Source organism: Oscillospiraceae bacterium (assembly GCA_035353335.1).
In the GTDB taxonomy this organism is placed as follows: domain Bacteria; phylum Bacillota; class Clostridia; order Oscillospirales; family JAKOTC01; genus DAOPZJ01.
Genome location: DAOPZJ010000011.1, coordinates 1 through 51,533, shown reverse-complemented (window position 1 = coordinate 51,533; position 51,533 = coordinate 1). Strand labels below are relative to the sequence as shown.

The following is a 51,533-nucleotide window of genomic DNA, read 5'->3' as shown; positions in this document are numbered from 1 at the left end:
CATCATTCATTCCCCCTTAAGAATGTATCATATTCGGCGTGGTTGATGCGCCACAACGGATAGGCAAGTGATAGGACGAACACCGCCGCATTCACTCCGAGAATCATCAACACCGAGGCCAACGAAAGCCCCCCGATGTTCATGCTGTATAAACTGCCGTAATGAAATGAAAAAATTCTGTCCCCGACAAAAACCAAAGCTGCCAAAGCGCCGATGTCCGAAAGCAGCGTGATCGCCAATATCTCTCCGATGGCAAACGCCCGTATATCTCCGAGTTTTGCGCCGCATAACAGGTGTATGGCATATCTAGGTAGATTGGCGTTGACTTTATTCAGCAGATTGATAGATATACATACCATGCAGGAGAGTAAAATGAACAAACTGCTGTAAAACAACAAATTAAAGAATCTGCCCATCTCACTGTAAAATGCATTCGGGATGCTCATCACATTCCCCCAGCCGGAGACGTCGTCTGCGAACGTCGCTCCGGTTTCGGAATGATATACGACTTTCCCCGCGACGTCGGAAATCGCATCGGTCACTTCTTCCGGAAAACCGTTGCCCACGCAGATCATCATCTGATAACATGGTCTCAAAACAGAAACTTTTTGCATCTTAGCCATGTTCGCATCTTCCGAGACCGCGTTATAATCAAAGACATCGCCCATGTCAATCCACGGCACAATCAGCCAGCCGTCTAAATACAGCAGTTTATCCTCCGAGGTCTCGTCGGCGTCGGGTGCGGTCGCCGCATTGGTATTGACATCGAGCGTCGCCTGTCCTTTGTCGAGGAAGCCGACGACTTCAAAATCCAGAATCAGCGGAAGCCCCGATTCCATATAAAGTTGAACCCGATCTCCGATCTGATAATTCTCCGCCAGTCCCGCACCCATAATCAGCGGATAAACCCGTCCGGGAACATAGGTAAAATAATCTTTCGGATAACCGGAAAAATCCTTGCCCTGCGTCACGCGGATTTTAAAATAATTCAAATAGTCCTGTGAGACCATCAGATTTAGCAACGTGGAGTAGGAAACACCGGTTTTCTGGCAAATCAAGTTTTTACTCGGACTTCCGACATCATATTTATCAATATAGCAATCGCTTCCCCGGTAGTCGATCACTCCGGTCCAATACTTTCCGAAATTAAAAAACCCATACTGCGGATAAGAGCGCCGAAGTTCGCTGTAAAACATCTTGATGGCCTCCACGCATTCCGGTTTTTGAATACCCTCCCAAGTCACCCGGTTGGACAGCATACAGATCACCCGTGCGCTGTCGGCGCCGTATACTGTGGTGAACTGTGCGCTGAGGGCCTCGGAGTTTTGCAGATAGACATAAGTTCCTCCGATGATGAACAACCCCGCGCAATACAGCAACACAATCAAAACACTCAATACGGGCGTCTTTTTAAAACTCTGCAAAATCTGGTGAATGATGATTTTCATTTTAAGCCCTCCGTAACGCGTCGCCCGGCTCAATGCGCATACACTTGATCACCGGAACCAGCGCGGTCAGCAGATTGAACGCAAGCGCGGCGGCATAGGCAATCAAGACCGCTCCGGAGAATAAACCCGGCAGTTCAAATCCCGCGGTCAATTTGAATATGTACATCACGCCATAAGCGCCTAAAAACCCCAAGTTGAACATCATCAGAAACCGAAGGATCAATTGCCAAAAGATTCGATCGCCTCCAAACCCGAGCAGACGGCGAACCGCGATATCGGAAAATCGTTTTTTTGCCCATAACATCGTGATCGGCGCCGTTGCGACGACCGCTGAAAGCACCGCGAAAGCGATCACGAGAATATTTAAAATATCCATCTTGAAGAAGCGGGTGATATCCAGTCCGGCGGGCGGAAGTTCGAACGGGGTAACCGTAAAGCCCTGTGTTTCAAGTAATTCTCTCAACTCCGCGAAGAGTTCCTGCGTCCGTTTCGCGGGACCGCCGTCCAGCACAAACACCGGTGTGATGACGTTGACGGCGCTGGCAGAATTGAGGTTATAGACCACCAGCTCGGCGCTGCCTCCGAAATTGTCACGATCAAGCTCGCCGACTAACAGCGCGTTTTCGGGTGCCAAATCAAACACCGGGTTCAGCGAGTCTACATATTCTTTGCCGCCCTCTTCAATCACGGCGTAATTTTTCATCAGCGACTTACCCCGGTTGATAAACAGCGCGACATTGTTTCCGCACGCAAAGTCGTCATGGGTAAATCCCCGACCGGTTTTCACGGCATTTTGATAATCCGGGTCGGAGGAATAGACGCCGGTTGAGAACGATGCCGACACCGCTCCCGCGAATACGGTCACATTACCTTTTTGGTTAGCAAAATCAATCAGGGTTTGAAAATCCACATGGGTGTCGTTGCCGTCGGCGCTCTGGATGAGCGCGTAAAACGCCTGTGCATCCTTGGAATAAAAAGCGGTCTCCGAAGCGGTCAGAGCTAACCGCTCAGCGGCGTAGCGCCCGCCGAATACCGCGGCGACGCTGACAAATGCGAAAATCAAGACCAGCAGGACTTCCTCGGTCTTAATTTTCCGAAATTTCCGTCCTGCGCCTTTCCCCACTGCTTTTTTGCTACTTTTCATATCCATACTTTTCAAATGCTTCTGTCCATGTCGTCGGAACAAGCAAGAAATCCTCTCGGAATACATGAGCCGGAGTCGGTACGGTGGAGCGATCCTCACTGTATTCTGCATGAGGAGAATTTTTTTCGCTGGTACTATCTGTGTATGCCCGATAATATGGGTTTACTCCCCAGATATACCGTTCTCCGCTTTTCGTAACCGCCACTTTTACCTGAGTCGAATAACAAAAATCCCGGACTTTACTGATATTCAAGACCTGTGTAATCTCATCGCAGACATCTTCAACAGGCGTTCCCTCGGGTATCAAATCATTGTCCCGTGCAATCTCAGCGGTGACTGTTCCGTTACCAAGCAGGCCGAAGCCATTTACGCCCCAGCACCACAGTGTCCCATCAGTTTTAAGTATATAATAAGTCAATGCTGCCGTATCGGATGCGTTATAGATTTTTACAACGCCCTCCGAAAGAAAATTAGGTTCTTCATAGACAACATAGTCGCCATCAACCGGCAGCGTGGTCATCCCGATTTCCCATAACTTATGGTCTTTTGTCACGAAAATGCAGCTGCCTTCAGTTCCCGAAAGGAAGGATGTCACATCCTCGGCTATAATCGTCCCCTTTTTCGCTGAACAGAGGTTCTCCTCTAAATCGATATAAAAATCGAATCTGCTAACATTTTGAACCTGCGCGACATTCGAATCAACTAATTTTTGAAGCGTAAAACTCCCGTCCTTGTTTTCAATTGCCTGCCAGTAGGCGCCATCTTTGAAATATCCGACTGTGTAACGCACACCGACATTGACTTGAGATTGACTTTCGATTGTATTGCCGAAATATTCAATGTGAATTCCGCCGAGTCTATCCACACCGGTATCCGCAGGCCTCAAAACAAATTCATCAATTTCGACGTTCGATCGAACCAGGGAAACATTCCCGGCATAAGTCGAGCCCAAAACATACAAACTGCCATCCTGTTTCAAGACCCCGCAGATATTCCTGCCGCTCCCTCCACTGCGGAGTTGCTTGACATCTTCTGCGATTTGCGTCCATGAACCGACGTAGTCGGAACCGTCCGTAGCGTGCTCATAATACCCTAAAACCCATAATGTCCCGTCGGTTTTCAATATATAAGTAGTAAATAAATTACATACAACGTCGGCGGCATCGGTGGCTAATACGATCGGCTTATAGGAATAATACTGCTCCGGAATGGGCAGGCCGAGAAGGTAATTATAATTTTTGCCCCATCCATAGAGCGTTCCGTCCGTTTCGAGATAATACAGCGTATGTCCTCTTGATCCATCGACCAGTTTCGAATAATTGCAAATGACTCCGTTTTCCAACGTTAAGTCATTCTCCTTGCTCTGCGCTGCGCTTTCCTGTGATGGTACAGAAGCCGTTGAATTCTCACAACCGCATAAAACAAGTAGAATTGATACACCAACTATAAACAAAAACACTTTGTTCATATTGAACCCTCCACTTTATTCAATATAAATAGAATCTCTTTTGCCCGCCCCACCTTAAGGTGGGGCGGGCATTGTCCACTTTTAAGGATTAAAAGTAGCACTATACTAAGCTTGATCGCCGTTGCCGTGGTAAGAGGACATCCACTGCCAATCAACTTCAAGGCCGGGATATGAATAGACAGTGTTGGTAAATCCAATTACGCCATAACTTGAACTGCCCGTATCATCGCTGTCGATTCCTATCGTGCTCCAATACAGGTCGAATGAGGTGTACGTCTGCGAAATCGACATGGTCGCAGATCCGTAATACTCATTACCGCCTCTGTATGTCAATACAGCCGATGAATAGGCAGGAGAAATCGGATACCTTTCATCAGCGCTCACCGCAACACCCATGGCCGCCAGCATGGAAAAACACATGGCGATGCAGAGGATGATTTTTACAAGCTTTTTCATATTAAATCCTTTCAGGGAAACGAAGCGCTTCCCTCCATTTCAAGAACGATTGAACAGGCCGAAACCTGTCAAACGAATGAATATTCTTTTTCGGTAACGTTACCCTGTCATGGGAAATATTCCGGTTACCCGGCCTCCGCTCACCGGATAGCAGGTTATCAAATTACGGTCAACACTTCCCGCTCGGGCTTTGCTGCCCGATGCGGCCGATTTAAAGCATGACGCTTCGTTTCCCTCGATGTTTCGATTTGAGCAAAGCCGGCAGCGCAAATCGAATCGATCAAAAAATAAGCTCTACTCATCGCTGCCATCGCAAATCCCTCCTTTCAATTGAAATTTATCCTACCGAATTCGTTGCATAAGTCGCTATTTATAAATCAAATGAGAAGCCCATTTTCTAACATGGTTTTAAAAATATTTTATCATTTCCTATTCCCGTCTCAGCGCGTCGCCCGGCTCGACCCGCATGGTCTGCACAAACGGCACGATGGCGATTAAAATATTAAACACCAGCGCGCCTAAATACGCCACTGCCATTTCCAAGCTGAAAAACGATTTCAGGTTCAAATAACCGAATTTAACGATGATGAAATATACTCCGTAACTGAGCAAAAACCCCAAGTGGAACAAAATCATCAGCCGCCCAAACATCCGCCACAGCGTAAATGAGGTCGAGAACCCGAGCATCCGCTGGACGGCCACAGCTCTTCGCCTTTTCTGCGACCACATCAGGGTCAGAGGCACTGTTGCAAGGACAATCGTAAAAGCACCGAAGACCAACATGATAACGTTAAGAAAACTCATATTAAAAAACTCAGAGACCGACATCTCGGACTTCGGAATTTCGGAAATCGTGACAGCCGCGCCAACTTCTGCCAGAAATTGCTTTAATTCCGTACGGCTGGCTTCTGCGGCCTTTTTATCTGCCGTATCCACTACGAACGAATCGCTGTGATAATAGGGCAATATAATCGCTTGTGCATCAAGATTCATAATTGACGACCTGTTAGCGGGGCTTTTGATTTCATATCCCATTTTTCCGATAATTTCATAACGGATTCCGCCGGAGACCAAATATTCTTTTCCGTTTTCTGTTTCAATCGTCTCGGCGGAATTCGGCGTAAAATCCTTCCCGACTACGCATAATGCTTTTCCGCTGAAAAAGTCCGACGCCTCGAAAAACCTGCCTTCGAGTATCGGCGGCAAATAGGAATACCCCGAAAAAATCAACCCGACCGAACTTAAACTTGCTTTTGTATAACGATAAATTACGACGTCCTTATGCTCATTGATATATTTTTTCAACAGCTCTGTCACGTCAATATCTGCTTTCGTCGAACTTCTCGCTTGCATTCCGAACGCATTTTCAGAATAATACCCTCTCGATGCCTGTTCGAATTCATAACTCCGGACCGCATAATCACCGAAAAAGATACAGCCAATCCCGATCAACATAAATATGGAAACCAGTAATATTTCCTGCGTCCGAATTCGTTTCATACTCGCGCGCAATACGGAAAGCTCTCTTTTCATTATTCGCGCCCCCTCAGCAGCGTGTCGAATTCCACCCGGTAGAGCTTGATCAGCGGAACGGCCAAAGACGCTGAGCAAACAAAAATCGAAACCGCTGTCGCTGCCAACACCGAAGCGAAATCGATTCGCGTGACCTGTACGCCGAAAATACCAGACACGTTGTAAGAAAACACATATTTCCCGAGCGTCAGCGCCAATATGTACGCAATCAGGTTCGAAAGCGCCGCTAAGATCAACACTTCGAGCATCATCGCCACCGCCTGTCCCCCGACTGTCCCGCCGGAAATCTGATGAATGGCATAAGTCTTGAAATTTGCGATCAGTTTATTAGTCAGGTTCAGCGCCAGACAGACGCAGCTTCCGCTCACGATTAAAATCGAAGCCATCTCAAGCATTCGGAAATAACGGTTGGCGTCGGCCATAAAACTGCTGGTTAGAATCATTGTTCGCTGGGAAGATGCTTTTCCGATCAACTCTTGATTCCCATAACCGCTTAAATCAATCGAATTGTTTTTCGAAATCAAGATAAAATCGCATAAATGATTGAGATAAACGTCATAAGCATAATGGTTCTTGGTATCGATCTGCGGATCTGGTATTACAGTACCTGTTATGTCATATGCCGGAATAAACATGGTATTTGACAATCGAAGTAAATCCTCGTCAGCGTTGTTGATCGGCAGAATCGCCGCGTCGAGCGGCAGAAAACCAACTACCTCATAGGATACGACTGTATTATAAGCCCACGGCAGACGTGCTTTAAAAATCTCTCCTAATTTATAATAACCGTTGTAATCCCACCCCATTACAACCGGAATCGGCGAGCCGTCGTAAATACCGCTGCAGTCCGAAAAGTCCTTGCCGACAGCGACTATCAACGAAAACCGCTCAAACACCCCCGGATCGATCATATAGGCCTTCGCAAGCGAATAGACGCTGTCCGATTCGATCAACGCGAGATCGCGCTGCGGCTGGTAATTTTCATATCCGACCAGACAGCTGTCGGGACCCTTGTAATCGAAAATTGTCAAACTCCCGTTAGAAAAAGTATAGGATTCGAATTCGGTCGAGGTCTTGATTTGACGGTAATAATTTATGCAGGCCTCGATTCGTTCCATATTTTGATCGCCGAGAGCGGTTGACATAACACCGGCTTTAAACTTGTAGTCCTTTTCCCCGTATACCTTGTAAAAATCGGAGAGTTTCGTCTGATTCTGCGAATAGTATCCGGCGATTCCGATGGTCAGAAACAACCCCACCGCGAACATCACCGCAATCAAAACCGAGAGCAGCTTTTGTTTGGTCAGGTCTTTTGCGGACTGCTCAAAAATCACTTTGAACATCCGTCAATCCCCTATGTACGGCGGGAAAGTGCATTCCGTCGGATATTTGATAATATCAAGATGATGCATGATCGCGCCCGGAATCACCGCGTCCGCCGGAAAGTCCGGCGCCGTTACCATTCCCTCATACCATTTGGATGCCCCGTATACGCCTGATTGAAGGAACTCGACATAATTCGCCTCGCCGTAAGTTTGAACGGTTTTGTAGGTATCCATCCCCCAATAATGGTAATTTCCGTCCTGCATCTTGGCAAACATTAACTCATATCCGCCGAGAATCGATTCGACCCCATCGGTGACCAGTGTCGGTTCATAACAATATTGTTCATTAAGCTGATTACCCGATGATCCTATCGCATCAAAGCTTTCCGCAAGCCGATTAAACTCATAACTGCAGTCAGTTCCTAAAATACCATAACCGTATTGTCCCCAGGAATAGAGCTTTCCGTCGTTCGTCAAAGCATAACACCGAGTGATGGATGAATTATCAATTTCTTTTACATTCTTCAATAAAAGTTTCGGTGTATTAACGACATCAGCGCTTTTATCAAATAAATACCCCGTATTCCGCCCCCAACCGTAAAGGTCGCCGCTTTCGGTGATTGCGAATGAGCACCATGTGGAGGTATAAATCAATGCCACGCCGCTCATAATCTGCATTGGCTCTGTCACCACACAGTCCGTTGTTTTGGAAGAAAGATCGCCGTTTTCACCGTTTCCGACCTGCCCATATTCGTTGCTGCCCCAAGCCCATAAAGTGCCGTCGGTCTTGAGCGCTAAAGTATGTGATCCCACCGCCGATATATCAGCGACATTGTCCAGGATTTTCACCGGTGTGTTATATGCGGAGTCCTCAATGCTCATCTTCCCGTTACCGCGTGAGGACTCTTTGGCATACCCCCATGCCCATAAAGACCCATCTTCTTTCAGCGCGTAATAAATGGCACGGCAAATGCATTTTTTCACCCCGCTCAATTTTTTATAAGGCGCAGTTGCGATAAATTCTCCTGTACTCGGATTAACATCACCGTACGAACCCCAAATCCACAAATCACCATTGTTTTTTATTGCATAACCCCAACCGACATCTGCGACGCCCTCCATTAGCTTGGTCGGTTCCAATACAATTTCGATATTTGCATCAAATCCAAGAATTTGTTTTTTTCCGTTGTATCCCCAAACATATAAATCGCCATTTTTCTTTATTGCGGCCGGCATCCCAAGGTTATCGCTTATTATTACCGCATCGGATAGAATTTTTGTCGGAACATCGATTCGATCAGCATCTTTAATACCTAAGAAATATATTCCTATATTACTCATATCCTGCGTTTTTCCATAGGAATATACGTCTCCTTCCGCAGTTAGGAACATATATCCATAAGAGCCTGCGCAAACCTGTTCAAACGGTTTTTCCGGTAACGTATTAATTATTCTGTTTTCAGTATAGCAGCCGTTAAAAACAATGATTATAAGGATTATCAGCCAAATTAGTAAATGAATCTTTTTCATATTCATATCTCCAATAAATAACATTGCATACCAAATTTACAGTTCCCGCCCCGAAAAGGGCGGGAACTGCTTGACTTGTTCAGGCCTGACCGTAACCGGAATTCCCGGCATTGATGGCTTGATACTCGTAATCATAATGCGTTCCGCCGAACGATGTGGCCCACACGGCGTATGAACCGTCCGACGAAGCATAATCTTGCCCTTCGATATAAGGCCCGAAGCATGTTTCAGCATAGGCCCAGATCGGAGAAAACGTCAACGGATCTTCGTCAGGGTATACCCCGACCATTGTGCTTCCGGAGCTGTATCCTCCGCCGATTGAAACAGTCAGATCCACATATCCTTCCGCTGTTCTGGCAAACGTGTTTATGGTAAAGCAGCAAACAGCAAGCATGGCAACCATGACAAGAGTAATGAGCTTTTTCATATGTTTGACCTCCTTAGTCATTCCCTATGTAACACAATCGAGGCCCTTATTTTTGGCCATGATGTATCACATATTTTTAACTTACAGGCCTACTCATTTCCCGAAACCGCCCAGAACCTGTTTTTTTAGGCAAATTGTGATCTGACAACAATTAGTTTGGCGGCTCCGGGTCATTCAATCAAAATCAGCACTTCCCGTACAGGCCTTATTGCCCGCTGCGGCCGACAGGTAACATGCCGTTTGATTTTCTCCGATTCAACATCGGCGGAATCGGTTTGGCCAAAATCGTTTCCAGCGAAAATCAAACATACCGAAAAATGAACTTTTTTCCATGCTCCCATCGTGTTTTCACCTCCTTCGTGTTATTAAATTTTCTCAAGCGAATTCGCTTTTCTACTTAAATTTTTTTCCTTTCGATTATTTAATAATTCTCTGTCTCATTTTTCGCTCTGATTTCGTTCTGTTGGTTATATTTTACACTATTAATTTCCTTGTGTCAAGCATTTCCAGATTTTAAATCCCATAATGTAACAATGTTACGATTTTTCAACTTTATTCTCTCATCAATGCGTCACCTGGATCAACCCGCATTGGCTTGCAAAAATCCGGATGTCCTTTTAAGAGGAATAATTAAATGTGCACATACCTACTTAAAATGCACATAGTAATGACCTTTCGTTAAAAGATTTGATGTAAAAATTTAAGTATGCCCTCATTTTGTATATCAAGCGATAACAAGAGCCGGAAATCGTTAAATAATATCGAAAAATCCTTTAGTGACGCCATTTTTTCGAAAATAACAGAACACCCGCTTTGATACGATGGTATCAAAATAGGCGTTCGATTATTCCAAAGATATTGCCCTCGATATGAACAGAGCCGTGACGAATCGACGCGGCTCTGTTGTTTAAGAGAGACTGTCATCGTGAGCGCAGCGAAGGAACTCTGATTAATAAGAGCGAGGTTTTTAAGTGACTTTACTATATTAATAATAAAACGAGAGCGCTTCCGGGATCGGGGTAAAATCGGTGCGCTGCTGCGAGAGCAGCCAATCGACAACGCCGTATTGCTGATAAGCGGTGTTGATGCCGCCGCAGTGGTCGTAACCGTCGAGCACGGTCAGCGTCGCTTTTCCGCCGTTTTTGATGACCGAGTCCACCATCAGCTGCGAATAAACTAACGGGACCGCCGTGTCCGCGCTGCCGTGGTAGGCATGCACCGGCGTGGTGCTCAGATTGGAACAGCGCCACGACATCCCGCCGCCTGCTACGGGCGCAATCGCCGAGAAGAAATTCGGGAAGGTGAGTCCGATCATCCAGGTGCCGAAGCCGCCCATGCTCCCGCCGGTCAGCGAGACCCGCGTACGGTCGACGTCGTATTCGTCGATCACCCGGTCGATGAGGGCTTTAACCTCCCACGGGATATTGTCCCAAACACAGTCGCCCGGGCATTGCGGGCACAAAATCACGGCTTCGGTTTCGAATCCTTTTTCGAGCATCAGCGGAATTCCATGGCGGCCGAGGTGCTCTACAACCGTGCCGCGTTCGCCCGCACCATGTAAAAAAATAATCAGGGGCAGATTCTTTTTGAATGTCTCGGGGGTAAAAACCTCGTAATTCATACGGTATTTATCGTCTGCGAGATAATTTTTTTTGTTCATGATTCTCTCTTTTCTATATACTATCTGTTTTATTCGACAAAATATATCCTTGGAGTTTGATAATCCATATGTCCTGAATTGCGGGAATCAGGATTTCATTCAGGTTTAACCAGCTCTCGCAGCGGTCTAAAATCACACTGTCGCTTGTGACAACGTTTGAAAGCTCATAGAGCGTCTGATCGACTTTATCGGCAAGTTCGATTTCGGTCTCGAATTGCTCTTCTTCGGCAATCTCCGCAATCCGGGTTTTCAATCTGCCGGAGTTGGAGATCGGTTTATCGAGCAGGAAAACCGCTTTTTGCGCGGAAAATTCCCGCAGCGCGGAGAAAATAAGTTTGATCGCGGTATCGGTCTTGTCGATCAGGCGGTAGGTGCCGCGCAATCCGGCGAGATCGCGGTAGGTCCCGTCCATGCAGGCAATCACCGGAGAACCGGACAATGCGACTTCGAGAGTAATGATCTGATTAAATCCATCAATGTGGACGGTCTCCCCTTCCGGAACCTTCCCCCGCTGTTTGGCCTTTCGGGCTGCGATATCTTTTTCGGAGGCGACGGCGCGCGTCAGGGCGACCCGTCCGCGCTCCGGGAGCAGATAGTGATTGCCGATGAAGGCGGAGGCGCTTTTGGCGGGATAGCCGCGGTTCAATAGGAAAAACAACTCCTCAGCCGCGCGGTTCAGCGTTCCGAGCGCGGAGCCGGAAAAATTGATCTTGTCAGAGGGATAATATCCGCGTTTTACCGATGCGCACATGATTTCATCCCCAGTCGAATCAGATAAGAACTGCTTGGGATTATTATACTACAGCAAAAAGCTGTCTTCAATCGCGAAAATGCAACCCGCTCGCCGTTTTTCAAGGCGGGCGGGTCTTATGCTGTTATATTGACGTATGCTATCAAGACAACCTGTTTTTGAAATTCTCATATCCGAACGTTCGGATATGCTCAATCTTGCCGTCCTTTTTCAACAATGCGATAGAGGGCAGGCACATGCCGTTGAAAGTGTTGTTTTTGACCATCGAATAAATCGCCATGTCCTCGAAAATCAACTTATCCCCGATTTTCAGAGGCGTGTCAAAAGAGTAATCCCCGATTATATCACCGGCAAGGCAGGTTGAGCCCGCAAGGCGGTAGGTATACGGCTTTTCTCCCGATTTCCCGCTCTGCCAAAGCGGCGGGCGGTAAGGCATTTCGATCACGTCGGGCATATGGCAGGCGGCAGAGGCGTCCAGCAGGGCGATGTCAATGCTATTATGAACGATGTCCAGCACCGAGGCTACCAGATATCCGGCGTAATAGGCGACGGCCTCGCCCGGCTCCAGATAGACCTCAACTTGATATTTATCCTTGAACCGTTTAATACAGTCAATCAACGTTTTTCGGTCGTAATCGGCTCGGGTGATGTGGTGGCCGCCGCCGAAGTTGACCCATTTAATTTTCATGCGCGGGATAAATTCGCCGAACTTTTCGTCCACCACCGCAAGCGTTTCGACCAGTGCGTCGCTGTTTTGTTCGCAGAGGGTGTGAAAATGCAGCCCCTCAATGCCGTCCAACAGGTCTTCGCGGAAGTTTTCTCGGGTGACGCCCAAGCGGGAGCCCTCGGCGCAGGGGTCGTAGATGCTTTTACCCTGCGTGGAATGCTCGGGATTGATCCGTATTCCGCAGCTTTTCTTGGCGGCAAGGGCTTTTTCGCGGTATTTTTCCCACTGGGAGAACGAATTGAAGCTGATATGGTCGCAAAGTGTTAAAATCTCGTCGAAATCCTTTTCGGGGTAAGCGGCAGAAAAGATATGAGTCTCTTTGCCCATCTCATCGTGGCCTAACTTGGCTTCGAACAACCCGCTTGCCGTCGTGCCCGAAAGATATTTCCCGATGAGCGGATAGACGGCAAACATCGAAAAGGCCTTCTGGGCAAGTAGAATTTTGCAGCCCGCCTGTTTTGCCACATCCGCTAAAATGACGAGGTTATCTTCGAGCCGCTTCTCATCGACGACATAGCAGGGCGTCTCGACCGAATAAAGGAGGTCGTTCATCAGTCAACGAGCACGGGGTTGAAATCTTCTTCCCACGGCAGGCCCCATTTGTTCAGCGCGTCCATAAACGGATCCGGGTCGAACTCTTCCATATTCCACACGCCCGGCTTATTCCAGATGCCGTTCATCACGAGCATCGCGCCGATCATCGCGGGAACACCCGTGGTGTAGGAGATCGCCTGGCTGCCGACTTCGCGATAGCACGCCTGATGGTCGCAGATGTTATAGACATAATAGGTCTTGGGCTTGCCGTCCTTGACGCCCTGGAAGATGCAGCCGATGTTGGTCTTACCGACGGTGCGGGGGCCCAAACTCGCGGGATCGGGCAGCACCGCTTTCAAAAATTGCAGCGGGATGATCTGATGGCCCTCAAATTCAATCGGCTCGATGGAAGTCATTCCGACGTCCTGTAAGCATTTTAAATGGGTGAGATAGCTCTGGCCGAAGGTCATAAAGAAACGGATCCGCTTGATGCCCTTGATATTGAGGCCCAAACTCTCCAATTCTTCGTGGTGGAGCAGATACATATCCTTTTTCCCGACGTCTTTAAAGTCGTATTCGCGCTTGATCTCCATCGGCTCGGTCTCGACCCATTTGCCGTTTTCCCAGTAGCTGCCCTTTGCGGTGACCTCGCGGATGTTGATCTCCGGATTGAAGTTGGTCGCGAACGGGTAGCCGTGGTCGCCGCCGTTGCAGTCGAGGATGTCGATATAATTTATCTCATCAAAATAATGCTTTTGCGCGTATGCCGAATATACGCCCGTCACGCCCGGGTCAAAGCCGCTGCCGAGCAATGCGCAGATTCCGGCCTTGTTGAATTTTTCCCGGTATGCCCACTGCCATTTATACTCGAATTTCGCAAGCTCCGGCGGCTCGTAGTTTGCGGTGTCGACATAATGCGTCTTGGTCGCAAGGCAGGCGTCCATAATGGTCAAATCCTGATAGGGCAAAGCGAGGTTCAGCACGACGTCCGGCTTGAACTTTTGAATCAGCGCAACGAGTTCGTCGACATGATCCGCGTCCACTTGCGCGGTTTGAATCTTGGTCTTGGTAGTGCCCTCGAGCTTGGCTTTGAGCGCATCGCACTTGGATTTGGTGCGGCTTGCGATCATGATCTCTTCAAAGGCCTCGCTGTTTTGGCAGCATTTGTGGATGGCGACACTCGCGACGCCGCCGCAGCCGATAATCATACATTTTCCCATAATATAGCCTCCTTTTAGGTTTTATTTTAAAATTTGTAATAGTACTTCCCGGGTGATTTTACAGGCAGCGGCCGTAGAACTGCCGCTCTGGTCGTAATGCGGGCAGAGTTCGACGACATCGCCGCCCACGATATTCAGCCGATTTAACTGTAAAATCGCTTCGATCAATTCTTTAAAAGTCACACCGCCGGCTTCGGGGGTACCGGTTCCGCAAAAGACCGAGGAATCGAGCACATCCAAATCGAGGGTGAAGTATACCGGCTGATCTTTCAATCGGGCGACGATCTGTTCGAAGCCCGCAAGATCAAACTTGCGTAAGTTAGTATGTGCCTGTGCGAATTCGAATTCATATTTTTCGCCGCTTCGGATGCCGAACTGATGAATCTTTCCGTCGCCGACGAGTTCCCATGCCCGGCGGATGACCGTGGAGTGCGACAATTTTTCGCCGATGTAGTCGTCGCGTAAATCGGTATGAGCGTCAAGATGGAGAATATGCAGATCCGGATAACGCCTGACCGCCGCGCGCAGAGCGCCAAGGGTAACCAGATGTTCGCCGCCCAGCATCAAAAAGCGCTTGCTATCCGAAAGCAGTTTTTGGGTATATTTTTCGATCTGCTGCAGCACGCGCCCGGTGTTGCCGAAGGGGAGTTCCAAATCACCGCCGTCATAGACGCGGAAATCGGTCAGATCTTTATCACAATAGGGCGAATAGGTCTCAATACCGAAAGACTCGTTTCGGATGGCGGACGGCCCGAACCGTGTGCCGGGACGGAACGAGGTGGTTCCGTCAAACGGCGCGCCGAACAACACCGCCTGCGCTTCTTTATACCCGGCATCACAGGCAAGAAAGGTTTGCACGTTTTTATGATTCGTATTATTTCTCATCGGCGAGCAGCTCCTTGATATAATTCGGCAGCGCAAAAGCTCCGAGATGCAGCGGTGTGTTGTAATAGTGAGTCGTAATTCCGAAACTGTTCCAGTAATCCGGTTTAAAGTCCTTTATGGGGTCAAGACCTTTGGAAGAAAAACCGAACAGCCAATGGCCTGAGGGATAGGTCGGTATATGCGCCTGATAGAGCCGGCTGACCGGGAAAATCTGCGCGTTGCACCGGTGCGCGGCCTGCATCTCTTTTGCGTCTCCTTTATAAAATGAACTCTCATGCTGATTGACAAGGATGCCGTTTTCGGTCAGCGCGTTAAAGCAGCTCCCGTAAAACTCCTTGGTAAATAACACTTCGCCGGGGCCGAACGGGTCGGTGGAGTCGACGATGATTAAGTCGTAAGCGTTTTCTTTGCGCCGGACGAACTTTAAACCGTCCTGAAAATGAAGCTGAACCCGGGAGTCGTCGAAACCGCTGGCAGTCTTTTGAAGATATTGCTTGCAGACTTCCACGACGCGCTCGTCGATTTCCACCACGTCGATCTGCTCTATTTGCTTGTACTTAATCAGTTCTCTTGCCACGCCGCCGTCGCCCGCGCCGATGACAAGCACGTTTTTGATCTCCGGATTGACGGCTATCTCAGGATGGGTGATCATCTCGTGGTAGATGAATTCGTCGCGCTCGGTCAGCATCATAATGCCGTCGAGCGTCAGAAACCGCCCGAATTCCGCCGAGTCGAACACCGAAATGGCCTGATAATCACTCTTTTCGTGGTAAAGCTGGCTGTTGACCTTGATGGAAAACCGAACTGTCGGGGCGTGATATTCGCTGTACCAAAGATCGTCCATGTTATTCTCCTTTCAGCACGTTTAGGCGGCTTGCGTTCATGCTTTCCGGGCCTGTGATCAGGCAGCCCTTTTCTCCGGAATAGCGGATATAGCGGATGATTTCGTCAGTGATGCGCTCACCCGGCGCTAAAATCGGAATTCCCGGCGGATAACACATCACAAACTCGGTGCAGACTTTTCCGACACATTCATCGATGGGTAAGCTGATTTTCTCCGCGTAAAAAGCCTTTTGCGGGGACATCGCCACAACGGGATTGATGTATTCGCTGTCGAGCAAATCCTTGTTGGTGCGTTTATAGATGCGCCGGATCTCGCTTAATGCACTGATCAGGCGCTCGATGTTTTTATGCTTGTCGCCGACCGAGATATAGGCCAAAATATTGCCTAAATCCCCAAATTCGATCTGGATTCCGTATTCATCGCGTAAAAGATCGTAGACCTCGATGCCCGCAAGGCCGATTCCGAGGGTGTTCACCGAGAGTTTTGTCGTGTCGAAATCAAAGATACTGTCGCCGTTGACGAGCTCTTTGGAGTAGGCGTAATAATCGCCGATGGCGTTGATCTCCTCCCGTGCATATCCGGAATAGCGCGTCACTTTTTCAAAGATTTCCGGGCCCTGCAGCGCGAGATTTCTTCTCGAAACATCAAGACTGGAAAGCAACAGATAAGAGCCGCTGGTGGTCTGGGTCAGGTTGATGATTTTCCGGACGTAGTGGGGATTCATCTTCGGCCCGCATAACAAAATGGAACTCTGGGTCAGCGAACCGCCCGATTTGTGCATGCTCACCGCTGCCATATCTGCACCTGCCGCCATGGCCGAAACGGGCATATTTTTTCCGAAATAGAAATGCGTTCCGTGCGCCTCATCCGCTAAAACCAGCATGCCTTTTTCATGGGCGATCTGTGTGATCTGCTTGATATCGGAGCAGATGCCGTAGTAAGTGGGGTTGTTCACCAAAACAGCTTTAGCATGTGGGTGCTCCTCAATGGTGTGCCGGACCTCCGCCACCGACATCCCAAGGGAGATTCCGAGCTGCTTATGGGTCTGCGGGTTGATGTAGATCGGAACCGCGCCGCAGAGCACCAGGGAATTGATCACGCTCTGGTGGACGTTGCGCGGTAAAATGATCTCGTCCCCGCCTTTCACGCTCGAGAGGATCATCGCCTGAACCGAGGAAGTCGTTCCGCCGACCATGAAAAAGGCATTTGCCGCGCCGAAGGCCTCAGCGGCGAGCATCTCCGCTTCCATGATCACACTGGTGGGGTGGCAGAGGTTATCTAGCGGTTTCATCGAATTTACGTCCACCGAGAGACACTGCTCCCCCAAAAACTCTGTCAGTTCGGGATTGCCTTTGCCGCGCTTATGACCCGGAACGTCGAACGGAACCAGGCGGTCATATCTGATCCGTTCCAGTGCCTCCATCAACGGCGCGCGGCTTTGGTCGCTCATTTCTTTGCCTCCGGGAAAATAATCTGGCCGCTGAAAATTTCGATCATCTCGCGTCGGAGGGCGTTGATGATGTCCAGGCGGATTTTCGGCGGGATTTCATAGACGTCGGAATTGAAAAGATAGTTCTGGAGCACCGGGTCTTTAATCAGCATCTTGGTATGAAAGATATTTGCCTGATAGACGTTGATATCCACGGCATCGTATTTCAAAAGGGTCTCTTGATCAATATAATTCTGAATAGAGACGATGTTGTTGTCGTTGAACAGCTTCTTTCCCTCCATGTTGCGCGTGAAGCCGCGGACGCGGTAATCGATCGTGATGATATCCGAATCAAAGCTGCCGATCAAAAAGTCCAGCGTCGAAAGCGGGGTGATCTCGCCGCAGGTGGCGACGTCGATATCCACGCGAAACGTGGCGATGGAGGTCTCGGGGTGGTATTCCGGATAGGTGTGCACCGCGATGTGGCTCTTGTCCAAATGCGCGGTCACCGTCTCGCCGCTGCGGTTTTTGAGCATGCTCTCTTCCGCAATCAAAAAGGTGACGCTGGCCCCCTGCGGCTCATAATCCTGTTTGGAGATGTTCAGAATCGTCGCGCCGATCATATCAGAGAGTTTTGTCAATATTTCGGTCAGCCGTTCGGAGTTATATTGTTCGTTGATATACTTGATATAGTCCTGCTGTTCGCGGGCGGTTTTGGCATAACAGATGTCGTAAATGTTGAAGCTCAGAGATTTGGTCAGGTTATTGAACCCGTACAGCCGAATTTTTTCATCCATGTTTTGTGCAGCCTCCAAAATAAAAAAGATGTGCCACCGTACTGTGGTACATCTTCGTGAAACACCCAATTCCATTCGGAGGCAGACAATTTCGCAAACCCCGTCAATGAACAGAGGGATTGCCTGCTTCTTTTTGATTCTCAGAGTCTATACAGTAAGAACTACTTTTACTACTCTTATTGATCGGTTTCACAAGCGTGTACCCTAGTACACTTGGTTATGAAGTAACCAACTGGCAATTGAGTTGCCAACTTATAGAACTTTGCGCTCTTAACGCAATCAATAACGTGAAGGAAACTTCTCTATTGGTTCGGTGAAGTTTTCTTCACAATCGGCAGTTGACCCGGCTGTCCGTATGGCCTTTGATTTCAAAGCTGAAACCGGTCAAAGTGTTCTCGCTATATGCGATGAGAACGCTGTCATTATAAAACAGAAACTTTTCTTTTGTCAAGGATTTCGGCAAAACCTTTTTTAAGAAATTTTACCCGTTTCGGCAATGTTGAAAAAACCCAAACGGATGACCGTGCGATGAGATGCTGTCCGTTTGATAAACTGTTCAGAAGCAAGGATTTTATGTAAGGCCCGAGTCAAAGCACCATGTTTCACGCCACATACGTATAGTATTTTTAATGAAAAAAGTCCGCTTTGCAAGACAGCAAAAATAAGGGATAAAAAACACGCACCCGATAAGCGCGCGTTTTGAGCAATGCAGGTAATTAATTCCGTGCTGTTTAAAAGAAAAAATGAATAGCTATATAATCAATATCCCGACTGAGGTTCCAGCCAATCGGGATAATTTTCTTTGACAAAACAGCGAAACTTTTCGAACACTTCTTCGCCGTAACAGGTGTAAGGGGGCAGCAGACGCAGCGGAAATTCCGAATCGACCAGTTTGGAAAACATCTTATCATAAGCGCCGTCGATTTTGGTTCCCTCGCAGAGGCGATGCAAGGTTCGGTTCATCGCCATGATTTCGCGGTAAAGTGGGATTGCCTTGCCCGTTTCGCCGCTTACTGCGGCGTTATAATATTCAAACGCTTTTTTGATATTGATGTTTCCGACGGTGATCAGCAAGCTGCATTCGCCCAACAGATTGCCGTGGAGCAATGCCGCTTCGGTCACGAAAAACTGCAGCGGACTGTTTGCGGTCGCAATCTCTCCGACCACGAAAAAGTCGTTTGAACAAAACTTTGCCCCGGCTAAATTCGGAATCTCCCCGGATAATACCGTCAGTTCCTGCACGGTCAACAGCCGTTTGGTACGCAGAAGATTATAATAGACAAACCGGCAGTCGGGAAACGGGTCGCAGACATCATGGAAAAACCGATTCATTTCCGCGTCCGACAGTGCGCCCCAGCAGGGCATGGTGATCATAAAGTCGCGTAGGCCGTATCTGTAGGCCATCTTAATCCGTTTTAGAACGGTGGTCTGTGACATGCTGATAACACCCGCCATGGGCTCCAAGCCCGGGGCTTTCATCTCGTCGGCAAACGTCCGGATAACTTCTTCGTACTGTTCGTCGGACACCGCGTACCCTTCGCCTGCCGTACCGAAGACATAGATGTGCGTAATCCCTCTGCCGGTAATCGCCCGGATCTGGCGGCGGAATATTTTTTCATCAAATTCGTTATTTTCAGCCCAAGGGATCACCGCGCTGGCAAGGATGGTGCACGGGTAACGTTTAACGGTTTCCATCTATTTTTATTCCTCTCGTAATTCTAAGGATATATAATATGAATTTATATTGTTGCCGAAACAACTGATACAAGAATTCTCTTAAAAAAGTCAAACGGACGTGCGCTGATTCATGCACCGATAGTATTATTCATAAACACTTGTGCGACTTTAGGATCAAATTGAGCGCCGGAGCAGTTTTTAATTTCAGCCAATGCGGCTTCTTTTGACATAGCTGCTCTGTAAGGCCTGTCCTCAGTCATGGCGTCAAAAGAATCTACAACCGAGATAATTCTTGAGATTAAGGGGATTTTTTCTCCCGTTAACCCTTGCGGATAACCTTTTCCATCCCATCTTTCATGATGACACAAGATGTATTCGGCAATTCCTTGTAATTCCGGAATTGTCCGGGCGATTCGGAATCCGATCTCCGGGTGTTTTCGGATTTCAATCCATTCAATTTCATTCAGTTTACCGGGTTTCGCAATGATATTCCCGTCAATTCCGATCTTTCCAAGGTCATGCAGCGTCGTAGCTAACTCAAGATCCACCAGTTCGTCTTGACTTAAACCAATATTAATACCTATATTTTTAGCCCAATTGACCATTCTTTCCGCATGAGCTTCCGTTTCATTGCTTTTTTCAAAAACAGCCGTTTTAATGGTTGTCAACAGCGAACTATGGATGCTCTTGTTATTTAAAAGTTTACGCCGGCTCATATGCTCCTCGGCAATTTTTATCAGCTTTCCGATTTCTTCTTCATTTTTGTTTTTTGTCACATAACCGATGGATATGCTGTTGAGGTGAGAAGAGCCGCTGATTAAGGAACGCTTATAAAATGCCTCGGTGATTTTTTCAAACAGTGATTTGGCTGCGGCTTCATCTGTTTCCGATAAAATCACAGAAAACTCGTCTCCGCCGGTTCTTGCGATAATATCATTCGGACGACAACATGTTTGCAGCAGCGCCGCTGCTTCCCGTAATAATATGTCCCCTTGATCGTGCCCGAAAATATCGTTGACCAACTTCAAACTGTTGATGTCGCCAACCATTACGGAATACGGAAGATTTCCCGAGTCATCAATCTTTTTTAGTGCTTTCTCAAAATATAAACGATTATACAAACCCGTCAGTACGTCATGATTTGTCAAATGTAAAATTTCTTCTTCTTTTTGCTTACGTTCCGTGATGTCCCGGCTGATTCCGATGAGCCCGAGCAATTTTCCCTCAAAATTGTAATACGGTGTTTTTAATGTTTCTAAAACTTTTTTATGCCCATCCGAAGACCGGGTGGTTTCTTCGTTGATGTTCGGCGCTTTCTTTTTCATCATTTCAATATCCATAGCTCTGAATAAAGATGCTAGTTTTTCATCAAATAAATCAAAATCCGAATGCCCGACAATATTTTCTTTTGTTTTTCCGGCAAAGTCTTCAAAGGCCTTGTTACAACCCATATAAATGTTGTTTTGATCTTTGTAAAAAATCAAATCGGGAATTGAGTCCAACAGGGAAACCATCAGACTTTCTTTATTTGAATATTCTAAATACAGATTCTTATATTTATTTTCGCTGTTGCGAAGATCATTTTCTGACTCAATTAAATCTGTGATATCTTGAACCATACAAATATGGCTGCCGTCGTCGTTTAGAGAATTGGTGTGTAATGCTGCGATAATTAAATGCACCCAAACGATGGACCCATCCGGCTTAATATACCTTTTCCTCATCGAATATGACGTAATTTCCCTTGCAATTAGCCTGGAAAATTGATCTTCATCTTCGTGAAGATCATCCGGGTGAGTATACATTTGCCATCCTACACTGCGGATTTCATCCTTTGGTCTGCCGGTGATTTCTTCCAGTTTCGGATTGATAAAGAATGTTTCGTTTTTATTGGCAATGGCAATACCGATGGGGGCTTGATTAAAAACAGCACTGAACCGTATTTCAATTTCCGCGAGCATTGTTTTTGTTTGTACGGCATTTTGGAAGTATAACGTAATCATGCAAAGTGCTAAAACGCCAAGCGGATAAACAAATAATACCGGCCCGGCGATCGTTTTTATTGTCTCGAATGCAATATTGCGCGGCAGGGACAGCGCACACAAAATCATTACCACATGAGTAACCAAACCAAAAATATAAAATTCAACCCATTTGAATTTTTGTCTTTTTATGATTTTATTAAATCTGAAATGCTTCCAGAGTAAACCTGTTACGGCAGTAAGTACTGTCACTAACACCCCCATAACAGCACCTGTTCCGCCCATTACAATTCTATAAGCAGAAATTAATAAAACTGCAATACCGGTAGGAATTCCGCCGTAAAATATTGCCGTCACACTAATTAGAATTGATCGGGTATCAAATATCAGACCCGGTGATAATTCCACGGCACTGAGCATTAATACGATTCCGATTCCCCCAACGATGAGCCCATGGAGAATACTCGCATAAATAGGATTCTTGCGTTGTTTTAAGTAGAAGATATTCCCTGCTATGCTCATTGAAATCAACAGCGTTGTATTATACAGCAAATCTTTGAATAATTCCATTTACTCACCTCCTGCGTTGATTAACATTTAAATTAAAACAAAATAATTTCTTTTTCGACCTTCCGGGTTGCAAAATATTATTGCTTTTTCGGAAATTCAAGAAGATAAACTACCTTAATTTATATGATTTTCATAAAATTTCCGAACATTGATTTTGGGGAAAAAGCGATCAATGATTAATATCAAAGTTAGAAAAAAGTGGTTTTTGCTTTTATACTGCTTGAAATATTTTTGTTTGACAAACCGATAATATTTGATTTTATATCGCTCGATAACATACCGATTATATAGGGTTAATAATGATTTGTCAATAAGAATGGCTGCGCAGGCGATTGGCCCATTCTTCGGTGTTATTAAGAAAACAAACGGTTATGCCGATATCATTGTGATCAATCAAGATGATACCTGAAGTCGGCCGGTGTAACGCCTTTGGCATTGAAATGAAAGACGACATCCGGCGGTTCGGTCGGGCTGCCGAGAACAATCGCCGGAAACCGCGCCGTGCCGCAAACGGCTGCGGAAGAATGATTCCGTTCGATCTCGCGCTCCTCGTTGCCTGTAATTTGAATCGTTACCGCGCATTTGGCGGAGCGAATGATTTCGTTGTTGTATTTGATTTGCGCATAAGTGTAAACGTAATAACGGAGCCAGCAGTCTCCGGCGTAAAGACGGATTCTCTCGGGGGGATTGAACACCGCATCGAACGTGCCCTGAACGACTTTAACGTCGAGTTTTTCGCCGGGGAGTCCCTGACTTTGCGCGGTGACCAAAGCATTGCCCTCGGTTTTGGAAGAGATGAGGACGGTTTCGGCGACTCCGTTTTGGGTCACGGCTTCTATCATCTGCTGACCGTTTGTAAAACTGCCGCTGCCGGACACGGTGAATATCACTGGGATTTTCTTGTTGACCGGAAGCCCGTTCGAATCTTGGAGAACGGCTTTGATAATCGTTTGACTTTCGCCGTCCGCAAGAAGCACCGGATATTGACTTGAAAGGGCGATTTTTTGCGCGACAGCGCCGTATCTTCTGCCAATTTGTCCTTTTATGATTTGCAAATCAATCTCGGATGAGGTTTCGGCGTTTTTTGCCCATTCGATTTCGTTATTATAAAAGCTGAGATAATCGGCGGTTTCCCCTTTTAATTTCCAACAGGCAGTGGGTTTAATCCAAAGGATTTGCGCATCGCTGTCAAAGTGCCAACCCGATTTGAAAGAGGTCAACAAACCGCTGAGATCGGAAGACTCGGACAGAGTGGTCTTCCCAAGCATTATTTTTTCGGGGATATTCACAAGATGAATTTTAATCAGATGTGCTTTTTCGCGTTTTCCTGTGTATACTCCGATTGATTCGCCGATCTGTACCCCAACCGTATCTTTCAATTCCTCGCAATTAATCTCCGTAAGGGCATAACGGTTATTTTCGTATTCAAAGGTCTCGCCGTCATCGGCGTAGATTTGAGCGCTCGATTTACCGTGCGGATAGATGTCGAGAACGGATAACTCCTGTTTGTTTTGCGAAATCGAGTCGCCGGCATTTGTCATCGGGATAATCGCGCCAGCTTTGACAAACAGCGGCCCCCCGACGGTTCCGGGCCATGAAGCGGTATGCCATTCTCCGCTGCTCGGAACGGTTTTACCCGTCCAATAATCGATCCAGCGGCCTTTCGGCAAATAAATCGGTGCGGTGTTTTGAGCGACGGCTTTCTCAGCGTTTTCACGGAAGTCCATATTGACTTGCGTTTTGCCGGTTCCGACCAATAAAAAATTACCGAGCATAAACTGCTTATCTAGCAAAGCGGTATTCGGGTCGTCTTGGAACTCTAAAATCATCGGGCGCAGCATGGGCGTACCCTGAGTATGGGCTTGCCACAGAGCGGTATAAAGATAGGGGAATAAACTGCTTTTGAGTTTGGAATAAAAGCGGGTGACGTCCATATTCGCTTCGGAATAACGCCACGGCTCGCGGTAATACGCCCAGCTGTCGATGATGGAAAACGGGGTCAAAAAGCCGAAATGCAGACCCTCGGGGGATTCGCTGTCCATGTCCTGGCTGACCATCGCATGACCCGACAGACCGGCGTTCAATGCGCCGTTGCCGAGTTTGAAATCGCCCGCCCACGCGGTGGGAAACATCTGAGAGGACGTGGAGGAGTTATAGGCGTGCAGCATGACGATGGTCCGTTTGCCCGTCACCCGGCGGAAACCGTCAAACAGCGTTTTGGTGTAAAGCGTGTTGGTGATGTTTTTGGTCTCTTCCTCGGTATAGTCGTCCGTATCTTTGACAAAAACGCTGACATCGGGGTTCAAAACCATTTCGGTGGTGGTGATGCACCGGGGATACGGGTCGTCCTGTTTATAAAAGGCCACGCCTTTTTTGATGCTGGCATCGACGCGCTGTTCGAACCACTTGTCTCTGACATTCGGGTCGAGATAGCTCTCGGTGGGTGCTTTGCCGGACTCCCACAGCTCGAATTTAAATCCCATATCACCAAGTTGTTTGATCATTTTTTCGGGCTCGGGAAAACGCTCTCTGTTCCAAATCCAGTCCATGCTGTACCAGGTCTCTTCCCAACCGGGCTCAAGGCCGAGCATGTAGCAAGGAATTTGCTCGCTGCGAAACCGCTTTGCGATATTCAAGAGCCCCTTGTCGTCCTCAAAACAGCGGGCGATATAGCACATGCCCATTGCCCATTTCGGCACCATCACGGGTCTTCCGGTCAACGCGGTGTAGAGATTTAAAATATCTTTGAAAGAGGGCCCGTAAAAGATAAAGAAATCAACATGACCGCCTTTGGCGAAAACGGAATAGAAATCTTCACCGGTAAAATCAAAGGTCTGGTCAAACGTGTTCGCGGAGAAAAATCCGTATCCGGCGGTGCTTAAAAAATAGGGTGTGGTCGCTTCGTTCCAGCGGTAATTGCGGGTAAAAGTGAGCTTGTGACCGCGGGCGTCCAGTGTCTTGCGCTGAAAGCCGAACCCGTAGAAATGCTCTTCGGGTTTCATGTCAAAGGTGAGCAAACTCTCTTTGCCGATTTGAGGTGCATCGGCGGTTTTTAAAATACAGTGATTCTGTTTATCAAAAAGCTGAATCCGGGCGTCCTTTTTGCCGACGGAAACGACGAGATTACGGGTGCTGATACGATACTCTTCCCGGGTTTCGGCAAAGTCAAAAGGCGTTTGTTCCAGAGATTCTTTGACATACCCGAGCTCCGCCATAATCGACGGACGCGGATTCGGGACTTTGCTCATGCGCACGCGCAGGATGGACGCCTCCGGGAAATTGAGTTTTAAAGTCACCTCGTTTTCGCAGGTGAAGATGAGGTCGTCCTTGATGATTTGTGACGCAATGATTTTTCCGGGCTGAAGCAAAATAATCCCTCCAGAATTGATTATATTTAATAAACGCCGCATTCTTTGGCGGTTTTAATAAAGGCCTCGAGATTTTTAAGCGGTGTGCCGTATTCCAAAAAATCCGCCGACTGAACGATGCATTTTCCGTTGGGTTTGACGGTATCAACCAGCGTCTTGGTAGTCTTTATAACATCTTCTTTTGTGCCTTTTTGAAGCACATTGACCTGATCGATGCCCGCGAGCATCACATAATCCCCGTCAACCAGCGCTTTGGCCTTTACAATATCGGTATCCCCGAGCGGCGGGGGCGAGAAGGGCTCGACGATTTTTACACCGAGTTGTTTATAAGATTCAACCAGATTCATAATCTGCCCGCAGTTGTGATACATCGCCGGAACACCGGTTTTTTGGCAGAATTCGATGTACTTTTTTTCGAAAGGCAGTATGTATTGATCGTAACATTTTTTACCCACAAAACCCCCGGCGACATTGCCGCCGACGCAGAGCACGTCAGCTCCGGATTCGCTCATTGCGCGAGTGTATTCCAAAATCCTGTCCGCCGCGAAATTCATCAGCTTTTCATAGTATTCGTAATCTTCAAGGAACAGCGAATACAGCACATCCTGCTCTATCAATAAAGAGGCGTTGTTAAACGGGCCGTGGGGTGCCCAAACGCCGACAATGCCGTCTTCGCCAACCGCGTCTTTCATCCGTTTGACTTTTCGCTTGACATCCGCTTTGAAGGCCTCAGGCATTCTCGGCTCGTACTTGATTGCGATTTCAAGGTCTTCGGCATTCTTGATCGGCTTTTTGGTGCAGCCGTACATATAGGTGCCTTTTCGCAGTTCGTTGATCGAAAATTCCTGTTCGAGTTTTCCGTCCGGTGTTGAGATGACGGACTTTTTCACCAGCGTATTGCCGTTGCGGTATTCTTCGGTTTTAATTTCCCAGTTCTCGGTGTTGTGGGTGATGTCCAAGCCGCCCATGTGAATATGTAACGGGTCGGTGACGTCATACAGCATGCGCAAAAACACGTCGGCGCCGAGCTGTTTTTGAATTTCGATCACTTTCAGCTGCAGGGCAGGGTAATCCCACGGGTCGATATCGGGATAGACCTGCGTGATAAAATGCCCCTGATCCGCGATGAACAACGTTACCGGAACGCGATCCGGCATTTTCCCGTTCATCACGCTTAAAAATCGTTCCCGCGGCGTCATTTCAAGCACCTCCCGGATAATGTTTTCAAAACCATCCGGATGCATTATACCGCTGTCTCAGTGAACATGCAACCAAAAATTGAAAAAACCTCTGCGAATTGTTCTGCTTAATCGTTGCGGTGGATTCTCATCGTAATACAACGCAAACTGCCGCCGCCCGCCAAAAGCGCCTCGGGGTGGAAGAAAATAAACTTTACGCCTTCCTGTTCTAACAGGTTAACGGTCTTTGGATCATACGAGATGTCATAACAGAAGATGGTTCTGGGCTCGAGCGGCACAAACGAACTGCCCCAATGCTGCTGTTCCCGGTCGGACAAGGGAACTAACGTGATATTCCGTTCTTTCATCCAAGTGTTCAAGTCGATTTCGGCTCTCTTTTCCCGTGTGATATAAAACGTTTTCAAAAACGCCGGCGGATACCAGACCATCAGATGCTCAGTGATGCGGTTAAGAACCATATCAGGGTGCATATAGCGCCTCTCCTGCGGGATTTCGGCATAGATGACTTCCTCAAAGTACGAGAGGATATAGGTGATGAATTTTTCGATGGCTTTTTTATCGTGGCGCTCGGTGTCCGCTACGAAAAGAGTTTTGGGCGAAAGCAATAAGCAGCCCTCGAACGCATCACCCTCACAGGGCTCATAGAGGATGGGGATACCTAAATCGGTTAAAGCTTCTTTCACGACAATCTCTTCATGGCAGCGCCCCATGGAGGACATGTTGGACAAGATCGCCCCGTGAGAACTGATGACCGCGATATCGTGCATATAGGCGAGATTCGGCAGCCGCTCGAGCAAATCCCGGTTGCGGTGGACATGGTCGGATAAATGCAGCACGCGAACTCCGTGCTGTTCAAGGAGCGCGCAATATTTTCGGTGTTCTTCCAAATATTTATCCACATTCGGTACTGCATCAAACAGGAAAAACTCCCGGTTATCTTCGTTGACTTTGGAAAGAGATTCTACCGGGCAATGCACCATTGCGGTGACTAACCGCCCCAATTTTTCGATGCCGTATTGAATTTTTTCCATAGATCCGCTCCTGTCGGTCAATAAATATTATAGTGTATACGAAATTGAATGATAAAACCGCTTTTCATTGAATTCGATAACGTTCAAATAAAGAGAGAAAATACCGGTCAAAACGTAAAACAACAGTATATTCGTAAATAATGATATGAATAATAATGTCGAAATTTAAGATGAGGAGAAATTTTATGCCAATTCTCAAATTCGGTGTAACAGCCAAGAGTGAAAGCAACACCAAAACGGAAGTCGCCACAAGAGGATTTAAAGTAATCATCGACGAACCTGAAAGTTTGGGAGGTACGAACACCGGAGCGAATCCGGTCGAATATCTGTTGGCGGCGCTTTCGGGCTGTCTCGGAGTAGTCGGTCATCTGGTTGCCGGGGAGATGGGATTTCAGCTGAACGGATTGGATTTTGTATTGGAAGGCGATCTGGATCCGGCGAAGTTCACGGGCAAGTCCATGGCCGGCCGGGCGGGATACACTGAAATTCGGGTAACCATGATCCCAAATGCGGATGCTGACAAAGAGACCCTGGACAAATGGCTGAAAGTTGTCGAGAGCAGATGCCCTGTGAGTGATAACATCGGCAACGCCACTCCGCTACGCATTTCATTGGGTTAAGATTAAATTATATTGATAAGGAAAAATATCTGTCTGCGAGCATTTCCCAATCTTGCAGATACTGATTGAATAGATTCGGCCTTCTTCTGACGGCAAACGGGTGGTAGGTAACCGCTGTGAGAAGGCCCTTTTTTATATGCCAAATGCCTCTGAGATTTTTTATTTCCGCGTCTTTATCTTGAAAGAACCATTGGGCCGCGGTGTTTCCCATGCAGAAAGCCAGTTTGGGCTTTTGTTCGCTGATTTGCCGTATCAAGTAATCAAAACAAATTCCGCGGGCTTCTTCCTTGCAGTATTTGCGCACAGGTCGGCACTTCAATACATAAGTCACATACAACTCATCCATATTCAAACCGGCCCGGCTGGCACCAATTTGCAATGTCTGCCTTGTGCCGCAGATAAATTCTCTGCCTTCCTTGTCCTCTCGGGCTCCGGGATTGTCCAAAATCACAATAATCTGCGCTTTCGGATTTCCTTCACCCCAAATGACTCTGTTCCGCTGACGGAATAATTCGCATTTTCGGCAGTCAGCCGCCTCCGGCGGCGCTTTATCTTCGGGCAGGATCTGAGGGATAAAATCCATTTTAATCTTTTGTAATCAGATCGGTGTATTTTCCCCTGAACAACACCTTGAGTGAGTCCTTCGGCGGGCCCTCGAGCAGCTTTCCTTCAATGCTGTAGCGACCGCCGTGCGCAGGGCAGTCCCAGGTCTGCTCGGCGGTGTTGAAATTCAATTCGGTTCCCATATGGGTGCAGGTGATGTCTATAATGATCACATCATCCCGGTCACCCCGGTAAATTCCGGCCTTTTCCCCTTTAAAATTGATGACTCTGCCCTCCCCGGGATGAAGATCTTTGACGCTCTCCGTCCCTTCCAGTTTGGACTTGATCAGTTCGAGAACGGGATTGACCGCGCCGACAAAGGCCTTTCCGAAAGAGCTGAAAATATCTTCGCGGGTTCTGGAATATAAACTCTCGTAACGGCAGTTCCCGGACGCAATGAGATCGGAGATCATCATTCCGGCAAGCGTTCCGTTGGAAAGTCCCCATTTCCGGAACCCCGACGCGACATAGATATTCGAATGGTCCGAAATTCTGCCGATATACGGCAGCTCGTCCGGCGTGTCATAATCCTGCGCCGACCACTTGGCAAGCACTTCGTCAACGCCCGCGATTTGATCGGCAAATTGAATCAGATGCTGATGGTGAAGCGACATATCTTCGTATCCGCGCCCGGTGTCGTGGTTTTCACCGACCACGATCAAAATGCGCTCGTCATTTTCGATATGGGTTCTGATCGAACGGGCAGGGTCTCCGATGTTGATATAACTGCCGTCCGGCCAGTCCCGTTTCGCTTTCGCGGCGACACCGTAAGCCCGTTTCGGATAAAGGCGCATATAAAACAAGTTCGGGCCGTCGTAAAAGGGATACTGCGTCGCCATGACGACATGCTTTGCTTTGATTTCAATGTCATTCTCGCAGAGTACGGTTTTGATGTCGCCGTCTTCCGGCTTTACGGCTTTCGTATCGCAGTATATCACCGCTCCCGCCTCTGCTGCCGATTTGGCCAGCCCTTCGACATATCGGACGGGGTGCAAAACATACTGATCTTTGTAAGCGAGCAGCCCGTGATTTTCATGGGGAAAATCGGCGTGCCTGATCAGCTCCGCATCGATCTCCGCCTTTTTGGCGGCCTCATATTCCAGATTCAGCGTATCCCATTCTGCCGGGTTCTCGGCGTAAATATAGGCTGTGTTTTTACTGAGCTGACAATCGATTGAGAGCTTTTCGACCGCGGTTTTCACGAAATCCAAGGCGCTGCTCTGAGATTTCGCGTAATCAAAAGCCGCATCGGCGCCGTATTTTTCTTCGGTTTTATAATAGACGATCCCATGCTGGACGGTCACTTTCCCGGTTGTGTTTCCGGTCGTCCCGCCGCATAAAATCCCGGCTTCTATCAAGACGGGTTTCAGGCCTTTTTGTGCCAGGCAATAGGCGCATGTGATACCCGTAATTCCGCCGCCGATAATCAAAATATCGGTTGAAATGCTTTTATCCAGCCGGGGATAATGGGTTTTGTCTCCGGTTTGATTCCAATATGAAATGGTATTATTACTCATTTTACAGCCTCCGGCATATACTTTATGGTATAGTTTTCATATAACAACAGAGTTTTATACGGCTTCCGATCCCCCGAAGTTTCAATGATAAAAAGAAAAAGTGAGGTTGTCCTCACTTATATTTTCTGATGTTTCTTTTGCCGATGTATTACTAAGGCGTTCACTTTTGAGATCCTTCCGTTATGCCGAAATCAGCATTTTTGAGGTCAGGAAAAAAGCGCAAAGCTTGATTTCAACCTCACGCCTTCCAGTCTTTGATATTTGCGGCAATAAACCCGTCGTCATTTAAATGTGGATACATCCGATATATGCGGTCGATTTCCTCTGTTTGCCCGGGGGAAAGGGTCTCGTTTTCATCCAGGCACCAAATCCCCTCCAGAAGACCCTGCCTTCTCAAGACCTCATGCAGTCCGGCAATACAGCCCTTGAATTGATGTGCCGTATCGAAAAATGCGGCGTTGGCATCGGTCACTTCGGCGGCAAGGGTCAGGAGTTCGGTCGGGATTACGTCTTTCGCCGCAGCCGTTTTAATTTTTTCAAATAACTTGACCGCAGTGTGCGTCCAAACCGACCAGTGGCCGAGCAGTCCTCCTACAAACCGTTTTTCGTATACTTTCCCGCAGTCGGTGAATCGATATTTCGTCAGCAGATCGATGATGATGTTGTCGTCGTTTCCGGTGTAGAGCGCAATTTGATCGGCTCTTTGCGACAGCGCCGCTGCCCTGACGACGTCCAAGGTTTGATATCGGTTAAACGGCGCGCTTTTGATCGCAACCACTTTTTCAATTTCGCAGAGCGCTTTCCAATAATCGAAAGAAAATACTCTCCCGCCCACCGAGGGCTGAAGATAAAAACCGACAACCGGTATGATTTCCGCAACCGCTTTGGTACGCGAGAGCAATTCTTCTTCGGTAAAGTCACTTAATCCCCCCGGGCTCAGCAGCACCGCGTCATACCCGTATTTTAAAGCGGTCTCGGCTTCTTTGACCGCCTGTTTGGTCCGACCGCAGGCACCCGCAATTTTTACGATTACCTCTCCGGTTTGGCGCTCATAGGCCTCGGCTTCCTCGGATGCGATCTGCAAAACCGGTTCGAACAAATTAATTTCAGGCTTTCGGATGGCGAATTGAGTCGTATGGACGGCGGCGGCCAATCCGCCTGCACCCGCCGTCAGATAATAGCGGTTTAAAAGCCGCTGTCTTTTTTCATCTAATTTTCTCTCTGCGGTCAATGCCAGCGGAGTTGCCGGAATCACGGTTCCTTCGAAGAGTTTTAACAAAGCGCGCTCATGACGGCCCATTAATATTTCCCCTTCCTCTCTTCGAAGTGTGTCGGCTTTCCGAGCGACCTTCCCCCGTCCGAAATCCACTCCGCCTGCCACTCTATCAGCTCATCAACACTCACCGAAGGAATTCCGAATGTCTTCATTGCAAGATCCGAATTGCTGAGGTATGCGATTTGGGCTTCTTCCCCTTCAAAAACAGGGTGCTTTGAGAGCAGTTTTCCGAGTTTTTCGGCTGCATCCCGAACCGAGACCGTTTCGGGGCCTGTGATATTCATTTTAACGGCGGGACTGCCGGTATGCAGCAGCGCCCGCAGTGCCATTTCGTTTGCGTCGCCCTGCCAGATGCAGTTAAAGCACGGAGTTGAAAGCTTGATCGGTTTTCCCCCGAGGAGCTGCGCCGCGATATCATAAAGTACGCCATATCGCAAATCCACGGCGTAATTCAACCGATATAAAAAAACAGGCGTGCTATAGGTCTGTGATCCGTATTCGAACATGCGCTCACGCGCAAGACACGACATCGCGTATTCACCGACGGGTTCGGGAATGGTTTGTTCGGAAGCGCCGCCCGAGGCAACCGGAACCATAGGATAAATATTGCCCGAGGAAAAAACGACGATATTTGATTTTTTAAACCGCTCCGCGACCAGCGCCGGCAGCCAGGCGTTCATTGCCCAGGTCTGCGCTTCCTGACCGTTTGTGCCGAACTTTCGACCTGCCATATAGATGATATTTTCAACATCGGGCAGCTTGCTTAATATATCGGGTTCCAACAAATCGGCCGAAATCGTTTCGATTTGATTATCGTGCATCAGATTTACTGCGATGGGATCGGTGAAACGGGAAACCGCAATGATCCGCTTTGAAAGTACTGAGGCATCAACGGCTTTTTTGGCGAGCAGGGCAAGGGTCGGGCCCATCTTTCCTCCCGCGCCGAGAATCATAATATCCCCTCGGATTTTTTTTATATCGGCGATCAGTTGAGAGGAAGGCGCCGTGAGTTTTTGATCAAGTAATTCTTCGGTCCACATAATCTTTTCTCCAATGTCAGCAAAGATATTTTATAAACATATCGGTCTTGTTCTCCGGGTAAGATTTGAGTTTACTTCATGGTTCAAACTTATGGGGATTATTTTCCGCTTCGTCGGCTGACAGAATTTTCTCTTTGGATTGTCGGGAATTTCGTTCTCTCATGGTTTGATGTCCCTCAGAAAGAAAATGTTTGATTAAATAATAAATCGGGGAGATGGAATTGTCAATCAAAGACTATTATTTGCTCCGGTTTTAAAAGCGTTTTTCATTTATATCATAAGGTAAAATCATTATAAAACAAACCGATCCATGGCTGTAATTAACATTGACAATATCTCATTTTGCGTGATAAGGTATATATGATGATAAGCCGTTTATTTCGGCTTATATCAATATCGGAATGTATCGAAAAATATTTTTAAAATTCAAAAAATAGTTATATAAAAGAATTTCAAAATATTCTAATATGGATACGATTCTGGGCAATTCTTAATTTGCGAAAGGATGGTCATTTTATGCCTGAAAAAATCGTAGAGGCAGTCAAAGCGGGTAAAGTATTGGTTTCGGACGGAGCTTGGGGAACATTTTTGTATAAGAAGGGTTTAAAACCCGGCGAATGCCCCGAACTTTGGTGCATCGACAGATATGAGGACGTCAAAGATATCGCAAAAAGTTATATTGACGCAGGCGCGGATATGATCGAATCAAACAGTTTCGGCGGCACCTGTTACAAACTGCATGGATTCGGACTTGAAAAGAGAGTGGCCGAGATCAACGAAGCGGCAGCAAAAGCGTCGCGCGAAGCGGCCGGAGACAAACATGTGATCGCGTCCATCGGTCCGACCGGAAAAATGCTCGTGATTGAAGAAGTCACCGAACAGGAATTATACGACGCGTTCAAAGAACAGGCCATCGCGCTCGAAAAGGGCGGCGCGGATGCGGTGTGCATCGAGACTATGAGCGATAAAGAAGAAGCCGCGATTGCGATCAAAGCGGTCAAAGAAAACACCAAGTGCGAAATCGTCTGCACCTTCACCTTTGAAAAGACCAAAGCCGGCGATTACCGCACCATGATGGGCGTATCGCCTGTCGAAGCAGCTACCGCGGCTGTCGAAGCCGGAGCGGACATCATCGGCGCAAACTGCGGAAACGGCATGGAACGCATGATCGAAATCGTCCGTGAAATCCGGGAAGCATTCCCCGATAAGCCGATTCTCGTGCATGCAAACGCCGGTCTTCCGGTCAACATCGACGGAAAAGACGTCTATCCCGAATCCCCCGAGAGCATGGCCGGTTTCGTTCCCGCGATCGTCAAAGCGGGCGCCAACATCATCGGCGGCTGCTGCGGCACAACACCCGCGCATATTAACGCCATCAAAAAAGCAGTTTCGAATTTAAAATAGCCTTATCAAATAACAACAGGAGGATTTTTTATGAAGCCCAGATTGATATCGACCGCCATCGGCAGCATGCCGTTTGAGGATGCGGATTACGCCGTCAAGACCTCGCTTGAAAAACTGGACGCCCCGATTTGGCCGCAGCTTCCGCGGCTCGGACTGAACGAGCAGATGGAGATTCAATACAGCGAAGGAATCCCCTGCGCTGTGATTGATTATGATAAAAGAAGAATGTTTATCGACACTTCGGGAGATTATTCCGAGGCATTTGCGGAATTCTATGAAAAGTATATGACCGCAATGGACCCCGACAGCGGCGACGGCGATTGCTCCTCCATGGCGATCAGCGAGAACTTCTCCAAAGGTATTTATGCGCTCGAAAAAGCGCTGCAGGGAAAAGGCAAACGGCTTTTTTTAAAAGTTCAAACCACAGGCCCGTTGAGTTTCGCCCTGACGATTGTGGACGAAAACAAACGCGCGATCTATTATAATGACGAGTTCAAAGATGTCATCATCAAATCGCTGGCGATGAAGTGCCGCTGGCAGATTCAAAAATTCAAACCCTATGCCGAAAACATCATCTGCTTCATCGACGAACCGATTTTGTCGGCGTTCGGAAGCTCCACCTATGTCTCGGTTCAGCGGGATGATGTGGTCGCGAGCCTGAATGAAGTCATCGAGGCCGTGCATGCGGACGGCGCGTTTGCGGGCATTCACTGCTGCGGCAACACCGAGTGGAGCATTTTAATCGACGCGGGCGTTGACATCGTCAACTTCGACGCGTTTGAATACGGCAAGACCATCGCGATGTATGCCGATTCCGTCAAAGCGCATCTCGCAAGAGGCGGCATGCTCGCGTGGGGCGTTGTGCCCACTTCCAAAGCGATCCGCGAACAGACGGTGGATACGCTGGAAGCGCAGCTGGAAGCCATGATGGATAACCTCGCCGCGCAGGGGATCGATAAAAAACTGATACTGGAACAGGCTCTGATTTCACCCTCCTGCGGCACGGGTTCACTCGATCCGGCAGATGCCGAAAAGGTCTTCGAACTGACGAATCAGCTTTCCAAGAAAATGAGAGCGAAATACGGTTTTTAGTCTTTTAGCGGCAGCGAACAAGGAGAATAAACCATGAAAATAGCCATTTCCGGAAAGGGCGGCGTCGGCAAATCGACGATCGCCGGTGCGCTTGCGCTCTATTTTGCGCAAAAGGGCAACAAGGTACTTGCGCTGGACGCCGATCCGGACGCCAATCTGGCGAGAGCTTTGGGGATTCCCGATGAGGAGCAGAAGAACATCGTCCCCATTTCCCGACAGATTGCGCTGATTGAAGAGCGGACCGGCGCCAAAGTTGCGCAATACGGGCAGATCTTCAAGATGAATCCCGAGGTAAAGGACGTAGCGGATGGCTATGCCTACCCATATAAAGGGGTATCTCTGCTGGTGCTCGGAGCCATCAAGGCCGGCGGAAGCGGCTGTGCCTGCCCCGAAAACACCTTTATCAAGGCGCTTGTGACGGATTTGGTACTCTATAAAAACGAGACGCTGATCATGGATATGGAAGCGGGCATCGAGCACCTCGGACGCGCCACCGCAAGCGGAGTGGATGTGATGATCGTGGTCGTCGAACCCGGTCAGCGCTCTGTCGACTGCGCAAAAACCATCCTGCGTATGACCAAAGAAATCGGCTTGAAAAACGTGGTGTTGGTCGGCAACAAGGCGGCAAATCAGGCGGACGAGGACTTTATCCGCGATTCGCTCCCGGGGCAGGAGATCATCACGATTCTGCCTTATTCGGAGGCCGTGAGAAGCGCGGACCGGGACGGAAAATCCGTTTTAGACGGTAATGATGCGGTGCTTTCGGCCAAACTGCAGCAATTATTTGCAAAGATCGAAGATATTTAGCGTGGCTTCCAGAAAGGAATAAACAATGGGACGTATCATCGCACTATCGGGCAAGGGCGGCGTCGGCAAGACGACGATCTCCGGCTTGATTATCAAACAGTTGATCGAAAACGGAAAAACTCCGGTGCTGGCCATCGACGCCGACCCAAACAGCTGCTTAGACGCGGCACTCAATGTGACGGTTCAAAAAACCGTGGGCGGCGTGCGCGAGCAGGTCCGGGAGGAAGTGCAGAAAGGGCTTACGGGCGTCTCCAAGCAGGAAATGCTTCGATTGAACATCGAAGAGAGTTTGGTCGAATCCGACGGTTTTGACCTGATTGCCATGGGCAGACCGGAAGGTCCGGGCTGTTACTGTTATGCAAACAATGTGCTCAAATCCGTGATCGCGGAGATCGCCGGTCAATATCCGTATGTCGTGCTTGACAACGAAGCGGGATTGGAAAATCTGTCCCGCAGAATCGTTCAAAAAGTGGATGTGCTGATCATGATCTCCGATCCTTCCAATGCGGGACTGAACACGTTGAGCCGCCTGCATGCGCTTGCGCAGGAGATGGAGATCAAATACGAAAAATTGATCATTATCGTGAACCGCGTGCGCGGAGAGCTTCCGCCCAAAGCAGAACAGATCAAAGCGGAAACACAAGCGGATGAAGTGATCGCGCTGCCGGACGATGCCGAAATCGCAGCTTTTGCCGAACAGGGCAGGAGCCTTTTTGAGATGACCAAGGAGAACAAGACGGTGAACATCATTGACCGGCTTGTTCGAAAATTTTAAGAGGAGTAGGTGCAGACATTGGCGACGGATTTCGAAAATTTTCAAAACAAGGTTTCTGACGGCGCTTCGCTTGATATGCTGGTCAAAGCGCAGATTGAATGCGTAGAGACCTGTTTTGACCGCATGGAACTGCAAAAGAATCAGTGCAGTTTCGGAAAAAGCGGCGTTTGCTGCCGCAACTGCCATATGGGCCCCTGCCGCATCACACCCAAAGCGCCGAAAGGCGTCTGCGGCGCGGATGTGGATACCATCGTGGCACGCAACTTTTTAAGATCGGTGGCGGGCGGTACGGCGACCCACTCGGATCACGGCCGTCATCTGGTGCTCCGGCTTAAGAAAGTGGCGCAGGGACAGGGGAACGGATACGCGATCAAAGACGCAAAAGCGCTTTGGTATGCCGCTGACCTGTATAAGATCAACCGCGAAGGGCGCACGAAAGAAGAAGTCGCGCTCGATTTGGCAAACCTGCTGCTCGGCGAGTTTTCTTCTCAGGAAGAAACTTTAAAGACGCTTGATCTGGCGCCCGTAAAACGCCAGGGCGTCTGGAAAGCCAAAGACGTGATGCCGCTCGGCATTGACCGCATGGTCGTCGAAGCGTTACATAGAACGACAATGGGCGTGGACCATGACTATAAGCATCTGCTGATGCACGCGTTCCGTACCGCGCTTGCGGACGGATGGGGCGGCTCTCGGGCGGCCTCCATCGTATCGGATATCTTGTTCGGCACGCCCGCTCCGGTCAAAAGCCGGGCAAACCTCGGCGTGTTGAAAGAAGATACCGTCAACATCATCATCCACGGACATGAGCCCGAGCTCTCCGAAATGCTGACCGTCGCGGTACAGGACCCCGAGGTGCTCGAATACGCCAAGTCCAGGGGCGTACAGGGCGTGACGCTCGCGGGCATCTGCTGCACCGCCAATGAGATCCTGATGCGCCACGGCGTACCGGTAGCCGGCAATCTGCTCCAACAGGAGCTTGCAATCGTCACCGGCGCGGTGGAGATGATGATCATCGACGTGCAGTGCTGCATGCCGAGTTTGCCCGAAGTGGCGAAATCCTATCACACCGAGATCGTCTCGACGACGCCGATCGCAAAGACCGTCGGCGCGACGCAATTGGACTTGAACGAAGAATTCCCCCTGAAGTCCGCCAAAGAACTGGTGATGCGCGCGATCGACAATTATAAAAACCGCGATTCCAAAAAGGTCTCGATTCCCAAACAGAGCGAGCCGATGGTCGCGGGCTTCAGCGTGAATGCCATCAAATATATGCTGGGCGGCAAATACAGAGCGTCCTTCCGCCCCCTCAACGACGCGATTATCGCAAACAGGATCACGGGCATCGTCGGCATCGTCGGCTGCAACAACCCCAAGAGCAAGATGGACGAATACACCAACATCCTGACCAAAGAGCTGATCGCACGCAATGTTTTAGTGTTGAAAACCGGCTGCGCGGCGATCGCGTCCGGAAAAGCGGGCATGCTCAAACCCGAGATCGGTTTGGAGATGGCCGGAAAAGGACTGCGTGAGATTTGTGAAACCGTCGGAATCCCGCCGATTTTACATATGGGAAGCTGCGTCGACAACTCGCGCATCCTCGAAGCGGCGACCGAAGTGGTGCTCGAGGGCGGACTCGGCGACGACCTCTCGATGGTGCCTGCCGTCGGCGTCGCGCCCGAATGGATGAGCGAAAAAGCGATTGCCATCGGCAGCTATTTTGTCGCGTCCGGCGTGGATGTTGTTTTGGGGTCCGGGTTTAACGTCTCCGGCTCCGAGAATGTCACAAAATTCTTGAACGAAGAGACCGCCGATCTGTTCGGCGCCTCCTTCCATGTCTGCGAAGATCCGATGACGGCCGTTGAGCTGATCATGAAACTGCTCAACGAAAAACGCGACAAACTCGGCATCAACAAAAAGGCCGAACGCAAGCTCTATGATATGAAAGACAGGAGGGGCATGGATGTCTAAGCTGATTTGTACAAACGCGATTGACGGTGCCGTCGAATGGGTTGTCAAAGCGGAGATGATGGTTCAAAAAGCCATCGCGGAAAAAGGCGAAAACTGCCCCGTAACGTTTCCCGACACCAACTACTATCTGCCGGTGATCTATTCGTTTACCGGAAAGAAAATGCAGACCCTTTCGGATCTGCGTGAGATATTAAAAGAAGCCAGAGAGCTTTTGCCCGCCCGTCCCGCCGACAATGTATGGCTGCCGTATCTCGGCAACACGCTGGACGCGGGCGTCGCCACCCTGTTTGCCTGCGAAGTGATTGAGGCCTGCAAATACATCATCGGGCCGAATCCCGTGAACGGCATCTGGCTCGGCGCCGCGAGCGACGTCATCATGCGCGAGCGCGGCATCGAATTCGTCGACGGCACCGCGCCGGGTTTTGCGGCCATCACAGGCGCCGCGCCCGACAACGCCACGGCGGTCAGGATCGCCAAAGAGCTTCAGCAAAAGAACCTCTATGTGTTTATGGCGGGCAGCACGAACGGCAAGCAGTTTGCCGAACAGCTGGCCGAAGAAGGCGTACAGCTCGGTTGGGAGACCCGCTTGGTCCCCTTCGGAAGCGACGTCTCCGCGCTGATCTACGCACTTGGTTTTGCCAACCGCGCCGCGCTCTCGTTCGGCGGCGTCAAGCCGGGCGACTTTGCCGCGAACCTCAAATATAACAAAAACAGAATCTTCGCCTTCGTACTCGCGTTCGGCGAAGTCACTCCGGATAAATACGCGGCTGCGGCCGGCGCGCTCAACTACGGCTTCCCTGTCATCGCCGACACCGACATCCCCGAGATTTTACCGACGGGCATCTGCACCTACGAGCATGTTGTCTCGAATGTCCCGTATGACCAGATGGTCACCAAAGCGCTCGAAGTGCGCGGCTGCAAGATCAAAGTCGTCGACGTGCCCGTTCCGGTTCCGTACGGTCCCGCATTCGAGGGCGAGCGGATCCGCAAAGGGAATGTGCACGCGGAATTCGGCGGCAACAAGTCTCCCTGCTTTGAGTTTGTCACCAGCGTGGAGACCGACCAAATCAACGATAATGACATTCAGGTGATCGGACCCGATCTCGACTCGGTCGAGCCCGGGACGATTTTACCGCTTGCGATCTGGGTCGAAGTGGCCGGCAGAAAGATGCAGACCGATTTTGAGCCGATTCTGGAACGTCAGATTCACCATCTGGTGAACGGCGCGGAAGGCATCTGGCATATGGGCCAGCGCGATATTGTCTGGACGAGAGTTTCCAAAGACGGTTACGCCAAGGGCCTCCGCTTGCGGCATTACGGCGACATCCTCCACGCAAGATTCTTGGCGGATTATCCGGCGATTGTCGATAAAGTAAAAGTGACGTTGATCACCGACCAGGCGGAAGTGGAAAAACGCCTCAAGATCGCACGCAAAGTCTATGACGAGCGTAACCGCCGTCTCGAAGCGATGACGGATGAATCGGTCGATACGTTCTATTCCTGCTTACTCTGTCAGTCGTTCGCCCCGAACCATGTCTGCGTCATCACACCCGAACGTCTCGGGCTCTGCGGCGCATACAACTGGCTGGACGGCAAAGCGGCTTATGAGATCGATGAGACCGGCCCCAACCAACCGCTCAAAAAGGGCGAATGCCTGGACGCGCGCAAGGGCGTCTGGAAGGGCATCAACGAATTTGTCTATACCAACAGCCACAAAACTGTTGATTCATTCTGCGCCTATTCCCTGATGGATCACCCAATGACGAGCTGCGGCTGCTTTGAAGCGATCGTCGCGTTCGTGCCCGAATGCAACGGGTTGATGGTCGTCAACCGCGAGTTCCCGGGCGATACCCCCGTCGGTATGACCTTCTCAACTTTGGCGGGCAGCGTCGGCGGCGGACAGCAGACACCCGGCTTTATCGGCTGCGGCAAGATGTTTTTGACTTCCAAGAAGTTCATCGCGGCGGAAGGCGGTTTCAAACGTCTGGTCTGGATGCCGAAAGAACTGAAAGAATTGTTAAAGAACGACCTCATGCAGCGTTTTACCGAAATCGGAATGCCCGAGCTGTATGACATGATCGCCGACGAGACCGTTGCGACCAATGCCGAAGAAGTCCGGGCTTATATGGAAAAAGTTAAGCACCCCGCGCTTTCTATGGAAGACATGCGGATTTATTTGGAATCCTCGGAAGAGGCCGAAGCGACTGCTGCACCGACAGAACAAGCGGCAGCCCCCGCGGCGGAAACCCCCGGCGCGGCAGAAAACAAGAGCGCCGAAAAACCGACTCCGGCTGTGACAGCCGCGGCTGTTGCGCAAGTTGACATCGAAGCCATCAAAGCGCAGCTCGCCGATGAGGTGCGGGCTTCGGTGACCAAGGACGTCGTTTCGAGCATCATCGACGTGCTGGCGGAAAAATTCTTAGGCAAAGCTGCCGCTATTCCGGTGATTCAACAAGAAGCGCCGAAACCTGCGGAAGCCGCCGCGCCCAAAGTGAGCGCCGCACAGCGGATTTCTGAGATCAAATCGCTCGCGGTACGCAAGGAAAAATGCGAGCTTCCGATTCATACCGTCAAACTCGGCAACACCAAGGCCGAGGGCGGCACACGCACCAAGACCTATACCATCGGCGGCGAGACCTGCATGCCCTTCCATCTGTGGGAGGGAGAGATGCCGAATCGCCCGCTCGTCGCGATGGAAGTGTTCGATACCGTCAGCGCGAAATACCCTGAGGCGCTGCGCGAGATTTTCAAAGACGTACTGCACGACCCCGCGGCGATGGCCAAACTTTGTGTCGAAAAATACGGCGCGGATCTGATCAGTGTGCGGCTCGACGGAACTCATCCGGAGCGCGGCAACAAATCCGCTCAGGAAGCGGTCGAGTTGGTGCAGTCGGTGCTGAAATCGGTCGGCGTGCCGCTGATCATCACCGGACATAACCATTATGAAAAGAACAACGAGGTCATGAAAGCCATTGCGCAGGCCTGTGAGGGCGAGAACCTGCTCTTGAACTGGGTGGAGCAGGACAATTACCGCACCATCGCCGGTGCCGCCATCGCGTACGGGCACACGCTGGTCTCGCAGTCGCCGATCGACGTCAATATCTCCAAACAGCTGAACATTCTGCTGACCAACATGGATATGAAACCCGACCGGATCGTCGTCGACCCGATGACATCGGCCATCGGCTACGGCATTGAATATTCCTATTCGGTCATGGAGCGCATCCGTCAGTCCGGACTCGGCGGCGATAAGATGCTCTGCAGCCCGCTGATCGTATCACCGGGATATGAGTGCACAAAACTCAAGGAATGCAAAGCGCCCGAGGAGAACTTCCCGATGTGGGGCAGCCTCTCCGACCGCGCAGTGATGTGGGAAATGTCCACTTCATTGAGCCTGCTGTACGCCGGTGCGGACGTCCTCATCATGTATCATCCCGAAGCGGTGCGTGAGGTCAAAAAGGCCATCAGCGAACTGCTGGACGGCAGAGAAACAAGTTTCTCAGGAGGTAATTAAATGGCACTCAATGGATTAGAGATACAAAAGCTTCTGCCCAAGACCAACTGCAAGGAGTGCGGCTCCAACACCTGTCTGGCGTTTGCGATGAAGCTTGCCGCGAAAAAAGCGAATCTTTCCGAATGCCCGTACGCGTCCGAAGAGGCAAAAAACGTCCTCGGCGCGGACAGCGAACCGCCTGTCAAATCCGTGACGGTGGGAACCGCGAAGCTGGGCGAAGAGACGGTTTTGTACCGGCATGAAAAGACCTTTGTCCATCAGCCGCTGCTCGCGGTCAACGTAGATGAGGGTTCGGCTGATGCGGCTGAGATTTTCGCTGAAATTAAAAAATATAAACTTGAGCGCGTCGGCGAAGTTCTGACGATCGGCTGCGTCGCCGTGACCCAAAAAGGCAGCGATGAGCAGGCTTACGCGGCTTTCGCAAAAACGGCGGGCGAAGCGACCGGATTGCCGGTCATCATCCGCGCAAGTACCACTGAAGCCGCCGGTGCTGCGGCAGCGGCGCTCAAAGGCACACACGGCGTCATCTGCGGCGTCAATATGCAGAATGCCGACGATATGACGGCGATTGCCAAAGAAAACACGTTTAATCTTGCGGTTGCGGCAGGCAGCGTGGATGAAGCCGCGCAAGTGACGGCTTATCTGAAAGGCAAGAGCTTTAACGAACTGTTGATCCAGTATAAAACCGATTCGCTTGCGGAACAGTATCAGACGAACACCATTGCCCGCCGGGCGGCCATCAAGGATAAAGTCAAGGCGCTCGGATATGCGGGTCTGAAGTTCATCGAGACGGATGACCTGTTCGCTTCCGCGAGGCAGGCCGTGACCGAGACGGACAAATACGGCGGCATCATCGTGCTTCCGACCTTCAGCAAAGCCCAGATGGCGCTGCTGATGACCCTGCGGCAGAATATCTACACCGACCCGCAGAAGCCGATTCAGGTGGAACCGAAGATCTACGCCATCGGCGAACCGAACCGGAATTCCGAGGTGTTTGTGACGACGAACTTCTCGCTGACCTACTTCCTTGTGTCCGGCGAGATCGAAAACAGCGGCATCAGCGCGTATCTCGTAGTACCGGAATGCGAAGGCATGAGCGTGCTGACGGCATGGGCGGCGGGGAAATTCTCCGGAACGATCATCGCCAAATTCGCCAAAGAAAACGGTTTGGAAGACTTGGTTGACACGCGCAGGATCGTCATTCCCGGTTATGTCTCTCAGATCAGCGGAGAGCTGGAAGAGAACCTGCCCGGTTGGAAAGTGCTGGTCGGCCCGCAGGAGGCCGGAGACATTCAAGGGTTTATCAAAGCGGTGCTCGGCAAATAAACCAATTTAATGGTGATATCGGGCACGGCCCGAAAAGAATTGCTTTGCAATTCTCTCGAAGAATTCCCCTTACGGATAATTCTTCTCACCCTATCATACCGTAGGGGCGACTACGGTCGCCCCTACATTATTATTAATACCGGCAACAGGAGTAAGTAATGGCAGTCGTAACATTTTTACCGGGCAATTTCACGGTTGAGGTTTCCGAAGGCGCGGGGCTGTTGGATGCGGCGAAACTCGCGGGCATTCACGCCGACACACCTTGCGGAGGCCGCGGGCTGTGTAAAAAATGCCTGGTTCAGATCGTCTCGGGCGAAGCGGTGTTTGAAAACAACGGCGCTTTGCCGGACGGGCTGCTAAAAGACGGCTATGTGCTTCTCTGCAGGGCTAAAGTGAAAACCGGGCCGGTGACGGTAAATGTGTTTTCCGACCGGAATGAAAACGAAGAAGGTAAGTTTTCCAACGCAAAAAGCGATTTGAATCTGGTGGACAGCGCTTTGTTCCCCAAACAGATCTCACCGCTTGTTCAAAGCGTTCAAATCCAAGTACCACCTCCAATTATGGCGGATGGTTTATCGGATGCGGACCGCCTTTCCGGCGCCGCTGCCGATCGATTGGGTTCAGCTCCTAACATTTCGCTCAGTGTTTTGCGTCTGCTGCCCGAAACCCTGAGAGCGGACCAAGGACGCGTCACCGGTTATCATACGGCGGAGAACGGGCGAAACGCGTTCGTTGACGTCGCGGCCGGAGATAAAACCGAAGATTACGGCATCGCGGTGGATATCGGAACCACGACGGTGGCCGTTTTGTTGGTCAACATGAGCGACGGCGCGGTGATCGGTTCCAGGACGGAATATAACGCGCAGGTCGCGTGCGGCCTCGATATCATCAGCCGCATCAACTATGCCCAAAAACCCGAACGGCTCGAAGAACTGAAACAAAAGGTCCTCGGCACCATCAACGGTATCGTGCAGGTTTTATGTAAAGCGCATAATATTAATGCGCATTCAATCCGCAGCGCATCGGTCGCGGGCAATACCACGATGGTGCATCTGCTGCTCGGCATCATTCCGGAATATATCCGCCTCGAGCCCTATACGCCGGCGGTTTATGCGCCGCCGCTTTATCGCGCGCAGGAAATCGGAATCGAAATTCACCCCGAAGCGCCGGTATATATCGCGCCGGGCGTCGGAAGCTATGTCGGCGGCGACATCACCTCGGGGCTGCTGTGCACCCCGCTTGCCGCCGGGACAAGCGACATGTATCTTTTTATTGATGTCGGCACAAACGGCGAAATCGTGTTGGGCAACCATGACTTCCTGATGGGCTGCGCCTGCTCCGCCGGCCCCGCCTTTGAGGGCGGCGGCATCGAAAAGGGCATGCGCGCTTCCGTAGGAGCGATTGAGCGCGTGGAAGTCGACAAAGAGACGGGCATTTCCGACTTTGCGGTCATCGGCAGCGGTCCGGCGATCGGCATATGCGGCTCGGGCATGATCTCGCTGGTTGCCGGATTGTTTGAAACCGGATGGCTCGATCCGGCGGGACGGTTCGACCGCATCCGCAAGAGTGACGCGGTGCAGATCGACGGCAAAAACGCGCGCTATATCGTGGATCACCCGCAAAAAGGCGGCAAAGGCGAAATTTTTATTACCGAGGCGGATATCGACAATCTGATCCGCGCCAAAGCCGCGATCTTTTCGGCCTGCCGCACGATGTTAGGCAAGGTGGGCATGTCCTTTGAGGATATCGCGAAATTTTATATCGCGGGCGGTTTCGGGCGGTATCTGAATATTACGAACGCCAAGACCATCGGGCTGATCCCCGAACTGCCGGAAGACAAATATGTCTTTTTGGGCAACGCCTCGGTATCCGGCGCTTATATGACGCTGTTATCGGAAAGTCATCGAAAGAAGCAAGCGGAACTCGCGGCGAAAGTGACTTATCTTGATTTGAGCACGGAAAACGAGTATATGAACGAATATACCGCGGCCTTGTTTTTGCCACATACCGATCAGGGACTTTTTAAGAAATAAAAAGCAGAGGTCAAATGAAGCCCGTAACTGAATGGTTACGGGCATTTTTATAGCCACGCAGGGGCGGATCATATCCGTTTGTCGGTATGGCTGCGCATATGCGTTAATCTGACATAAATATGATCAATACACAAAGTTGTTTTACGCGGACGAGTGCTGCTCGTCACAAGGAACGTGATTCGCTTGCAAAGACGGTATCATAATACCTCCGCCAACTTTTTTCTCAATCCGGAATATTCGGGTTCGCCGAGAAGGGGGCAGGCGTCGGGTTCGGCTTCGAATTTGCTGAGTTTGGCGGCAAATGCCATGCAGCTCTGCTCGCCGCACTTTTTGCAGTTTAATTTCGGAAGCGCGTTATAGACCTGCAGAACGCCCGGCTGCTTTCGGCTCTCGTAATTCGGTGTGATTTCCGAACGGCTCTCATAGGCGTCGTTGACAAGGTCTTTGACCCAATCCAGCAGCTCGTAGGCCTGGGTCAGGTTGGCGACCCGAACGATGCCGATTTTATTTTCCTGAATCGTGATTTCGTTAATTCCGTTCAGAAACCGCAAAGAATTCGAGCTCTCCTGATAATTCGGTTTTTCCAAAATGGCGTTCAGATAAGGCAGCATTTCGGTCAAATTCACCGACGCTCTCGCGGTCACTTTGAACCGCTCTTTGTTCGCCAAACACGGGGCGGTTTCAATCACCCTGATCGATTCCAAAAACATAGTTTTATTTCCTTACGATTTTGATATAATCCCTTAACGCCTGTAAAAGAGCATCGATGTCTTCTGCGGTATTAAAATACCCTACGCTTGCCCGGACAGCGCCTGTTTCAACGGTACCCAAAACCCGGTGCGCCTGCGGGGAACAGTGAAGCCCCGCGCGCACCATGATGCCGGCGTGTTCGTCCAGCCAGGCCGAGACGTCATAGGGATTTCTGCTTCGGATATTGAACGTGGCCAGTCCCAGGCGGTTTTCGGCGCTTTGCGGGCCGTATACTTCCACTTCCCCGATATTCGCTAACCCATTGAGCAATCGGGAAACAAGGGCGATCTCATGTTCATGGATTTTGTTAACCCCGGTTTGCAATAAAAATTCCGTACCCGCTTTGAGACCCGCAAGACCCATGGTGTTCATGGTTCCGGCTTCGTATCGGTCGGGGACGCTGTCGGGCTGAAACGGGGATGTTGAGACAGAACCGGTCCCGCCCGCTTTCAGCGGCCTGAGTTCCAACCCCTCTTTGATATAAAACCCGCCGGTACCCGTGGGCCCTAACAGGCCTTTATGACCCGTGAACGCCAGAAAATCCACGCCCAACGCTTCGATATTGATTGGAATTGCCCCGGCGGTCTGGGCGGCGTCAACCAGTACCGGAATATTTTTTTCGTGAGCCGGTTCAACGATCTCCTGTAACGGAAAAATGCTGCCGAGCACATTGGAACCGTGGACGAGTGCAACCAGTTTGATATTTTTGCCGAGAAGGTCTTTGATCTCCTGTAAATCCGCCGAGCCGTCTTTGGCACACGAGAACGTATGGATTTTTACGTTTTTATCACGCTGCAAATAGTTCAAAGGCCGCCACATGGCGTTATGTTCAATGCTTGAAGTGAGAACTTCATCGCCGTCATTCAAAAAGCCCTTCAAGATCATGTTAAGAGCTTCCGTCACATTGCCGGTAAACACGATATTGGACGCTTTTTTCGCGCCCAACAGCTTTGCGGCGGACTTGCGCGTTTGATAAATCAGTTCTTCGGCATCCCGCGCAAGGGCATAATTGCCCCTGCCCGCGTTCGCACCGTTGTTTCTCATAAAGTCGTTCACGGCGGTATAGACGCATTCGGGTTTCGGAAAACTCGTCGCGCTGTTGTCCAGATAGATTCCTATGCCAATCGCCCCTTCCGCCGTCTGTTTCTAATCGAATATCTCCGCTAATTTTACCTTATTGATCCGCTCTCCGATGACAACAATCATCGGTTTAAACTGTTTGGGCGTCAAGGAGACGGTATGGTTGCCGCCGGCATACTGCAGGTTATAACGGGCCGCGCCGGTTTTGTTTTTGACAAACCCCTTCAAACGGCAGATATCGCCGTAAACGCCGTTTTTCAGATCATTCATGATTTTTTCAAGCTCTTTGGCTTCATAGAGCTTTTTGGGATACAGCGTCACGCTTTTTAACGCGGCGTGTTTGGATTTTTCAATTTCGCCCGGATAAACCACGGGGTTGTTTTGCGTGAGTTCCATGAGCTGTTCGTCGCCGAGGTCAAACATGCTGTCAAGGCAAACAGCCGCATCGGGTTTGATGATTTTAATCTCATCAACGATTTGACCGATTTGCTCTTTTGACAGGTCTCTTTGTTTTGTCAATAAAACCTGCGTGCTGTACTTGATTTGGTTTTCCATATAAATGCCGTATTTGCCCTTGTATTTTAAAAACAGCGGCGCGTCGGCAAGGGTGATGAGCGAGGATATTTCGTATTGCTTCGCGATTTCGGGGTTTTTGAAAACATTGAAAATTTCGGACAGAAGAAAAACCCCGGACGGCTCGATGATGACTCGGTCCGGTTTCAGCTGCTCCGCGATCCGCAGAAGCGTATCCGCAAGCTCATCTTTCAGGGTGCAGCAGATACACCCCTGAGACAAATCGAAAACATCGTTTTTTGTGCCGGCGAGCAGTTTGCCGTCGATGCTTTCATCGCCGTATTCATTTTCGATGATCACGGCGGTCTCGCCAAAATTTTGAAGGGCTTTGCAAAACCGGTTGATAAACGTGGTTTTTCCCGCGCCCAAGAAGCCCGAAATGACGTCAATTTCAATCATTGGTTTGATTCGTCCTCAATTTTATTATTTGCAGACAGAAAGACAGATTCGAATGCCCGAATGATTCATTCGATATGATGATTGTATTAAACCTCTTAAAATATGTCAAGGCGGCGATAACTTTAAATCACAAAAATACGCCGTATTCCGTTTTTCCCGATAATATTACCTTCACCTTATCAGCAGCTCCAGCTCTTACAATGACAGGAAATCAATATGAGCGAAGATAAAACCCCGATATGATAAATTTATTATTACGGCGATTTAGCTTGAAAGGGGCATATGATATAATCATAAAATACACTCTGAAGAACGCGCATGAATGTTATTGGGTGTAATCCTTGCGCTGGTTTTCATTTCCGGTATTGTCTTCGGGTTTATTAAAAGAACCAAATCATTAGCAATAACATCAATCGTCTTTTTGATTATCGAAATTATCGTCTGGATATTTTTCTACAGTAATCCTTATTAAATTTTCGTCTATTTAAAAATACCATGTTTGATAATAAGCAAATCCGAACCTTTGCGTAAAATTTCAGTACCGGATTTCCGCGGAGAAGTGAATCGGATCCGTATCTTTTTCACTGATACATCAATCCCGGCATTTTCGCAAGATGTCTGCCGTCGTCCGGCATTTTTTTATCTCCTAAAAGTACCGCATAAGTGAGCGCCTTTTTTCCGAAACGGCCGCGGATGCTTTCCACGGCGTCTTCCAGTCGTTCGCGCTTGTCGATTTTGGCGGTATCACAAAAAAAGGAAAGCTGTTCGGATTCGTCTTTTGATACAAGGTTGATGGCGCGTACCGTGACCGCACGAACCTTTGACGTCCATGGATAATTTTCTTTAAAAACCCGCAGAGCGCCGGCGGCAATCTCGGACGGGAGCTGTGTTTTGAAAGGCAGTTTGCACTGGAACTGGCATCCGAGCAGATCATTTCCCCGGACAAAAACCTGTACCCCTTTCGCCGACAGCTCATGCACCCGGAGCCGATGGCCGATATCCTGTGACAGTTCCAAAATGACTCTCCAAACATCCTCATCGGTATCAAGATCGCAGACGCATGTAATTCCGTGCCCGATGGACTTGACCGGAGAGACAAAGTCCCTGTGCATGATTCTCGAGCGGTCGGTGCCGTTGGCGTAATGCCAAAGCGCAATTCCGTTGATGCCGAGCAGCCGCTTTAAAAACTCCGGGTCGGCAAGCGCCAGGTCCCCGATGGTGTAAATGGCATACTTCGCGAGTTTCGCGGTCGTGGCGTGTCCGCAGTAGATGAGTTCGCTTGCCGCAAGCGGCCACACTTTCTTTCTGAAATCGTTTTCGGTAATGCGGGTGATCGCATCCGGCTTTTTCATATCCGAGCCGAGTTTCGCGAATATCTTGTTAAAGGATATCCCGATGCTGACGGTCAGGCCCAGTTCTTCGCGAACCGTCCTTCGGATTTCTTCTGCGATCGCCATGCCGTCGCCGCGGATTTCTCTGCTGCCCGTGACGTCCAGCCAGCACTCGTCCATGCCGAACGGCTCGATCAAATCGGTATACCGATTATAGATGGCCCGCGTCAGCTTCGAATATTTCAGATACTGCTCATATTGGGGAGGCACGACCAAAAGGTCTTTGCATACCGCTCTGGCTTCCCAGTTCACCATGCCGGTCTTGACGCCGGCTTTTTTCGCAAGCTCCGATTTTGCCAAAACAATTCCGTGCCGGTCTTCGGTGGAACCGCACACCGCGATGGCCTTTCCTCTCAGGCGGGGATTCAGCATGATCTCCACCGAGGCATAAAAGCTGTTCAAATCGCTGTGCAGGATTACCCGCTCCGTATTGATCACCCGGTTCAATTTAACTGTTGACAAATTCATCTGATGAACATATAATAAACATATGTTCAACTGGTTCACCAATATTCTATGCTAAAAGATGAACCGTTGTCAACAGGAAAAATGTACATAGTGCATGAACGATGAACCGGAAAGGATGCAAGATATGAAGAGCTTCGCAGATAAGGTCAGGGAAGCCAGAATGGCGCTCCGCATTACACAGCAGGAACTCGCCGATCAGGTGGGAGTTTCTAAACGCTCCATTGCGGCTTATGAAATCGGGGAAAAAACACCTCGCTATTACTATCTGCGAAAGCTGGCTGAGCAACTGCAGGTTTCCGCTGAATATCTGAGACGGGACGATATCTATGATCCGCTATTCGGATTACAGGAACAGCCCTATGTCGAAGAGGCCAGAGAACGGCTTGACAACAAAGCCGCAAAGGAAATTTCTTATCTCATGGAAAGGAACACCGCCTTATTTGCCGGCGGCGATATCAGCGATGAGGCCAAAGACGCCTACTTCCAGGCGGTTATGAAGGCCTATCTGGCCTGTAAGGAAGAGGCCAAGAAAACATACGGAAAGAACAAATAACGCCGAGACCCTTTTATGGGACACCGCTCGATTTATACTATCTTTTAAGGGGCCTTATTCTACAATGACTTTTTCATTCAACGGAGCCATCTAAAAAAGGAACATACTTTATGCTTAACTCTATTCAAAATGACTTAAACCAAAAACAAATAGAGGCAATAACATCAATAGACGGTTATGTCCGTGTTATTGCCGGTGCAGGATCAGGAAAAACGAAGGCTCTGACACATCGATATTCTTATCTCGTCGGTGAAGCAGGGATACCTCCGCGTAATATTTTATGTGTAACTTTTACGAATAAAGCTGCTTGTGAAATGAAAAGACGTGTCAAGGGTCTCC

40 protein-coding genes are annotated in these 51,533 nt (G+C 49.4%); 11 read left to right on the top strand and 29 right to left on the bottom strand.

The genetic code is table 11. The features are described 5' to 3' along the window. Window positions 1–2 precede the first annotated feature (2 nt). The 21 genes from PKH29_03945 to PKH29_03845 form a co-directional block, all read right to left on the bottom strand. Window positions 3–1,448 (bottom strand): hypothetical protein, encoded by a 1,446-nt coding sequence (locus PKH29_03945; protein ID HNX13986.1) that lies wholly within the window; start codon window positions 1,446–1,448, stop codon window positions 3–5. 1 nt (window position 1,449) lies between these two features. Further along, window positions 1,450–2,592 carry a hypothetical protein gene (locus PKH29_03940; protein HNX13985.1) on the bottom strand — a complete coding sequence of 381 codons (1,143 nt, stop codon included), beginning with the start codon at window positions 2,590–2,592 and terminating at the stop codon, window positions 1,450–1,452. Further along, window positions 2,582–4,060, bottom strand: coding sequence for a hypothetical protein (locus tag PKH29_03935; GenBank protein ID HNX13984.1), 1,479 nt, complete (start codon window positions 4,058–4,060; stop codon window positions 2,582–2,584). Before PKH29_03935 ends, PKH29_03940 begins: the two co-directional genes overlap by 11 nt. 105 nt (window positions 4,061–4,165) lie before the next feature. Continuing rightward, window positions 4,166–4,516, bottom strand: coding sequence for a hypothetical protein (locus tag PKH29_03930; GenBank protein HNX13983.1), 351 nt, complete (start codon window positions 4,514–4,516; stop codon window positions 4,166–4,168). Between the two features lie 429 nt (window positions 4,517–4,945). Beyond that, on the bottom strand, window positions 4,946–6,049 hold the full coding sequence (locus tag PKH29_03925) for a hypothetical protein (GenBank protein ID HNX13982.1): 1,104 nt from the start codon (window positions 6,047–6,049) through the stop codon (window positions 4,946–4,948). Further along, window positions 6,049–7,392 carry a hypothetical protein gene (locus tag PKH29_03920; GenBank protein ID HNX13981.1) on the bottom strand — a complete coding sequence of 448 codons (1,344 nt, stop codon included), beginning with the start codon at window positions 7,390–7,392 and terminating at the stop codon, window positions 6,049–6,051. The genes PKH29_03925 and PKH29_03920 overlap by 1 nt, the downstream gene beginning before the upstream one ends. A 3-nt stretch (window positions 7,393–7,395) precedes the next feature. Next, window positions 7,396–8,904 (bottom strand): hypothetical protein, encoded by a 1,509-nt coding sequence (locus PKH29_03915; GenBank protein ID HNX13980.1) that lies wholly within the window; start codon window positions 8,902–8,904, stop codon window positions 7,396–7,398. Between the two features lie 79 nt (window positions 8,905–8,983). Further along, window positions 8,984–9,331, bottom strand: a complete 348-nt coding sequence (locus PKH29_03910; protein ID HNX13979.1) for a hypothetical protein — start codon at window positions 9,329–9,331, stop codon at window positions 8,984–8,986. A 985-nt stretch (window positions 9,332–10,316) separates the two neighbouring features. Next, entirely contained in the window at window positions 10,317–10,991 is a 675-nt protein-coding gene (locus PKH29_03905) for a hypothetical protein (GenBank protein ID HNX13978.1), read from the bottom strand. 13 nt (window positions 10,992–11,004) lie between these two features. Next, window positions 11,005–11,742: a DUF434 domain-containing protein gene (locus PKH29_03900; GenBank protein ID HNX13977.1), complete on the bottom strand. Its 738-nt coding sequence runs from the start codon at window positions 11,740–11,742 to the stop codon at window positions 11,005–11,007. A 142-nt stretch (window positions 11,743–11,884) separates the two neighbouring features. Continuing rightward, window positions 11,885–13,021: a carboxynorspermidine decarboxylase gene (gene nspC / locus PKH29_03895; GenBank protein ID HNX13976.1), complete on the bottom strand. Its 1,137-nt coding sequence runs from the start codon at window positions 13,019–13,021 to the stop codon at window positions 11,885–11,887. Beyond that, complete coding sequence (locus PKH29_03890) at window positions 13,021–14,223, bottom strand: saccharopine dehydrogenase family protein (GenBank protein HNX13975.1); 1,203 nt, start codon at window positions 14,221–14,223, stop codon at window positions 13,021–13,023. The genes nspC and PKH29_03890 overlap by 1 nt, the downstream gene beginning before the upstream one ends. Before the next feature lie 21 nt (window positions 14,224–14,244). Beyond that, window positions 14,245–15,108 (bottom strand): agmatinase, encoded by an 864-nt coding sequence (speB, locus tag PKH29_03885; GenBank protein ID HNX13974.1) that lies wholly within the window; start codon window positions 15,106–15,108, stop codon window positions 14,245–14,247. Further along, window positions 15,098–15,952 carry a polyamine aminopropyltransferase gene (gene speE, locus PKH29_03880; protein ID HNX13973.1) on the bottom strand — a complete coding sequence of 285 codons (855 nt, stop codon included), beginning with the start codon at window positions 15,950–15,952 and terminating at the stop codon, window positions 15,098–15,100. Before speE ends, speB begins: the two co-directional genes overlap by 11 nt. Window position 15,953: 1 nt before the next feature. After that, window positions 15,954–17,402: an aminotransferase class I/II-fold pyridoxal phosphate-dependent enzyme gene (locus tag PKH29_03875; protein HNX13972.1), complete on the bottom strand. Its 1,449-nt coding sequence runs from the start codon at window positions 17,400–17,402 to the stop codon at window positions 15,954–15,956. Then, entirely contained in the window at window positions 17,399–18,178 is a 780-nt protein-coding gene (gene speD, locus PKH29_03870) for an adenosylmethionine decarboxylase (GenBank protein ID HNX13971.1), read from the bottom strand. The genes PKH29_03875 and speD overlap by 4 nt, the downstream gene beginning before the upstream one ends. 759 nt (window positions 18,179–18,937) lie before the next feature. Continuing rightward, window positions 18,938–19,873: a dihydrodipicolinate synthase family protein gene (locus tag PKH29_03865; protein HNX13970.1), complete on the bottom strand. Its 936-nt coding sequence runs from the start codon at window positions 19,871–19,873 to the stop codon at window positions 18,938–18,940. A gap of 110 nt (window positions 19,874–19,983) precedes the next feature. After that, window positions 19,984–22,407: a PAS domain S-box protein gene (locus tag PKH29_03860; protein HNX13969.1), complete on the bottom strand. Its 2,424-nt coding sequence runs from the start codon at window positions 22,405–22,407 to the stop codon at window positions 19,984–19,986. Between the two features lie 389 nt (window positions 22,408–22,796). Further along, window positions 22,797–25,775: a glycoside hydrolase family 31 protein gene (locus PKH29_03855; GenBank protein HNX13968.1), complete on the bottom strand. Its 2,979-nt coding sequence runs from the start codon at window positions 25,773–25,775 to the stop codon at window positions 22,797–22,799. 26 nt (window positions 25,776–25,801) lie between these two features. Beyond that, a complete protein-coding gene (locus tag PKH29_03850) occupies window positions 25,802–26,974 on the bottom strand; it encodes a uroporphyrinogen decarboxylase family protein (protein HNX13967.1) in 1,173 nt (390 codons plus the stop codon). Between the two features lie 107 nt (window positions 26,975–27,081). Next, a complete protein-coding gene (locus PKH29_03845; GenBank protein ID HNX13966.1) occupies window positions 27,082–28,005 on the bottom strand; it encodes an arginine deiminase family protein in 924 nt (307 codons plus the stop codon). Window positions 28,006–28,190: 185 nt separating this feature from the next. On the opposite strand from PKH29_03845, the gene PKH29_03840 reads away from it, so the two are divergent. After that, a complete protein-coding gene (locus tag PKH29_03840; GenBank protein HNX13965.1) occupies window positions 28,191–28,625 on the top strand; it encodes an OsmC family protein in 435 nt (144 codons plus the stop codon). Between the two features lie 7 nt (window positions 28,626–28,632). Here the strand turns inward: PKH29_03840 and PKH29_03835 are convergent, their stop codons facing one another. From PKH29_03835 to PKH29_03820, 4 genes are all read right to left on the bottom strand, one after another. Further along, window positions 28,633–29,208, bottom strand: coding sequence for a uracil-DNA glycosylase (locus PKH29_03835; protein ID HNX13964.1), 576 nt, complete (start codon window positions 29,206–29,208; stop codon window positions 28,633–28,635). 1 nt (window position 29,209) lies between these two features. After that, window positions 29,210–30,745: an FAD-dependent oxidoreductase gene (locus PKH29_03830; protein HNX13963.1), complete on the bottom strand. Its 1,536-nt coding sequence runs from the start codon at window positions 30,743–30,745 to the stop codon at window positions 29,210–29,212. A gap of 238 nt (window positions 30,746–30,983) precedes the next feature. Beyond that, the gene (locus tag PKH29_03825; protein ID HNX13962.1) at window positions 30,984–32,045 is read right to left on the bottom strand and encodes a dihydrodipicolinate synthase family protein; all 1,062 of its coding nucleotides are present in this window, start codon (window positions 32,043–32,045) and stop codon (window positions 30,984–30,986) included. Beyond that, window positions 32,045–33,061: an NAD(P)-dependent oxidoreductase gene (locus tag PKH29_03820; GenBank protein ID HNX13961.1), complete on the bottom strand. Its 1,017-nt coding sequence runs from the start codon at window positions 33,059–33,061 to the stop codon at window positions 32,045–32,047. The genes PKH29_03825 and PKH29_03820 overlap by 1 nt, the downstream gene beginning before the upstream one ends. Window positions 33,062–33,577: 516 nt before the next feature. Between PKH29_03820 and PKH29_03815 the strand changes: the two genes are divergently transcribed. From PKH29_03815 to PKH29_03780, 8 genes are all read left to right on the top strand, one after another. Next, window positions 33,578–34,465, top strand: coding sequence for a homocysteine S-methyltransferase family protein (locus PKH29_03815; GenBank protein HNX13960.1), 888 nt, complete (start codon window positions 33,578–33,580; stop codon window positions 34,463–34,465). Between the two features lie 30 nt (window positions 34,466–34,495). Further along, window positions 34,496–35,557, top strand: a complete 1,062-nt coding sequence (locus tag PKH29_03810) for a hypothetical protein (protein HNX13959.1) — start codon at window positions 34,496–34,498, stop codon at window positions 35,555–35,557. A 33-nt stretch (window positions 35,558–35,590) separates the two neighbouring features. Then, on the top strand, window positions 35,591–36,364 hold the full coding sequence (locus PKH29_03805; GenBank protein HNX13958.1) for an AAA family ATPase: 774 nt from the start codon (window positions 35,591–35,593) through the stop codon (window positions 36,362–36,364). 25 nt (window positions 36,365–36,389) lie between these two features. Then, a complete protein-coding gene (locus PKH29_03800; GenBank protein HNX13957.1) occupies window positions 36,390–37,139 on the top strand; it encodes an AAA family ATPase in 750 nt (249 codons plus the stop codon). A 9-nt stretch (window positions 37,140–37,148) separates the two neighbouring features. After that, window positions 37,149–39,107: an anaerobic carbon-monoxide dehydrogenase catalytic subunit gene (cooS, locus tag PKH29_03795; protein ID HNX13956.1), complete on the top strand. Its 1,959-nt coding sequence runs from the start codon at window positions 37,149–37,151 to the stop codon at window positions 39,105–39,107. Beyond that, window positions 39,100–42,621 carry an acetyl-CoA decarbonylase/synthase complex subunit alpha/beta gene (acsB, locus tag PKH29_03790; protein ID HNX13955.1) on the top strand — a complete coding sequence of 1,174 codons (3,522 nt, stop codon included), beginning with the start codon at window positions 39,100–39,102 and terminating at the stop codon, window positions 42,619–42,621. Before cooS ends, acsB begins: the two co-directional genes overlap by 8 nt. Continuing rightward, complete coding sequence (acsC, locus tag PKH29_03785) at window positions 42,622–43,947, top strand: acetyl-CoA decarbonylase/synthase complex subunit gamma (GenBank protein HNX13954.1); 1,326 nt, start codon at window positions 42,622–42,624, stop codon at window positions 43,945–43,947. Window positions 43,948–44,105: 158 nt separating this feature from the next. Further along, window positions 44,106–45,980, top strand: coding sequence for an ASKHA domain-containing protein (locus PKH29_03780; protein ID HNX13953.1), 1,875 nt, complete (start codon window positions 44,106–44,108; stop codon window positions 45,978–45,980). A gap of 197 nt (window positions 45,981–46,177) precedes the next feature. Here the strand turns inward: PKH29_03780 and PKH29_03775 are convergent, their stop codons facing one another. The 4 genes from PKH29_03775 to PKH29_03760 all read right to left on the bottom strand — a co-directional run bounded on the left by PKH29_03775 (window position 46,178) and on the right by PKH29_03760 (window position 50,635). Beyond that, the gene (locus tag PKH29_03775; GenBank protein ID HNX13952.1) at window positions 46,178–46,690 is read right to left on the bottom strand and encodes a (Fe-S)-binding protein; all 513 of its coding nucleotides are present in this window, start codon (window positions 46,688–46,690) and stop codon (window positions 46,178–46,180) included. A gap of 4 nt (window positions 46,691–46,694) precedes the next feature. Then, on the bottom strand, window positions 46,695–47,843 hold the full coding sequence (locus tag PKH29_03770) for an aminotransferase class V-fold PLP-dependent enzyme (protein ID HNX13951.1): 1,149 nt from the start codon (window positions 47,841–47,843) through the stop codon (window positions 46,695–46,697). Window positions 47,844–47,876: 33 nt separating this feature from the next. Beyond that, the gene (locus tag PKH29_03765; protein HNX13950.1) at window positions 47,877–48,782 is read right to left on the bottom strand and encodes a GTP-binding protein; all 906 of its coding nucleotides are present in this window, start codon (window positions 48,780–48,782) and stop codon (window positions 47,877–47,879) included. A gap of 581 nt (window positions 48,783–49,363) precedes the next feature. Next, a complete protein-coding gene (locus tag PKH29_03760) occupies window positions 49,364–50,635 on the bottom strand; it encodes a DNA polymerase IV (protein ID HNX13949.1) in 1,272 nt (423 codons plus the stop codon). A gap of 130 nt (window positions 50,636–50,765) precedes the next feature. On the opposite strand from PKH29_03760, the gene PKH29_03755 reads away from it, so the two are divergent. Together PKH29_03755 and PKH29_03750 are read left to right on the top strand one after the other, a co-directional pair. Further along, the gene (locus PKH29_03755; GenBank protein HNX13948.1) at window positions 50,766–51,194 is read left to right on the top strand and encodes a helix-turn-helix transcriptional regulator; all 429 of its coding nucleotides are present in this window, start codon (window positions 50,766–50,768) and stop codon (window positions 51,192–51,194) included. Window positions 51,195–51,304: 110 nt separating this feature from the next. Next, the coding region (locus PKH29_03750; GenBank protein ID HNX13947.1) for a UvrD-helicase domain-containing protein at window positions 51,305–51,533 on the top strand (229 nt) is incomplete at its 3' end.

What these genes read in the sequence shown, in the direction of transcription:
- PKH29_03945 (HNX13986.1), bottom strand. Translation starts at nt 1,448, where the DNA reads ATGAAAATCATCATTCACCAGATTTTGCAGAGTTTTAAAAAGACGCCC.
- PKH29_03940 (HNX13985.1), bottom strand. Translation starts at nt 2,592, where the DNA reads ATGAAAAGTAGCAAAAAAGCAGTGGGGAAAGGCGCAGGACGGAAATTT.
- PKH29_03935 (HNX13984.1), bottom strand. Translation starts at nt 4,060, where the DNA reads ATGAACAAAGTGTTTTTGTTTATAGTTGGTGTATCAATTCTACTTGTT.
- PKH29_03930 (HNX13983.1), bottom strand. Translation starts at nt 4,516, where the DNA reads ATGAAAAAGCTTGTAAAAATCATCCTCTGCATCGCCATGTGTTTTTCC.
- PKH29_03925 (HNX13982.1), bottom strand. Translation starts at nt 6,049, where the DNA reads ATGAAAAGAGAGCTTTCCGTATTGCGCGCGAGTATGAAACGAATTCGG.
- PKH29_03920 (HNX13981.1), bottom strand. Translation starts at nt 7,392, where the DNA reads ATGTTCAAAGTGATTTTTGAGCAGTCCGCAAAAGACCTGACCAAACAA.
- PKH29_03915 (HNX13980.1), bottom strand. Translation starts at nt 8,904, where the DNA reads ATGAAAAAGATTCATTTACTAATTTGGCTGATAATCCTTATAATCATT.
- PKH29_03910 (HNX13979.1), bottom strand. Translation starts at nt 9,331, where the DNA reads ATGAAAAAGCTCATTACTCTTGTCATGGTTGCCATGCTTGCTGTTTGC.
- PKH29_03905 (HNX13978.1), bottom strand. Translation starts at nt 10,991, where the DNA reads ATGAACAAAAAAAATTATCTCGCAGACGATAAATACCGTATGAATTAC.
- PKH29_03900 (HNX13977.1), bottom strand. Translation starts at nt 11,742, where the DNA reads ATGTGCGCATCGGTAAAACGCGGATATTATCCCTCTGACAAGATCAAT.
- nspC (HNX13976.1), bottom strand. Translation starts at nt 13,021, where the DNA reads ATGAACGACCTCCTTTATTCGGTCGAGACGCCCTGCTATGTCGTCGAT.
- PKH29_03890 (HNX13975.1), bottom strand. Translation starts at nt 14,223, where the DNA reads ATGGGAAAATGTATGATTATCGGCTGCGGCGGCGTCGCGAGTGTCGCC.
- speB (HNX13974.1), bottom strand. Translation starts at nt 15,108, where the DNA reads ATGAGAAATAATACGAATCATAAAAACGTGCAAACCTTTCTTGCCTGT.
- speE (HNX13973.1), bottom strand. Translation starts at nt 15,952, where the DNA reads ATGGACGATCTTTGGTACAGCGAATATCACGCCCCGACAGTTCGGTTT.
- PKH29_03875 (HNX13972.1), bottom strand. Translation starts at nt 17,402, where the DNA reads ATGAGCGACCAAAGCCGCGCGCCGTTGATGGAGGCACTGGAACGGATC.
- speD (HNX13971.1), bottom strand. Translation starts at nt 18,178, where the DNA reads ATGGATGAAAAAATTCGGCTGTACGGGTTCAATAACCTGACCAAATCT.
- PKH29_03865 (HNX13970.1), bottom strand. Translation starts at nt 19,873, where the DNA reads ATGGAAACCGTTAAACGTTACCCGTGCACCATCCTTGCCAGCGCGGTG.
- PKH29_03860 (HNX13969.1), bottom strand. Translation starts at nt 22,407, where the DNA reads ATGGAATTATTCAAAGATTTGCTGTATAATACAACGCTGTTGATTTCA.
- PKH29_03850 (HNX13967.1), bottom strand. Translation starts at nt 26,974, where the DNA reads ATGACGCCGCGGGAACGATTTTTAAGCGTGATGAACGGGAAAATGCCG.
- PKH29_03845 (HNX13966.1), bottom strand. Translation starts at nt 28,005, where the DNA reads ATGGAAAAAATTCAATACGGCATCGAAAAATTGGGGCGGTTAGTCACC.
- PKH29_03840 (HNX13965.1), top strand. Translation starts at nt 28,191, where the DNA reads ATGCCAATTCTCAAATTCGGTGTAACAGCCAAGAGTGAAAGCAACACC.
- PKH29_03835 (HNX13964.1), bottom strand. Translation starts at nt 29,208, where the DNA reads ATGGATTTTATCCCTCAGATCCTGCCCGAAGATAAAGCGCCGCCGGAG.
- PKH29_03830 (HNX13963.1), bottom strand. Translation starts at nt 30,745, where the DNA reads ATGAGTAATAATACCATTTCATATTGGAATCAAACCGGAGACAAAACC.
- PKH29_03825 (HNX13962.1), bottom strand. Translation starts at nt 32,045, where the DNA reads ATGGGCCGTCATGAGCGCGCTTTGTTAAAACTCTTCGAAGGAACCGTG.
- PKH29_03820 (HNX13961.1), bottom strand. Translation starts at nt 33,061, where the DNA reads ATGTGGACCGAAGAATTACTTGATCAAAAACTCACGGCGCCTTCCTCT.
- PKH29_03815 (HNX13960.1), top strand. Translation starts at nt 33,578, where the DNA reads ATGCCTGAAAAAATCGTAGAGGCAGTCAAAGCGGGTAAAGTATTGGTT.
- PKH29_03810 (HNX13959.1), top strand. Translation starts at nt 34,496, where the DNA reads ATGAAGCCCAGATTGATATCGACCGCCATCGGCAGCATGCCGTTTGAG.
- PKH29_03805 (HNX13958.1), top strand. Translation starts at nt 35,591, where the DNA reads ATGAAAATAGCCATTTCCGGAAAGGGCGGCGTCGGCAAATCGACGATC.
- PKH29_03800 (HNX13957.1), top strand. Translation starts at nt 36,390, where the DNA reads ATGGGACGTATCATCGCACTATCGGGCAAGGGCGGCGTCGGCAAGACG.
- acsB (HNX13955.1), top strand. Translation starts at nt 39,100, where the DNA reads ATGTCTAAGCTGATTTGTACAAACGCGATTGACGGTGCCGTCGAATGG.
- acsC (HNX13954.1), top strand. Translation starts at nt 42,622, where the DNA reads ATGGCACTCAATGGATTAGAGATACAAAAGCTTCTGCCCAAGACCAAC.
- PKH29_03780 (HNX13953.1), top strand. Translation starts at nt 44,106, where the DNA reads ATGGCAGTCGTAACATTTTTACCGGGCAATTTCACGGTTGAGGTTTCC.
- PKH29_03775 (HNX13952.1), bottom strand. Translation starts at nt 46,690, where the DNA reads ATGTTTTTGGAATCGATCAGGGTGATTGAAACCGCCCCGTGTTTGGCG.
- PKH29_03765 (HNX13950.1), bottom strand. Translation starts at nt 48,782, where the DNA reads ATGATTGAAATTGACGTCATTTCGGGCTTCTTGGGCGCGGGAAAAACC.
- PKH29_03755 (HNX13948.1), top strand. Translation starts at nt 50,766, where the DNA reads ATGAAGAGCTTCGCAGATAAGGTCAGGGAAGCCAGAATGGCGCTCCGC.